General features: G+C 59.5%; 47 protein-coding genes and 1 pseudogene. 25 read left to right on the plus strand and 23 right to left on the minus strand.

The annotated features are described in order from the left end of the window. Positions 1–181 precede the first annotated feature (181 nt). Complete coding sequence (locus Q8R10_RS05670) at positions 182–1,714, plus strand: NAD(P)/FAD-dependent oxidoreductase (protein ID WP_305651833.1); 1,533 nt, start codon at positions 182–184, stop codon at positions 1,712–1,714. A 938-nt stretch (positions 1,715–2,652) separates the two neighbouring features. Here Q8R10_RS05670 and Q8R10_RS05675 read toward each other — a convergent pair. From Q8R10_RS05675 to Q8R10_RS05685, 3 genes are read right to left on the minus strand one after another with little or no spacing between them, the layout of a single operon-like run. Beyond that, positions 2,653–4,212, minus strand: a complete 1,560-nt coding sequence (locus tag Q8R10_RS05675) for a hypothetical protein (RefSeq protein ID WP_305651835.1) — start codon at positions 4,210–4,212, stop codon at positions 2,653–2,655. Next, positions 4,213–5,274, minus strand: a complete 1,062-nt coding sequence (locus Q8R10_RS05680) for a hypothetical protein (protein ID WP_305651837.1) — start codon at positions 5,272–5,274, stop codon at positions 4,213–4,215. A gap of 34 nt (positions 5,275–5,308) precedes the next feature. After that, the gene (locus Q8R10_RS05685) at positions 5,309–6,037 is read right to left on the minus strand and encodes a hypothetical protein (RefSeq protein ID WP_305651839.1); all 729 of its coding nucleotides are present in this window, start codon (positions 6,035–6,037) and stop codon (positions 5,309–5,311) included. A 224-nt stretch (positions 6,038–6,261) separates the two neighbouring features. Here Q8R10_RS05685 and Q8R10_RS05690 point away from each other — a divergent pair, with 224 nt between their 5' ends. Further along, positions 6,262–6,771 (plus strand): hypothetical protein, encoded by a 510-nt coding sequence (locus tag Q8R10_RS05690; RefSeq protein WP_305651841.1) that lies wholly within the window; start codon positions 6,262–6,264, stop codon positions 6,769–6,771. 87 nt (positions 6,772–6,858) lie between these two features. Here Q8R10_RS05690 and Q8R10_RS05695 read toward each other — a convergent pair whose 3' ends face one another. Both Q8R10_RS05695 and Q8R10_RS05700 read right to left on the minus strand, forming a co-directional pair. After that, positions 6,859–9,216, minus strand: coding sequence for a bifunctional diguanylate cyclase/phosphodiesterase (locus Q8R10_RS05695; RefSeq protein ID WP_305651843.1), 2,358 nt, complete (start codon positions 9,214–9,216; stop codon positions 6,859–6,861). After that, positions 9,213–9,878 (minus strand): methylamine utilization protein, encoded by a 666-nt coding sequence (locus tag Q8R10_RS05700; protein ID WP_305651845.1) that lies wholly within the window; start codon positions 9,876–9,878, stop codon positions 9,213–9,215. Before Q8R10_RS05700 ends, Q8R10_RS05695 begins: the two co-directional genes overlap by 4 nt. 202 nt (positions 9,879–10,080) lie before the next feature. Between Q8R10_RS05700 and Q8R10_RS05705 the strand changes: the two genes are divergently transcribed. Both Q8R10_RS05705 and Q8R10_RS05710 read left to right on the plus strand, forming a co-directional pair. Then, entirely contained in the window at positions 10,081–11,265 is a 1,185-nt protein-coding gene (locus tag Q8R10_RS05705; RefSeq protein WP_305651847.1) for an NAD(P)/FAD-dependent oxidoreductase, read from the plus strand. Further along, entirely contained in the window at positions 11,262–12,122 is an 861-nt protein-coding gene (locus Q8R10_RS05710) for a sigma-70 family RNA polymerase sigma factor (RefSeq protein ID WP_305651849.1), read from the plus strand. Before Q8R10_RS05705 ends, Q8R10_RS05710 begins: the two co-directional genes overlap by 4 nt. 18 nt (positions 12,123–12,140) lie before the next feature. Here the strand turns inward: Q8R10_RS05710 and Q8R10_RS05715 are convergent, their stop codons facing one another. Then, complete coding sequence (locus Q8R10_RS05715) at positions 12,141–13,079, minus strand: DUF808 domain-containing protein (protein WP_305651851.1); 939 nt, start codon at positions 13,077–13,079, stop codon at positions 12,141–12,143. 147 nt (positions 13,080–13,226) lie between these two features. On the opposite strand from Q8R10_RS05715, the pseudogene Q8R10_RS20810 reads away from it, so the two are divergent. Continuing rightward, positions 13,227–13,718, plus strand: a pseudogene (locus Q8R10_RS20810) (MCP four helix bundle domain-containing protein); the annotation flags it as partial. A gap of 423 nt (positions 13,719–14,141) precedes the next feature. Continuing rightward, positions 14,142–14,846 carry a methyl-accepting chemotaxis protein gene (locus Q8R10_RS20815; protein ID WP_371133293.1) on the plus strand — a complete coding sequence of 235 codons (705 nt, stop codon included), beginning with the start codon at positions 14,142–14,144 and terminating at the stop codon, positions 14,844–14,846. Between the two features lie 57 nt (positions 14,847–14,903). On the opposite strand, the gene Q8R10_RS05725 is transcribed toward Q8R10_RS20815, so the two are convergent. Continuing rightward, a complete protein-coding gene (locus Q8R10_RS05725) occupies positions 14,904–15,584 on the minus strand; it encodes a YceH family protein (RefSeq protein ID WP_305651855.1) in 681 nt (226 codons plus the stop codon). 211 nt (positions 15,585–15,795) lie between these two features. On the opposite strand from Q8R10_RS05725, the gene Q8R10_RS05730 reads away from it, so the two are divergent. Then, positions 15,796–17,733: an ATP-dependent DNA helicase RecQ gene (locus Q8R10_RS05730; protein WP_305651857.1), complete on the plus strand. Its 1,938-nt coding sequence runs from the start codon at positions 15,796–15,798 to the stop codon at positions 17,731–17,733. Between the two features lie 1,054 nt (positions 17,734–18,787). Here the strand turns inward: Q8R10_RS05730 and Q8R10_RS05735 are convergent. The 6 genes from Q8R10_RS05735 to yrfG form a co-directional block, all read right to left on the minus strand. Then, a complete protein-coding gene (locus tag Q8R10_RS05735; RefSeq protein ID WP_305651859.1) occupies positions 18,788–19,261 on the minus strand; it encodes a glycine zipper domain-containing protein in 474 nt (157 codons plus the stop codon). A gap of 159 nt (positions 19,262–19,420) precedes the next feature. Beyond that, a complete protein-coding gene (locus Q8R10_RS05740; protein WP_305651861.1) occupies positions 19,421–20,275 on the minus strand; it encodes an ABC transporter substrate-binding protein in 855 nt (284 codons plus the stop codon). Between the two features lie 81 nt (positions 20,276–20,356). Further along, positions 20,357–22,666 carry an FdhF/YdeP family oxidoreductase gene (locus Q8R10_RS05745; RefSeq protein WP_305651862.1) on the minus strand — a complete coding sequence of 770 codons (2,310 nt, stop codon included), beginning with the start codon at positions 22,664–22,666 and terminating at the stop codon, positions 20,357–20,359. Continuing rightward, a complete protein-coding gene (gene fdhD, locus Q8R10_RS05750) occupies positions 22,663–23,499 on the minus strand; it encodes a formate dehydrogenase accessory sulfurtransferase FdhD (RefSeq protein WP_305651864.1) in 837 nt (278 codons plus the stop codon). The genes Q8R10_RS05745 and fdhD overlap by 4 nt, the downstream gene beginning before the upstream one ends. Before the next feature lie 91 nt (positions 23,500–23,590). Further along, positions 23,591–24,499 carry a LysR family transcriptional regulator gene (locus Q8R10_RS05755; RefSeq protein ID WP_305651866.1) on the minus strand — a complete coding sequence of 303 codons (909 nt, stop codon included), beginning with the start codon at positions 24,497–24,499 and terminating at the stop codon, positions 23,591–23,593. Positions 24,500–24,572: 73 nt separating this feature from the next. Continuing rightward, entirely contained in the window at positions 24,573–25,229 is a 657-nt protein-coding gene (gene yrfG / locus Q8R10_RS05760) for a GMP/IMP nucleotidase (protein WP_305651868.1), read from the minus strand. A gap of 242 nt (positions 25,230–25,471) precedes the next feature. Between yrfG and nudE the strand changes: the two genes are divergently transcribed. Then, a complete protein-coding gene (nudE, locus tag Q8R10_RS05765) occupies positions 25,472–26,038 on the plus strand; it encodes an ADP compounds hydrolase NudE (protein WP_305651869.1) in 567 nt (188 codons plus the stop codon). Then, on the plus strand, positions 26,035–26,856 hold the full coding sequence (gene cysQ / locus Q8R10_RS05770) for a 3'(2'),5'-bisphosphate nucleotidase CysQ (RefSeq protein WP_305651870.1): 822 nt from the start codon (positions 26,035–26,037) through the stop codon (positions 26,854–26,856). Before nudE ends, cysQ begins: the two co-directional genes overlap by 4 nt. A gap of 114 nt (positions 26,857–26,970) precedes the next feature. On the opposite strand, the gene Q8R10_RS05775 is transcribed toward cysQ, so the two are convergent. The 6 genes from Q8R10_RS05775 to Q8R10_RS05800 form a co-directional block, all read right to left on the minus strand. Continuing rightward, a complete protein-coding gene (locus Q8R10_RS05775; protein WP_305651872.1) occupies positions 26,971–27,756 on the minus strand; it encodes a sulfite exporter TauE/SafE family protein in 786 nt (261 codons plus the stop codon). Between the two features lie 191 nt (positions 27,757–27,947). Beyond that, positions 27,948–28,733: a DUF4410 domain-containing protein gene (locus tag Q8R10_RS05780; RefSeq protein ID WP_305651873.1), complete on the minus strand. Its 786-nt coding sequence runs from the start codon at positions 28,731–28,733 to the stop codon at positions 27,948–27,950. A 247-nt stretch (positions 28,734–28,980) separates the two neighbouring features. Continuing rightward, positions 28,981–30,903 (minus strand): beta-ketoacyl synthase, encoded by a 1,923-nt coding sequence (locus tag Q8R10_RS05785; RefSeq protein ID WP_305651916.1) that lies wholly within the window; start codon positions 30,901–30,903, stop codon positions 28,981–28,983. A gap of 376 nt (positions 30,904–31,279) precedes the next feature. Continuing rightward, positions 31,280–32,629 (minus strand): ATP-binding protein, encoded by a 1,350-nt coding sequence (locus Q8R10_RS05790; RefSeq protein ID WP_305651874.1) that lies wholly within the window; start codon positions 32,627–32,629, stop codon positions 31,280–31,282. Next, positions 32,626–33,303: a response regulator transcription factor gene (locus Q8R10_RS05795; RefSeq protein ID WP_305651876.1), complete on the minus strand. Its 678-nt coding sequence runs from the start codon at positions 33,301–33,303 to the stop codon at positions 32,626–32,628. Before Q8R10_RS05795 ends, Q8R10_RS05790 begins: the two co-directional genes overlap by 4 nt. 77 nt (positions 33,304–33,380) lie before the next feature. Beyond that, positions 33,381–33,983 (minus strand): outer membrane protein, encoded by a 603-nt coding sequence (locus tag Q8R10_RS05800; protein WP_305651878.1) that lies wholly within the window; start codon positions 33,981–33,983, stop codon positions 33,381–33,383. Positions 33,984–34,183: 200 nt separating this feature from the next. Here Q8R10_RS05800 and Q8R10_RS05805 point away from each other — a divergent pair, with 200 nt between their 5' ends. Together Q8R10_RS05805 and Q8R10_RS05810 are read left to right on the plus strand one after the other, a co-directional pair. After that, positions 34,184–34,402, plus strand: coding sequence for a hypothetical protein (locus Q8R10_RS05805; RefSeq protein WP_305651880.1), 219 nt, complete (start codon positions 34,184–34,186; stop codon positions 34,400–34,402). A gap of 297 nt (positions 34,403–34,699) precedes the next feature. Then, a complete protein-coding gene (locus Q8R10_RS05810; RefSeq protein ID WP_305651882.1) occupies positions 34,700–36,523 on the plus strand; it encodes an FAD/NAD(P)-binding protein in 1,824 nt (607 codons plus the stop codon). Between the two features lie 41 nt (positions 36,524–36,564). Here Q8R10_RS05810 and arcC read toward each other — a convergent pair whose 3' ends face one another. The 4 genes from arcC to arcD form a co-directional block, all read right to left on the minus strand. After that, positions 36,565–37,491, minus strand: a complete 927-nt coding sequence (gene arcC / locus Q8R10_RS05815) for a carbamate kinase (RefSeq protein WP_305651884.1) — start codon at positions 37,489–37,491, stop codon at positions 36,565–36,567. Positions 37,492–37,653: 162 nt separating this feature from the next. Further along, entirely contained in the window at positions 37,654–38,664 is a 1,011-nt protein-coding gene (locus Q8R10_RS05820) for an ornithine carbamoyltransferase (RefSeq protein ID WP_305651886.1), read from the minus strand. Positions 38,665–38,758: 94 nt separating this feature from the next. Next, a complete protein-coding gene (gene arcA, locus Q8R10_RS05825; protein ID WP_305651888.1) occupies positions 38,759–40,015 on the minus strand; it encodes an arginine deiminase in 1,257 nt (418 codons plus the stop codon). A gap of 37 nt (positions 40,016–40,052) precedes the next feature. Further along, positions 40,053–41,480, minus strand: a complete 1,428-nt coding sequence (arcD, locus tag Q8R10_RS05830; protein WP_305651891.1) for an arginine-ornithine antiporter — start codon at positions 41,478–41,480, stop codon at positions 40,053–40,055. 370 nt (positions 41,481–41,850) lie between these two features. On the opposite strand from arcD, the gene rfbB reads away from it, so the two are divergent. From rfbB to Q8R10_RS05900, 14 genes are all read left to right on the plus strand, one after another. Beyond that, complete coding sequence (gene rfbB, locus Q8R10_RS05835) at positions 41,851–42,921, plus strand: dTDP-glucose 4,6-dehydratase (RefSeq protein WP_305651893.1); 1,071 nt, start codon at positions 41,851–41,853, stop codon at positions 42,919–42,921. Continuing rightward, positions 42,918–43,820 (plus strand): dTDP-4-dehydrorhamnose reductase, encoded by a 903-nt coding sequence (gene rfbD, locus Q8R10_RS05840; protein ID WP_305651895.1) that lies wholly within the window; start codon positions 42,918–42,920, stop codon positions 43,818–43,820. Before rfbB ends, rfbD begins: the two co-directional genes overlap by 4 nt. Further along, entirely contained in the window at positions 43,820–44,701 is an 882-nt protein-coding gene (gene rfbA, locus Q8R10_RS05845; protein ID WP_305651917.1) for a glucose-1-phosphate thymidylyltransferase RfbA, read from the plus strand. Before rfbD ends, rfbA begins: the two co-directional genes overlap by 1 nt. Continuing rightward, positions 44,701–45,258 carry a dTDP-4-dehydrorhamnose 3,5-epimerase gene (rfbC, locus tag Q8R10_RS05850; protein WP_305651897.1) on the plus strand — a complete coding sequence of 186 codons (558 nt, stop codon included), beginning with the start codon at positions 44,701–44,703 and terminating at the stop codon, positions 45,256–45,258. Before rfbA ends, rfbC begins: the two co-directional genes overlap by 1 nt. Positions 45,259–45,582: 324 nt before the next feature. After that, positions 45,583–46,977, plus strand: a complete 1,395-nt coding sequence (locus Q8R10_RS05855; protein WP_305651899.1) for a tyrosine-type recombinase/integrase — start codon at positions 45,583–45,585, stop codon at positions 46,975–46,977. Positions 46,978–47,540: 563 nt separating this feature from the next. Beyond that, the gene (locus tag Q8R10_RS05860) at positions 47,541–47,765 is read left to right on the plus strand and encodes an AlpA family transcriptional regulator (RefSeq protein ID WP_305651901.1); all 225 of its coding nucleotides are present in this window, start codon (positions 47,541–47,543) and stop codon (positions 47,763–47,765) included. 5 nt (positions 47,766–47,770) lie between these two features. After that, a complete protein-coding gene (locus Q8R10_RS05865; RefSeq protein ID WP_305651903.1) occupies positions 47,771–47,911 on the plus strand; it encodes a hypothetical protein in 141 nt (46 codons plus the stop codon). Beyond that, on the plus strand, positions 47,899–48,771 hold the full coding sequence (locus Q8R10_RS05870) for a toprim domain-containing protein (protein WP_305651905.1): 873 nt from the start codon (positions 47,899–47,901) through the stop codon (positions 48,769–48,771). Before Q8R10_RS05865 ends, Q8R10_RS05870 begins: the two co-directional genes overlap by 13 nt. Further along, the gene (locus Q8R10_RS05875; RefSeq protein WP_305651906.1) at positions 48,768–49,559 is read left to right on the plus strand and encodes a DUF3987 domain-containing protein; all 792 of its coding nucleotides are present in this window, start codon (positions 48,768–48,770) and stop codon (positions 49,557–49,559) included. The genes Q8R10_RS05870 and Q8R10_RS05875 overlap by 4 nt, the downstream gene beginning before the upstream one ends. 30 nt (positions 49,560–49,589) lie before the next feature. Next, positions 49,590–50,378 carry a hypothetical protein gene (locus Q8R10_RS05880; protein WP_305651908.1) on the plus strand — a complete coding sequence of 263 codons (789 nt, stop codon included), beginning with the start codon at positions 49,590–49,592 and terminating at the stop codon, positions 50,376–50,378. Continuing rightward, positions 50,375–51,046, plus strand: a complete 672-nt coding sequence (locus Q8R10_RS05885; protein WP_305651909.1) for a hypothetical protein — start codon at positions 50,375–50,377, stop codon at positions 51,044–51,046. The genes Q8R10_RS05880 and Q8R10_RS05885 overlap by 4 nt, the downstream gene beginning before the upstream one ends. 43 nt (positions 51,047–51,089) lie before the next feature. After that, positions 51,090–51,380 (plus strand): HGGxSTG domain-containing protein, encoded by a 291-nt coding sequence (locus tag Q8R10_RS05890; RefSeq protein WP_305651911.1) that lies wholly within the window; start codon positions 51,090–51,092, stop codon positions 51,378–51,380. 54 nt (positions 51,381–51,434) lie between these two features. Next, the gene (locus Q8R10_RS05895) at positions 51,435–51,950 is read left to right on the plus strand and encodes a hypothetical protein (protein ID WP_305651913.1); all 516 of its coding nucleotides are present in this window, start codon (positions 51,435–51,437) and stop codon (positions 51,948–51,950) included. 791 nt (positions 51,951–52,741) lie between these two features. Then, the coding region (locus Q8R10_RS05900) for a cysteine peptidase family C39 domain-containing protein (protein WP_305651914.1) at positions 52,742–53,362 on the plus strand (621 nt) is incomplete at its 3' end.

The raw sequence follows: 53,362 nt of genomic DNA on the forward strand, positions 1-53,362 counted from the left end.
GCGAGGGAAAGACCGGTTTGAGGCAGTTTTTGCGCTCTTTTGAGGCGAATAGTCGCTCTCTTTAACGAAAAAGAGCGCGAAAAATGACCAAGTCCGGCTTTTCCGCAGTAGGACAGTCCTAAGTCCGACAGGCTGCTAGGCTGGCGCATCCGGGCCGCGGCCCATTGAGTGAGGAGCCTGCATGGTTACTGAACATCTGGACGTGTTGATTATCGGTGCCGGCCTTTCCGGCGTCGGCGCGGCCTATCACCTGATGAAGCATTGCCCCGGCAAGCGCTATGGGATTCTCGAAGGCCGCGCCGCCCTCGGTGGCACCTGGGATTTATTCCGCTACCCAGGCATCCGTTCCGACTCGGACATGTACACCCTCGGCTACAACTTCAAGCCCTGGAGCGACCCGCAAGCCATCGCCGACGGCCCCTCGATCCGCCGCTATATAGACGAGACCGCCCGCGAGAACGGCATCGACCAGCACATCCGCTACCAGCACAAAGTGCTCAAGGCCGACTGGTGTTCAGCCAGCGCCCGCTGGACCCTGCAAGTGCAATGCGCCGAGGAGCCAACCCCGCGCACCTTTAGCTGCCAACAGCTGCTGATGTGCACCGGCTACTACCGCTACGAAGCCGGTTACACCCCGCAGTTCAAAGGCCGCGAGCTGTTCAAGGGCACCGTCATTCACCCGCAGTTGTGGCCGCAAGAGTGCGACTACAGCGGCAAAGAGGTGCTGGTGATCGGCAGCGGCGCCACCGCCGTTACCCTGGTGCCGGCGCTCACCGAGCAGGCCAAGCACGTGACCATGTTGCAGCGCTCACCCAGCTACGTGGCCAGCTTGCCCAGGGAGGACCGGATCTCTAATTTTCTGCGCCGCTGGCTGCCGGAGAAACTGGTCTATCGCTTGGCCCGTGGGCGCAACGTGGCCATTCAAATGGTCTTCTACAAGCTCTCCAAGCGCTTCCCGAATTTCGTCCGCAAGTTGCTGCTCGGCCAGGCCAAGCGTCAGCTCGGGGCAGACTTTGACATGCGCCATTTCAGCCCGAATTATAAACCTTGGGACCAGCGCGTCTGCGCGGTGCCCGATGGCGACCTGTTCAAGGTGCTGCGCGAGGGCAAGGCCTCGGTGGTCACCGAGCACATCGACAGCTTCACCGAGCAGGGCATCCGCCTGGCCTCCGGGCAGGAGCTCAAGGCCGACATCATAGTCACCGCCACCGGCCTGGATTTGGTGATGTTTGGTGGCATTGCGGTGGCCGTCGATGGTCAGCCTTTCGATGTCGCGCAGAGCATGGGCTATCGCGGCATCATGCTGCGCGACCTGCCCAATATGGCCGTGGTGTTCGGCTACACCAACGCCAGCTGGACGCTGAAGGCCGACCTCTCCAGCGAATACTTCTGCCGTTTGATCAACCATATGGACGCCATCGGCATGCGCCAATGCACCCCGCGCAACAGCGGTGGCGAGGTGGCCGACGCGCCCTTCCTCGACCTCGCCTCCGGCTACATCCAGCGCGCCGCCGGCAAACTGCCCAAGCAGGGCGACCGGGCGCCCTGGAAGCTCTACCAAAACTACCTGCTCGACCTGGCTCTACTGCGCTTTGGTAAGGTCGAGGATGGCTACCTGATCTTCTCCTCACCGAAGGTCAGTGAAGAGGCCGAGGCGCAGGTGCTGGCGCCTAGGGCGCTCCAGCCGCATCGTCACCCGAACGGGCTTTTGTAGGAGCGGACTTGTGACCCACAGGGATGTGGGAAATGCAGCAAGCCGTAGGGAACGGCTGCTGTCCGCGATGCGGCCCTGCCGGCAGTGCATATGCCTGCACCCGAACGCCGCATCGGCGTCGTTTGATCGGTTGACTCGCTGTGGGTCAGCCTGCGGCTGGTTTTCGTGGGAGGGGCTTTAGCCGCGATGCTTTTGTTTTTAATACAGCACTCTGACGCCGCACCTGGGTCGCCTGAATGATTGGTTGACTCGCTGCGCTCGCCCTGCGGGCCAGCCTGCGGCTGTTACTCCGCTTCGCTGCGTTGCGCCCTTACGGCGCGTCACTTTTGGCAGTCGCCCCAAAAGTAACCAAAAAGGCTTGCCCCATGCATCCGGCCCGCCTGCGGCGGGTACCCTTACTCCATCATTGCTCCGTGGGCACGCTGCGACGGGCCATCCATGGCCCAACGCAGCTCTCGCGGCATCCTGCCGCTCAACCCGCTGCGCAACGACTCCGTTCGGCCTCCTGAAAGGGGCGTTGTCCCGGCGCGGATTTGTTTGCTCGACCCCGAAGGGTGTTGGTTTTTGATTTGGCGAAGTCAAAGGCAATTAAAGAACTGCCAGACAACTCGGTCTAAAGGCCCCGTCAGGAGGCCGAGCGCAGGTGTTGCGTAGAGGGGCGTTTGGCAGGATGCCAAACGAGGCATGTTGGGCCAAGGATGGCCCGTCTTGCCGACCCTCGGAGCAGCGCCGGAGCGAGGGAAGTCTGGCGTAGCCAGATCCGGATGTCGGGTGCGCTTTCTCTTTGGTTACTTTCTCTTTCGCGCAAGCAAAGAGAAAGTAACTCGCCGTAAGGGCGAAATAAATGGCCGCGTCAGTGTGGATGTTACGGCTAGTAGTTGTAGCAGGAGAGCAACTCGTATGGATTGAAAGTCGGAGTCTGCCCCCGATTGTTCGTTTCAATTATTGCTGGGTGGCGTTTGTTTGAGGACTAAGATTTTTGGTAAGTTATCGTTGTCGGCAGGTATTGTTTTTGATGTTTTTTGTTCTTCGGCTATTGGTTTGTCCGTGTTGGTAAATTTAAAGCCAAAGGCAAACAGTGCTATAAATAATATTGTAGAGGTGATCCATAGTGCGGTGAATTTAAAAATCCTGTCGCCGGTATATGATTTTATGCTGCTAATTGTAGGATCTATTGTTTCATTTATTTCATGTTCGCTAAGTATATTTTTATAAGTGCTTGCCACTGCTTCTTTTGTCTGGGTGCTTAAATAATGTATCCTGCTTTTCGTATCTGATCTGGAAATTAGCATCCAGATGGTTGATATGGCGCAGATGAGTAATGATATTAATAAATATTCGATTGAGAATATTTTCTCAGTGCCTGCATCCTTTAGGCCGTTGACTGCAACTACTGTTACGATAAATGTGATGAAGCCTATTGTGCTGCTTTGAAATGAATTTGTGAATGCATCTGTTATTTCCAATGTTCTTTTGTTGAAGTCCGTTACGAATTCTAACAGCTTGCTTTTTAATTCAAGATATTGGCTTATGTTGTCTTTTAGATATATTTCGTAGTTTGATTGAATTGTATGCCAGGTGGATTGCGTTAGATCAATATATTTTTTTTGTGCGTTAAGTGTGAATATATTTCTGACGAGTCCGAGTTTATCTCCGCACCGGCCTTCAGCGTACGCCCAGTCATAAATTTTGTAAGCTATATCAGCGTTTTCATTTATTTCGTCTGGCAAGCTATCCGGAGTTGTAAATGTTTTATATCCGTTAAATTTGAAGCGTATCTTTTTATCATCGGTAACTTCAGTTGTGTTTGATATGCAGGCTAGGGAGTAAAGCGATTTTGCTTTTGTAAAGAAGTCCTTTAAATCTTGAGGGATGCTATTTTTTATAGTGACGTTGAAGTCGTCGGGAGTAAACGTATATTGGAGTTTTATGAATGTTGTATTTTCTTTGAAGAGAGAGATTTTGCTCTCTCTGTCTATTCTTTGCAGAGGGGTCAGTGGTGGTGATTTATTTGTATGTTGCGAAAATATTATTGTATTGCTTCCGAACTCCTCAATCATTTCAAATACTTTGAAGTGAAGCCTGTCCGTAAATACACTAGAGAGGGCGTTGATTTTTTGTAAAAGATCGAGCTCGCAAAAGGTTCTAGTAAAATCCTGTAAGCTATATATTGAAAGTTCTTGCTCTATAATGTTTTTTCGTATGAGCAGGTATACTGCTATTTGTGATGAGTCTTCTTGGTTTTCATTATAGTGGTCCTCTATTATTGCGAAATCCGCCCTGCAGCACTCGCTTATTTTTTTGCAATGACCATCTATTTCTAGAGTTAATTCAAATGTGTCTCTTGGTGATATGTTTTTTAATTCATATAAGAAAGTCTCGATAAAGCGCCATGAATGTGCCTGTGGTTCGATTTTAAGTGAAAATCTAGATAGGCTTTCACTTATTTCGATATTTTTAGCGGTTGACCTTTCATGGTTCAAGTATACCGAGATCATTCAAAGCACTCTTTCTTTGAGTTTGAAGTTTCGTGACTCATTTGATTCGATCACTACAAGGTGTCGGCCGTCTGCAGTTCTTTCCGCCCAGACTTTCTCGTCTAACTTCCCGATGCCATCTTTGATGATCAGCGCAATGTCTTGAGACAGCTTGTAGGTTGTCTTTCTAAAAGGTACTGCTGATGGTACAAGATTAAATAAAGTGTCAAAGCCTTTTGTCTCGGGTAGTTCATGTAGTTTTTTTAATAGCTGCGGCTTCTTTTTTTCGAACTCGGGGTTATCTGATGTGTAATTTAAAAAATTATCGTCAATGAACTTTGTGTAATCCATACTGCCGTTTTGTTTGAAGGCCGCAATGGTGGCATTTCTAAGGATTGTATGATCCTGTGGGAAATCTTTTTTTAATATTGCAATTTTTGAAATGACGGCCTGTGATGCAGTTGAAGTGTTGTGCGTGTCTGTGTTTTTTTCTTTTAGTTCGAGGAATTCGTGCCACCAATATTGCGTCAGTTTTGATTTGGAGTCATATATATAGATATTTTCTGGTTTTTTTTCAGCATTAAATTCAACTTTAAAGGCTTTATAAATTTTCTCTGATAGGCCAAGGCCTGTTTTTTTCTTAAAATCGGCTTGGTCAAGTATTACTTGGTGATCAACTTTCACGCCTATATAGCGTAAATTTCCATTTTCGGTATAGGTGAATTGTAAAAAACTTCCTACTTTTACATGTATGCCGTCATTTTTACTTAAGTGGCCATACTTTATGGATACGTCTTTTTCTTTTTGTAGTAGCCTTTCTGCAAGTGCTTCTCCTATGCTTTCAGTATCTAATTTCGATGTTGCGGATATGGTCGTTATTGTTGTTTTAAATGCTGAGTCTTGTATTGATACCTCAAATAATCTCTTTTGTTCTTTGCTATTTATTTCTACTAGGAGAGTTTCTAAGTATGTTTCTAGGTCTAAAATGTTTAAGTCTGTTTTGATTTCTTCTTTTGAGTTTTTATCTACGTTGATATGAAATAAGCATGTGCTGATAACGCTGTTTTTATCAAGAGTGGCCATTTTGCTATCCCTTTTATGTTTAGTTGACTTTGTGTTACCCCATCGGGCTAAACCCATTAGCCGCGCTGCAATATCTTTGTTCCATCTGCTTGCTGTGTTCTTCTCGGCCACGTTCCCAGCTCAATTTCCACGCCCGGCACTGTTCGCGAAAATAGACCTTGGCCGCTTTGCGGCAACCTCGGTAGTCGATTGAGCCGCGCTTGTGATTGCTGCAAACACTACTGCTGTCGATGCGGTTATTGATCGATTGCCATTGCGCGAGGTATTGGCCGTTGCCATCCCATTTGGGTATCCGTTGTAGTGTGCTATCGCGCTCGACGTTTTGCCGAGCGGGGGCGCTGTTGCTGTTGGCTTGGTCGGCGCGGTATTGGGCTAAGTATTCGGCGGAGACCATGCCGCGCCGAGGTGTTGGCTCGGTGTTTTGTGGCAGCTGATCGGGCCGTGCGTTGGCCGGCTGGCGCGGCTGTTGAGGCGCTATGGGTTGCTGCAAGTCGATGGGTTTTAGGGCTATGGCCGGCGGAGCGGGATTGAGCAGGCCCTGGGTTTGACGGTGAAGTAGTTGATTGAGGCCGTTGTGTTCGGCCAGTAGATAAGCCGCCAAGGCCAAGATGCCGAGTACGCCCAGCACGTTGGCGAAGCGCCAAAAGGCGCTGCGTTTCGGTCGTTGCCGCTGGCGCAGCCAGTCGTTGACGCTGAGGGCGTCGTCGCGGTTTGCGCGTAGGGGGTTTTGCTGGCCGTCGCGTTCCCAGTCCTGGTGTTTCATGGCATTCCTTTGACCTTCTATCGCAGCCCTTGGCCGAGCGACAGTGCGGGTGAAACTGAGCAGGCAGTCACATTTGCGACGAGGGTAAACCGCGCCGCAGGGCGAAGTCACTCTTTAGCGTGCGGGTATTGTGGCGCGGCTTAAAGAGGCGCTGACCACGCCCCTTGTAACAATCGGCAGCAACTAGACTCAACTGTCATCAGTCGCAAGCCAGGAAGCACTTTATGCGTCGTCTTTTCGTTTTGCCGTTGTTGGGTGCTTTGTTGCTGGGTGGTTGCGCCGGTGCGGATCTGTCGCGGGTCGAGTTGCCGTTGCTGCCGGGTTGGTACGACGGGCAGTTGGTGTACTACATCACCACGGATATTTCCGATGCGCCGATGGCGGCGAAGATGCAGGCCAACTATGTGCCGCGCCTGGCCAATGCCTTGCCGGATGCACCGGGGCCGTTTCCGTTGGCGACTTTTGATCGAGTCTATAAGTTTGTCGATGGCAGCCAGCCCAGTGTGTTGCCGTCGATTCCGTTGCCGTTGGGGGCGGGCAATCAAGACCCAGCCTACAGCCCGTTGTGGCATGTGTATGAGGTGCGCTGGTTGCGCGGCCCGCACACCGAGTTGCGCTCGGCCGATGCCTTGTTGCAAGCGCAGGAGGAGGGTCGGGTGAGCGTGCGGCCGACCGGGATTATCGCCAACTGCCCGGTGGTGCGGGTGGGTGATCAGCTGTTGCAGCGGCCGTAGAACATAGTGCCCGAGGCGTCGGCGGATTGCCGGCGGCGACCACAGTCTAGGAAGAGTCGCAGCATTTAACCGCTACAACGCCTTATTTCAGCCGCGCGGCAACGCCCACGGGCACTTGGCCAGCCATTCGGCGAAGGCCGCCGGGGCCAGGGGTTTGCTCAGCAGGTAGCCTTGGGCGATGTCGCAGCCGAGGCGGTCGAGTTGTTCCAGTACGGCTTGGGTTTCGACGCCTTCGGCGACCACTTTGAGGCCCATGTTGTGGGCCAGTTCGATGGTGGAGCGGACGATGATTTCGTCGTCGGGGTTGCTCAGCAGGTCGCTGATGAAGGACTGGTCGATTTTCAGTTCATGCACCGGCAGGCGTTTTAGTTGCGCCATCGATGAGTAGCCGGTGCCGTAGTCGTCAATCGACAGTTTCACCCCCAGTCGGCGCAGCTCTTCCAGCTGTTGCATGGCCAAGGCCGGGTCGGCCATCACCGCGCTTTCGGTGATTTCCACCACCAGGCTGGCCGGGTCGACCTGATGCTCTTGCAGTTGGCTGGTGATAAAGGCGGCGAAATCGGGATTGAGCAGGTCGAGGGCGGAGATGTTCACCGCGGTTTTCAATTGCAGCCCTTCGCTCTGCCAGACGCGGATCTGCGCCAGCGCGGTGCGGATCACCCAGCGGGTGAGGGCGCAGATGTTGCCGGTTTGCTCGGCCAGCGGGATAAATTCATCCGGGGCGATAAAGCCGTGTTGCGGGTGAATCCAGCGCACCAGGCACTCGACGCCGAGTAGGGTGCGTGAGGCGATGGTCAGTTTCGGTTGGAAGTACAGGCTCAGCTGGCCCTCCTCAATTGCCCCCTTGAGTTCGCTCATCAGCGCCAGGCGCAGCAGGCTATGGCTGTCGAGTTCGGCGCGGTACAGGGCCAGGTCGCTGTGCTGGGTTTTGCCCCAATACATCGCCACTTCCGCGTGTTGCAACAGGCTGCCGGCGGTTTCGCCGTGGTCGGGGGAAAGCGCGATGCCGACGGTGGCATTCAGCGTCATGCTGATGCCGCGCACGGCAAAGGGCTCGGTCAGTAGCTCGTGGTAGTGATGGGCGGCGGCCAATGCCGCGTGCGGATCGGCGGGGGCTATCAGTACCGCGAACTCATCGCCACCCAAACGGGCCAGACCGTCGCCGGCGCGCAGGTGCTGGAGCAAGCGCTCACCAAGCAGGCACAACAGCTGGTCGCCGGCGTCGTGACCGAGGGTGTCGTTGAGGTCTTTGAAGTTGTCCAGATCCATCAGCAGCACCGCCACGCCGGCGCCGGGCAGGGCATTGGCCAGGGCGGCTTGCAGGCGGGCGACAAAGCGGTTGCGGTTATCCAGGCTGGTCAGCGGGTCGCGGTAGGCGAGAAAACTAATGGTCGCCTCGCGCTCGGCGATGTCTCGTTGCATATGGTTGAACTCGCGGGCCAGCAGGCCAACTTCGCTGCCACCATTTTCGGCGACGCGCGCTTGATAGTCGCCGCTGGCGATCCGCCGTACGCTCTCGACCATCTGGCTGAGTGGCCGGCTGACGGTGCTGGCGATCAGCCAGGCGCCGATGCTGGCCAGCAACAGGGCGGCGAGGATGATCGCCGCCAGTTGCCATTGCAGCGGTTGGTAACTGGCCAGCGCATCAGACAGCGAGCGCAACAGCAGCAGTTGCAGCTCGCCATCGGTGCCGGCCAGCGGCGCGCGGTAGGCCACCTGTTGTTGGCCTTGCAACTCCAGCAGCAGCCCGCCGTCGTCGGCGGGTAACAGGCTGCTGGCCAGTTGCGCACGGGCGGCGGCCGACAGATTAGTCGCCGGCACCTGATAGTTACCCGGTTGGCCGGCCAGTACCGCCACATCGGCGCCGGACAGTTCGGCCCAGTGCTGGGTGGCGCGATCATCAATCACAAATGCCATTACCAACCAGCCGAGCAAGTTCGGCCGCGGCGCAAAGATTGGCGTGACATTGATATGCAGGACCTGACCACCCTGCAACACCAGTTGTTCATGGCTGCTGGGTTCATTGCCTTGCAGCATGCTCGCCCAGGGCAGACGTTGGCCGGGATGCAGGTGCTCACTGGTGCCCGCCAGAATCCGCCCGTCGGGCGCGCTGACCAGGGCGAAACTAGCCTGACTGCGGGCGGCAAAGGACTCCAGCGAGGCCGACAGTGACTGTGCCTGTTGCTCGGGGCTGTCGATCAGGTCGGCGATTTCTCCGAGCAGGGTGAAGTCTTTGGCGATCAATTCGGCGAGAGCACTCTGCGCTTGGCGGCGACCTTGCAGCTCATTGGCCAGCACCGTATGGGCAAATTGCAGCTGCTGGCTGATTTGCTCGCGGGTATGTTGGTAGGTCGAGCGCTGCACCAGCGCCAGTACCAGCAATAAAATCACCAGCAACAGGCCGATAAAGAACGCCAGTATGCGGTTGCGCAGACTCAGGTTCATGGCAAGTACCCGCCGCCGCCGAGTCTCGGCCGGGCTGGTTTGCGCGGCACAGACGGGCGCGGGTCGCGCTTGAGTGGCTGGGTTAAGTTGATCCGCGCCATGCCGTTGGTAGGCACTGGCCGGGCCAGGCTGGCTTCGGTGTTGGCCAGCTGCGGGTGCCAAAGATTGAGTTGCTGGTCCTTGGCGGGGCTGTAGTGCAAGCGGGCGCGGCCGTTGACGTCGGTCTGCACGAACCAGGGGCTATCGACCACCAAGATGAAACCGAGCATCCAGTCATGCACGTTGCAGCCCAGGGTCACCAGCCCGACGTGATCGAACAGCACCTCCTGGGCCCCTTCGCCCTGATGATGCAGGCGCAGTTCGAAGCGCTTGGCCGGCGAGAAGGAGTAAACGTGGTGGTTGATCGGGTCGGAGTTGGGGAAGCGCACGGTAGTGCCGCGTTGTACGGCTAAAACGTAAGGCACAAAGCTGCGTTTTTGCTGGTCCATTAGCCCATTGAGCTGGTCGTTGGCGGCGCTGCTCGGGGCGCTGCTCGGGGTGATCCACAGCACCGCATCGCTCAGCGGCTGGCCCTTGGCGTCCTGCAGCACCACCTGCAACTCGGCGGCCAGCACGCCGGCACTGCATAACGTTGCCAGCAACAGGCTGATGATTTTTGCCATTGCGCACCTCGAATTTTGTCTTTGGCTGAGTATGGGTCAGCTTTAAGCAATGGGCGGGCGGGTGGTGGATATTTGCTGATGGCGCTTATATCTGCGGGCCTTTAGTGCGGCATCGGCGGGGAGTATTGCTGTGTTTGTTGGTTCGCACGTCACAAACGCATGGGGCTGTTCGTCTGGTTGGACCTACTCAAGGAAACTGAGCATGTCCGACCTTCCGATTCTGATTCTGGGCGGCAGTTATGCCGGCTTAATGGCCGCCTCGCGCTTGCGCAAACAGGCGCCGCAGGCACGCATCGTGCTGATTAGCGATCAGCCGTATCTGCAGCAGCGCATCCGCTGGCACGAAGCCTTGGCGGGGCATCGGGTCAAGCGCGCGGCGCTGGCGCCGTTGCTGGCGAAGGCGCGGATAGAATTTATCCAGGCCCGTGTGTTGGCATGGGATGCGGTGGCTAATGAAGTGCTGGTGGAGACGGCCGAGGGCCAGCGTAGCTTGAGCTATCACGGGGTTATTTGCGCTCTCGGCAGTGTCAGCCAACTGCCGCAATGGTCGGGCGCCGAGCATTGCTGGCCGTTGAGCTTTGCCCAGCCGCTGGCGCAACGTGCCGCCGAGCTGCGTGAGTTGGCCGCGCAGGGCGGCCATTTGGCGGTGATCGGCAGCGGGCTGGCCGGGGTTGAGTGCGCCAGCGAACTGGCCGAGCGTTATCCAAAATTGCAGGTCAGCCTGATCGGCCCACCGCCGCTGGCGGACTTTTGCCCGGCCAGTCGTGCCCATGTCAATCGTGTGTTGCAACGCCTGGGCGTGCAGGTGTTCAACGCGCGGGTGGTCGCTGCGGATGAGCAGGGGCTGTGGTTGGATGATGGTCATTACCTCGCCTGCGAGCGACGTCTCTGGTGTGGCGGGCTGCGGGCCAATCCGTTGCTGACCGAGAGTGGCCTGCCGTTGACGACGGATGGCCGAGTGCGGGTGGCGGCTGATCTGCGGGTTACAGGCTTTGCCAATGCGTGGGCCGCCGGTGATTGCGCGGCGGTGACTCTCGGCGATGGGCGCACGCAGCGGCTCTCTTGCGCCAGCGCGATGCCGACCGGTGGGCATGCCGGCGAGGCGCTGGGCGACTGGCTGCACGGCCGGCCGACGCAGCCATTGGCCTTTGCCTATGTGATGCGTTGCGTTAGTTTGGGCCGCCGCGATGGCATCTGGCAGCTGACCGATGCCTATGACGTTGAGCGGCCGCGCTGGCTCGGCGGGCGCCGTGCGGCGTTGATCAAGTGGCTGCTGTGCGCCATGGTCTGGGTGGTGCCGCGCTGGGAGCTGGCCTCTGGTCGGCGGCTGTATCTGTGGCCGCGTCCGCCGGTGGTGGCGCCAACAATTGAGCAGGAGTGTGTATGAGTGATTTGTCGGTGTTCCTCGCCGAGCGCCCACGCTTGCTGGCATTGGCTTATCGTCTGCTGGGCAGCCGCAGCGATGGCGAGGACGCGCTGCAAGAGCTGTGGTTGCGCTGGCAGGCGTTGCGTTTGCTGCCAGACAATTCGCAGGCGTACCTGACGCGCATGCTCAGTAACCTTTGCCTCGACCAACTGCGCAGCCGCCGGCGCGTCAGTTATACCGGCCCTTGGCTGCCCGAGCCGCAGCTCGATGCGCTGCCTGCCGCACCCGAGGAGGTGCATGGTCGTTGGCAAACTTTATCGCTGGCATTTTTGTTAGTGCTCGAACATCTGACGCCCTTGCAGCGGGTGGTGTGGGTGCTGCGCGAGGTGTTCGGTTATCCCTATGACGAGTTGGGCAATCTGGTCGAACGCAGCCCGGCGGCGTGCCGCAAATTGTTCGAGCGGGCGCAGCAAAGGCTCGGCCCGCAGCGCTCGACACAGGCGAATCCGGGCGATGCGCAGCTGGCGCAGCAATGCCTATTTGCCTGCATGAGCGGCGATACCCAGGGGTTGCTGCAGCTGTTGGCCGGCGATGCCGAGCTGCTTTCCGATGGTGGCGGCATAGTGCTGGCGGCGTTACGGCCGATTTATGGTGCCGATAAAATCATGCGTTTCTTCGACGGTTTGCGGCGCAAGGCCGACAGCTCGATGGGCGCACAATTTGTGCAGTGCAACGGCGCGCCGGCGCTGGTGTTTTTCAGTCAGGGCAAACTGATTAGCCTGCTGTGCTGTGAGGTGAATCACGGGCGGGTGGTGCGTTTGTTTATGCAGCGCAACCCGCACAAGTTGCACGGATTGCTGCCGACTGCTGCACTCTAAGCGCGGCGCATGGACGGCTTACTTAGCCTTGATTGCGCCGCCAATCCACGTCACGCCGCTGACCAGCGCCAGCACCACGGCGCCAGCAAGGATACCGGCGATGCCGTTAAGCACCGGCGCGGTCAACACAGCCAGCACAGTGCCGATGGCGGGCAGGTTGCCGGCGCTGCTGGCCAGCTGTTCGAGCAGGTGGTGGGCCGCCGGCACGCCGTGGGTGAGGATGCCGCCGCCGACCATAAACATCGCTGCAGTGCCGATCACCGAGAGGCTTTTCATCAGCCAGGGTGCGGCGCGGAGCAACAGATTGCCGAGGGCGCGCAGGGCGCTGGAGGTCTTGCGGCTCAGATACAGCCCGGCGTCGTCGAGTTTGACGATGCCGGCCACCAGGCCGTAAACGCCGATGGTCATCACCACGGCGATCAAGGCCAGCACGGTGAACTGTTTGATAAAGGGCTCGCCGGCCACGGTGCCGAGGGTAATGACGATGATTTCTGCCGACAAAATAAAGTCGGTACGCACCGCGCCGCGAATCTTGTCTTGCTCAAACGCCAGCAGATCAACCGCCGGATCGCTGAGGGCATCGACCAACTCCGCATGATGGGCGGCGTCGGCGGCGGCGCTGTGCAGGTACTTATGGGCGAGTTTCTCGAAACCCTCAAAGCACAGGTAGGCGCCGCCGAGCATCAGCAGCGGGATCACCGCCCAAGAGGCGAAGGTGCCGATCAGCAGCGCCGCCGGCACTAGGATCAGCTTGTTCTTGAACGAGCCTTTGGCCACCGCCCAGACCACTGGCAACTCGCGGTCGGCGTTAACGCCGCTGACTTGCTGGGCGTTGAGGGCCAGGTCGTCACCCAGTACGCCGGCGGTTTTCTTGGCCGCCACTTTAGTCATCAACGCCACGTCGTCGAGCACGCTGGCGATGTCATCAATCAGGGTAAACAGGCTACTTGCGGCCATTGGGGGCTGTCCGTTATCAGGGTAATAGCTGCTGGGCGCAGCCATCTGGGGCAAAAGGTCGGCTGATTAAAAGCCATCGGCAGCGAGCGGTAAAGTTTACTAGGCTTCGGCCGATGCTATGGACCTCGGTTAGGGAGCGATCTGCTAATGACAAAATTAACTACTGCGACGCGAATGATGCTCGGCTTTGGCATTGCGCCCGTGGCGTTATTGCTGCTGGTGCTATACGCCTTGAGCGGCTTGGCAACGCTGAAAGACCAAGCCACGAGCATTGTTAAGCAGGACTGGCCGAAAATTGGGCCGATCATGCTGGTTGCCACCGGCGTGCGCGATAACGCCAGGAACACCCGCGATCTGCTGATCAATAAAGACAACCAGCAAGCCCTGCAAGCCATTGAAAGCACCAAGGCGCGCATCACCGAGGCGCTGGACAAGCTCGAGCCCTTGCTCTATCTGCCCAAGGGCCAGGCGTTGTTTAAGCAGTTAAAAGGCCATCGTCAGGCCTATGTGGCAGCGTTCACTGAAGTGTTGGGCTTGATCAGGTCGGACCAGCCGGAGGAGGCCGCACGGCAATTGCAGAACCAGGTGATCCCAGCGGAGTTGGCGGTCTACCGAAGCCTGGATGAGCTGATGGCCTTGCAAGAACAGGTCTTTGCCGGGCGTGAGCAGGCGGCCCAGGAGCTTTACAGCAGTGCGCGCACCAGCATGATTGCGTTGCTGCTGGGCTGTTTGGCCTTAGTGGCTGGCGCCGCTGTACTGGTCACCCGCAGTGTTCTCGGGCCGCTGGGTGGCGAGCCGTTGGACGCGGCACGGGTGGTACGGCAGATCAGCAAGGGCGATTTGACCACCCAGGTGCCGGTGCGCGCCGGCGATCACGACAGCTTGCTGGCCGATATGCGCGAGATGCAGCAGGGGTTGAATAGCATCGTTCGGCAAATTTCGACCTCGGTTGACCAGGTCGCCTCGTCCTCTGAAGAGCTCAGCGCGGTGAGCAGTGAAACCAGCGCCAACTTGCAGCAGCAAAGTATGGAGATCGAGCAGGCGGCTGCGGCAGTCAACCAGATGACTGCGGCGGTCGATGAGGTGGCGCGCAACGCCGTGAATACCTCACAGGTAACCAAGCAGTTGGAGCAAACGGCGCAGCGTGGCCGCGAGCAAGTGCAAAAAACTGTGCAGTCGATTGGCGAGCTGGCCACTGGCGTGACCGGCACCAGCGAGCGTATCGAGCAACTCGCCGGGCGGGTGCAGGACATCAGCAAGGTCTTGGATGTGATTCGCTCGGTTGCCGAGCAAACCAACTTGCTCGCCCTTAACGCCGCCATCGAGGCTGCGCGCGCCGGCGATGCGGGCCGCGGTTTTGCCGTGGTGGCCGATGAGGTGCGGGCGTTGGCCCATCGCACTCAGCAATCGACCCAAGAGATCGAGCAGCTGATCGGCAATATTCGGCTCGATACCGAACACGCGGTCAACTCCATGCAAAGCAGCAGCGGCCTGGTCCGCGCCACGCTGGAGGTGGCCGAGGCGGCGGGCGCGGCGCTGGACGAAATCACCCAGTCGATCTCGCAGATCAATGACCGTAATCTGATGATTGCCAGCGCTACCGAGCAGCAGGCGTTGGTGGCGCGCGAGGTGGATCGCAACCTGATGGGTATTCGCGATCTGTCCGCGCAAGTACTGCTGGGCGCCAAGCACACCAACAGCGCCGGCCAAGAGCTGGCGCAGATGGCGGTGGCGCTGAATGGCGCGGTGGCGCGTTTTAGCATCTAGGCGCTGGCGGGCGCGCTTAAACCGCCCGCTGGGGCATATGCCTCGGCGGTTAAGCCTTTACCGCTCGGTATCGGTGTCTGTCGATTCGAGTTGTGCCAGGCGTTCTTCCAGGGCGGCGATGCGGGCTTCCAGGGCTTCGAAGCGTTCCGCGCTGCTGCTGCCGTGGCTGTCGCTGCGCTCGACCGGGCGGGCGCTGAGGGCGGCTTGCAGGTCGGCCGGGTTGCCGAGCAGATGCATATAGCGCTCTTCGCGCTGACCGGTTTGGCGCGGCAACTGGCAGGCGATGCCACGGGCGATCAGGCGTTCAAGTTGATGCTGCAGATCGGCCAGGTCGTCGAAGTCGTGCATGCGCTGGCTGCGGGTCAGCAGCTCGTTCAGCGTCTGCGGGCCACGCAACAGCAGCAAGCCGCTGAGAATGACCTGCGCGGGCACCAGCTCCAGGGTTTTCTCGCAGCGTTGCTCCCAGCGATCGGCGCGGCTGCCCATCACCAAACGCGCCAGGCCACGGCCTTCGAGGCTGCGCAGGCTCTGGCCGACTTGGCCGGGGGTGAGACTCAGCAGCGGTTCGCGGCTGGTTTTTTGGTTGCAGGCCAGCACCACGGCGTTCAGGGTCAGCGGGTAGCTTTCCGGGGTGGTGGCTTGTTTTTCGATCAGGCAACCGAGCACCCGCGCTTCGCTGCTGGTGAGCGGTTCATCGCCGAGTGGGCCAGTGGCTTGGTTATCGGGCTGGTCGGTCATGGCGGCATTCCCCTGCGCTGAAAAGGTCACTAGCCTAGCTTGACTAGGACGGCGCGCCCAGCCTGAAGTCGCTATGGCTCGGCTAAAACTGCCGGTGCTGGTCGGTATCTGCCGGACTCCTTCTGCGCTACGGGCTATGATCGCGCCCGCGCAGACTTCCCCCGCCGCGCTACCCTTATGGCCCCAGTCGCGGTCAATGGAGTGACAGCTTATGTACGCAACCCTCGACAGAGTTTTTGGCTACCAACAGTTTCGCCCCGGCCAAGAGGCGGCGATCAGCGCGGTGCTGGCCGGTCGTTCGGCGGCGGCGATCTTTCCCACGGGTTCGGGCAAGTCACTGTGCTATCAATTAGCCGCGCTGCATTTGCCGCACCTGACCCTGGTGGTCTCACCGCTGCTGGCCTTGATGCAGGACCAGTTGGCGTTTCTCGCCAAGCGTGGCATCAGCGCGGCCAGCATCGACTCGGCCCAGAGCCGCGAGCAAACCAGTGCGGTGATGGCGCGGGCCAAGGCCGGCGAGCTGAAGGTGCTGATGATTTCGGTGGAGCGGTTGAAGAACGAGCGTTTCCGCCACTTTATCCAGCAGGTGCCGATCTCCCTGCTGGTGGTCGACGAGGCCCACTGCATCTCCGAATGGGGGCATAACTTTCGCCCGGACTACCTCAAGTTGCCCGACTACCAACGTCAGTTCGGCATCCCCCAGGCGCTGCTGCTGACCGCCACCGCAACGCCAGCGGTGATCGCCGACATGCAGGCCAAGTTCGCCATCGCTGCCGCTGATGTGATCACCACAGGTTTCTATCGGCCCAATCTGAATCTGCTGGTGGAGCCGGTCAGTGGCCGCGACAAGCAGCGCCGGTTGGTGGAGTGGTTAGCGCTACGCGCCGGCCAGCCGAGCATCGTCTACGTGACCCTGCAGAAAACCGCCGAGCAGGTGGCCGAGCATTTAAGCCAACGGGGTATTCCCGCCAACGCCTATCACGCCGGCATGCCCCACGAGCGCCGCGAGGCGATTCAGCAGCAGTTTATGGCCGGTCAGCTCAATTGCATCGTCGCCACCATCGCCTTTGGCATGGGCATCGACAAGAGTGACATCCGCAATGTGGTGCATTTTGATCTGCCCAAATCCATCGAGAACTACAGCCAGGAAATTGGCCGCGCCGGTCGCGATGGTCAGCCGTCCGACTGCCTGGTGTTGGCCAATCGCGACAGCCTCAATGTGCTGGAGAATTTCGTCTACGGCGACACGCCAGAGCTGGACGGCATCCGTTGCGTGCTCGATGAGTTGCAGGCGGCCGGCGCTGGACAGCAATGGGAGCTGCTGCTCAATGCCCTGTCGGAGCAGAGCAATATCCGCCAGCTACCGCTGAAGACCCTGCTGGTACAGCTGGAGCTGAAGGGCATTATCGCCCCGCGTTACGCCTATTTTGCCGAGTACAAATTTAAATACCTGCTCGAACCCGAGGCGCTGCTGGCGCATTTCAGCGGTGAACGCCGGCAGTTCGTCGAGGCGCTGGTGCACAGCTCCAGTCGCGCCCGCACCTGGTGCACGGTGGATTTCGACGCCCTCTATCAAGCCCATCAGGCCGAGCGCAGTCGAGTGGTCAAGGCGCTGGATTACTTCCAGGAAAAAGGCTGGATCGAGCTGGAAAGCAAGCAGATGACCGAGGTCTACGCCCTGCTGCAAGCGGACTTCGACCCGGCGGCGCTGAGCCGTGAGTTGCATGGCTATTTTCAGGGCAAAGAAACCAGTGAAATCGCCCGGATTCACGCCATGCTGGCGCTGTTCGCCAGCGAGCAATGCCTGAGCCAGCGCCTGGCGGCTTACTTTGGCGATACCCAGGCGCCGCTGCGTTGCGGGCATTGTTCGGTGTGCAGTGGTCGAGTCGCACAGCTGCCAGAGCCACCAGTGTTGCCGGCCTTGGCCGGGCTAAATCTTGCGCAACTGTGTGGTGAGTTCGATCAGCGCCATCAAACGCTTAAGGGCCAGCCGGCCAGCGCCGAATGCCTGACACGCTTTCTCTGCGGTATCAGCGTGCCGCTGTTTACCAAGCTCAAAGCGCGCGGTATTCACGGCTTTGCCGTGTTGGAGAACTACCCCTACGCCGCCGTGCGGCAGTGGGCGCAGCAGTCACTGGCGGGGCAATGACTTTATCGGCTGCCTCCCTGTAGGAGCGGATTTATCCGCGATTGGTCGGTGCAGGCAGCGCAGGTATCAAGGCTGATTCCCTCTCGGGAAGGGTTCCTCGCAACGCATAACGGGTGCAGAGCCATAAAAAAATCTATGTCCCAGTTACGTGTTGCAACGCGCAAGTCCTGCAGTCTCTGGTTTTTGACCCAGATGAATATGGGAAAAAGAATGGTTGTGGCCCTGCAGGATTGTCAGCGTGCTCACGCTTGCTTCGCGGATAAATCCGCTCCTACACAAGCCCGGCACCGGCAACAATTTCATCGGCTGGCCAACCCTGTAGCAGTGGATTTATCCGCGATTGGTCGGTGCAGGCAGCGCAGGTATCAAGGCTGATTCCCTCTCGGGAAGGGTTCCTCGCAACGCATAACGGGTGCAGAGCCATAAAAAAACCGCCCGTAGGCGGTTGTTTGTGCGTGTCTGCGTGGTGCAGTTCAGCACTGGTATCAAGGTGTAACTCCGGTTTGCCCGGTTGTACGTCTGCGGGTGGCCATTGCAGGCCGTTGTTATCTGTAATGTTGGTCAGCGGGTTGCCGGTTACGTTGTCACGCAGTTGCAGTATGAGTTGCTTAAATCCAGCGCTTTCTCACCTTACTCATGCCTAGTGCAGCCAAGTAAGCATTGATCGGCTCTGCTGGCCTTTAACACTGCATAACTGAATGGCAGACGTACGGCTATTGGTCTGACCTTGTACGCAGCCGACTTGTAGCTGGTTGACTCGATCACTGGCGCGACCGACGACGTGGCTTGCCTGTTCCGGCTTCACCGGGGGTTCAGGTGCCTGCGCCGCTTGTCCTGCTTTGGATGATCTGCGTCGAGAGCGGCAAGCTGCTGTTGAATCTGGCTATCTGCATATGCGTCCTCTTCTGTCGTGTTCATGGTTCGATACTAAAACGAATCTCAGGAGACGGGTTATACGGATTGGCGATAGCCGCAGCGGGTTTAGACGCAACCTCTGGGGACAAAGAAAAAGCCCGGCGCAGTGGCCGGGCTTGGTCGTTGAGCCACTTGGTGATCAGTCGTTATGGTGCTTCTTGTGGTGCTTCTTGTTCCAGCCCCGGTGATAGCCATTGTCGTGGCCATCATCGTAGTCGCGATAATGCGAGCCGCCGGAGTGCCGATCATCATCGTCGCCACCGCCATAGATGTTGCCGAGGACGCCGCCCGCCGCGCCGCCAACACCGGCGCCGAGCAGGCCGCCGTTGCTGCCGCCAACCTTGTTGCCGATGACTTGGCCACCGGCCGCGCCGAGGCCGCCGCCAATGGCCGCCTCGGTGCGGTTGTTTTTGTTCGCGCCGACTGCGCTACCGGCCGCGCCACCGACTCCGGCGCCGATGGTGGCACCGGTGCTGCCACCAATCTGTTCACCGACTACCGTACCGAGCACGCCACCGAGGGCGCCGCCGACTGCGGTTTCGGTATTGCTACCGGCCAATGCCAGGCCTGCGGAAAGGGTAAGAGGGAGAAGAAACACTGCTGCGAACTTCATGATATTGCGCTCGTGGGTGGATATGTCAGGCATGCTGAGCGGCTGTTTGTCAATTAGCAAATCCATTCGTCGGGACTGGGTGCAAGGTCACGGCCTGCGCGGCTACTGGCTAACGGCGGGGGCTGAGCGGGAACTCGGAGCGGCGATTGTTGTCCAGTTTTAGTGGCTCAACCACAGGCTTGTGTCGGTCGGGGCCAGGCCCGCCGGGTTGGGATAATTGAGCGGTATCAGGGTGCGTTTTTGCAGTTGCGCCTGCTCGGCGATTGCGCCGTAGTGGCGCAAGAATAACGCGCGCAAACTGCCATCGGCTTGGATCTGCGCCAGGCCGTCTTCGAAGCGTTGTTTGAGCTGCGGATTGCCCCGACTAAAGGTGAAGTACACCGGCAACTCATAGACCAGCGCCAGATGCGGCTCCACGATTAAATCGGGAAACTCCTCGGCATGGGCATCCAGCTCGCGCCACGCCTCATTCAAGCCACGGTGGTAATAGTCGAAACGGTGCTTGTTAAGCATCGCCAACAGATTAGCCGGGTTGGCCATTCCCACCACCGGCAACTGGTTGCGGGCAAACAGGACGAAATCGCTCCATTGGCTACCAAAGCCGCCGGTCAGTTGGCGCAGGTCGGCAAGATTCTTGACCTGCGCAAAACGCATCGCGTCGGCCTTATGAATCAGCAGTACCCGGTAGCCGAGCATGCCGGCGTGCAGGTCGTAGGGCAGCATGGCAAAGTCGCGCAAGCGCTGATCGGTGGGCGGCACGAAGGCCAGGTCAACCAAGCCGTCGCGCAGCATCATCAGGCAGCGCTCCTGGGCGGGGTCGGCTTGGCTGCTGGGGGCGATGCTCAACTCACCATAACGCTCGGCGGTGCGGGCCAGAATCAGCTTGGTCAGCTCGAGGCGGTAGGCATATTTGTCCGGCGCATGCTGGCAAAGCTGCAGCTCGGCGGCGTGAATCGGCAGCCCGGCAACTAGTCCGGTAAACAGCGCCACCTGCAATAATCGAAGACCGCGCATGCCATTGAACTCTACCCGTAGAGCCGCGAAGTATAGCGGTGTGCTTGCTGCGCCGTCATTGCGTGGCGTCAGTGCGCCGGGCTAAACAATCCGCGCGCTGGTCTGGCTGGCACGCAGGCGGATGGCGACAAATTTTGCGGTCGGCGTATGGCTGCCGACGCCAACGCTGTCGAGCGGCACCAGTGGATTGGTCTCCGGGTAATAGGCGGCCGCTTGGCCTTGGGGTGTATCGAAGGCCAGCAGGGTGAAATTATTCACTCGGCGCTCATGGCCATCGTCCCACAGCGAGAAAATATCGACCTTTTGCCCCGCTACAAAGCCCAGGCGACGAATGTCCTCGGCACTCACCAAAATCACGTCGCGCTGGCCCTTAACCCCACGGTAGCGGTCATCGAGGCCGTAGATGGTGGTGTTGTACTGGTCGTGGGAGCGCAGGGTTTGCAGGATCAGATCGGGTTGCGCGCCGCTCTGCTGTACCTTGGCGTGCAGCAGGCTGACGGGCAGTGGGTTGCCGATCAGGTTGGCGCGGCCATTGGCGGTTTGCCAGCGGCGCTCAGCGGCGGCGTTGCCCAGATAGAAACCACCGGGGTGCTTTAAGCGCTGATTGAAGTCGCTGAAACCTGGGATGGTGTCGGCGATCAGCTCACGAATACGCTCGTAGTCGGCAATCAACGCGCTCCAGTCGACCGGATGCTTGCCGAGGCAGGCTTGGGCAATGCCGGCGACTATCGCTGGTTCCGAACGCATCTGTGGCGACAGTGGTTCGAGCTGACCATGGGAGGCGTGCACCATGCTGAAGGAGTCTTCCACCGTCACCGCTTGCGGCCCGCCGGCTTGCCGGTCGATATCGGTACGGCCCAGGCAGGGCAAAATCAATGTGTCCCGGCCGCAGGTCAGGTGGCTGCGATTGAGCTTGGTGCTGATCTGTACGGTCAGCGCGCACTGCTGCAACGCCTGATGGGTGCGCGGGCTGTCTGGGGTGGCCTGGGCGAAGTTGCCGCCCAAGCCGATAAACACCTTGGAGCGGCCTGCGAGCATGGCGTTGATCGCGTCTACCGTGTTGTGGCCAGGCGCACGAGGCACCTGAAACTTAAAACGCTGCTCGAGCGCATCGAGAAACGCCGCCGCTGGCCGCTCGTTAATGCCCATGGTGCGATCACCCTGCACATTGCTGTGGCCACGCACCGGGCACAGACCGGCGCCGGGACGGCCGAGGTTGCCGCGCAGCAACAACAGGTTGGCGATTTCCTGAATGGTCACCACCGAGTGATGATGCTGGGTGATGCCCATGGCCCAGCACATGATCACCCGCTCGGCGTTGCGATAGAGCCGCGCCGCCTGCTCGATCTCGGCTTGGCGCAGGCCCGATTGCGCCTCGATATGCGCCCAGTCACTGGCATCCACCGCGGCCAGATAAGCGTCGATGCCGCTGCAATGCGCGGCGATAAATGCGTGATCAAACACGCTGCCCGGCGCCTCGCGCTCCCACTGCAACAAGCACTTGGCCATGCCGCGCAGCACCGCCATGTCGCCGCCCAGCGCCGGGCGAAAGAACGCGGTATTCAACGGTTCTGAGCCGTTGCTGAGCATCTCCAGGGCATGTTGCGGGTGCTGAAAGCGCTCCAATCCGCGTTCTTTTAATGGGTTAAAACACACCACCTGAGCGCCGCGTTGCACCGCCTCACGCAACGGTTCGAGCATCCGTGGATGGTTGGTTCCGGGGTTTTGGCCGAGTACGAAAATAGCGTCGCTGTGCTCGAAATCGGCGAAGGTCACCGTGCCTTTGCCGACCCCGACGCTCTGGCTCAGGGCCACGCCGCTGGCCTCGTGGCACATGTTCGAGCAATCGGGAAAGTTGTTGGTGCCGAATGCGCGGACGAACAATTGATAGAGGTAGGCCGCCTCGTTGCTGGCCCGGCCGGAGGTGTAAAACTCGGCCTGATTGGGGCTGTCGAGCGCCTGCAAATGTTCGGCGATCAGGGCAAAAGCGGCGTCCCAACTGATCGGCAAATAGTGGTCGCTGGTCGCGTCATAGCGCATGGGTTCGGTCAGCCGGCCCTGGTATTCCAGCCAGTAATCACTTTGCCCACGCAGTTGGCTGACGCTGTAACGGGCGAAGAAGGCGGCGTCCACCGCCCGCTTGGTGGCTTCCCAATTGACTGCCTTGGCGCCGTTCTCGCAGAACTTGATGCGTCCGTCTTCCGGTGAGTCGCCCCAGGCGCAACCGGGGCAGTCGAAGCCGCCGTGCTGGTTGGTCTTCAGTAGGGCGCGCAGGTTCTTGAACGGCTGCTTACTGTCCAGCCAGGCGTGGGCCACGCTGCGCAGCGCGCCCCAGCCAGCCGCCGCGCCGCGATAGGGTTTATAGCGTGGGTTTAGCGGTTGCAGGCTCATGGCTGGGACTCTTCTGCGCAGATGGCGGATGGCGCCGGGCTGTAGACCCGTGGCGCGCTGTGCTGGGGTAGGTGGATCAAGTTCAACTGGTGCTGGCGCGCCCAGTCGACCGTTAGCGCGGTGGGCGCCGACAGGCTGACCAGAGTACTGATGCCGCCGCGCACCGCCTTGTGGATCAGCTCCAGGCTGCAGCGGCTGGTGACCACCACAAAGCCATTGCGGCGTTCGAGCCGCTGGCGCTGCAGGGCGCCGAGCAATTTATCCAGGGCGTTGTGCCGGCCAATGTCTTCGCGGCACAGGACGATGTCGCCATGGTTGTCGACGAATACCGCCGCATGCAGGGCGCCACTGTCACGGGCCAGGGACTGCGCGGCGCTGATGCGGGCGCGCAGGTTCTGCAGTTGGGCGGCTGGCGGTAACGCTGTCTTTGGCAAGACCGGCAGCTGCGGCAAGGCTTGGGCCAGCGACTCGACGCCACACAGGCCGCAGCCACTGTTACCGGCCAGTTGCCGGCGTTGCTGTTTAAGCGCCCAGAAGGCGCGGGCGCTGATATTCAGCTCAACTTGGCGGGCGCTGCCGGCGCCGCTCAGGCGAATGTCATAGATGTCGTCGATGGAGTTGAGCAGGCCGCTGCCGAGGCTGAAACCGACGGCGAAGTCTTGCAGATCGCTGGGCGAGACCATCATCACCGCCTGGCTGATGCCGTTGTAGCTGATTGCCAGTGCGCATTCCTGGGCCAACACCGCCGCAGCCTGTGGGCCGTTGGGTTGAGCGTAGGCATAGACGCTGGGGGTTGGGGCAAGGGGCGCGGAGACAGCAAGCTGGCACGACATGACAGACACCTGCGGCGAATTGACTCAGTCAGCCTAAGCCTTTCCCCGGCGAGCGTCTAATCGCTAGCGCCGATGCCGTGATCGAGCAGCTCTATCGGTCGGCGCTGAGGCGCAACTCATCCGCCAGCGCCCGTCGCGCCTCCTCGAAACACGCCTCAGCCAGCGCCGAGCGCGGGGCGCTGCGGCGCAGGATCAAGCCCAATGGGGCGAGGGTGTGGGCCTCGGCAATCGGCAGCAGACGCAAATGCGGATTGCCGACCTCCAGGCCGCCGTTGAGTGGCATCACCGCGCAACAGAGGCCGGCGCTCACCGCTTGCAGCAAGTTGTGTACCGAGTCGCTTTCCAGCAGCGGCTGGGCGATCAGGCCACGGCTGCGAAAAGCGTGATCGATTGATTGGCGAAAATGCATGCCGCTGGACAGCAGCCCCAGTGGCAGCGACCCCAGTTGCTCCCAGTTGAGACTGGTCTGGGTGAAGCTGAAATGCCGCTGGTCATACAGCAGACCCATGCGCGTGTCGGCCAGCTCCAAGCTGTCGAACTGCTCACGGGCCAGGCGGTCGAGATAAGACAGGCCAAGGTCGAGTTGATTGCGCGTCAGGCCTTCGAGAATCTGTTCGCTGCTCAGGGCAAACAGCTGAAAACGCAGGTTCGGGTGCTGGCGGCGAAACAGACTGAGCAAGCGCATCGGCTCGAAGCCGCCGAGCGGCACTAGCCCTAAGCGCAAGGTGCCGACCAGCTGCCCGCGACAGGCCGAGGCCTCGGCGTACAGGCCATCATGGGCCGCCATCAGGCTGCGCGCCCAGGCCAGAATCCGCTCACCCTCGGCGGTAAACCCCTCGAAACGCTGACCGCGGCGCACCAGCGGCAAACCCAGCTCCTCTTCCAAATTGCGCAGGCGCATCGACAGGGTTGGTTGGGTGATATGACAGCGCGTGGCGGCCTGGCCGAAGTGGCGGGTCTCGTCCAGGGCGATGAGAAATTTAAGCTGTTTGATATCCATGGCCGCAGCTTCCCGTTTCAGCGCTCAGGCTGCAAGCCTTGGGTCGTTGGGTGTCGTTATCGAACTGGGTGTCTCATGGCAACAACTCGCGGTAATCCTCCACTGCGGCAAATTCTTCGCTGTCCTTGGGCGGCTTCTGGCTGTCTGGTTGGCGCACCGCCAATAACTGGGCGATGCCGAACTGGCGGGCGCTGCGCAGGATCGGCAGGCTGTCGTCGATAAACAAACTGCGCGCCGGGTCGAAGCCAAAGTCGGCCTGCAGGGCGTGCCAGAACTGCTGGTCTTCCTTGGGGAAGCCATAGTCATGGGAGCTGATCAACCGGTCGAAGTAGGGCGCTAGTTCGATCCGCTCAAGTTTCAGCGACAGCGAGTCGCGATGGGCGTTGGTGATCAGCACCACCCGCTTGCCGGCGGCGCGCAGGGCGGCCAGAAAGGTATCGGCGTCCGGGCGCAGGGCGATCAGATGCGCCACTTCGCGCTTGAGTTCGCGCACCGAGAGCTTCAGCTCGCGGCTCCAGAAGTCGGTGCAGTACCACTGCAGCTGACCGGCATGGGCATGAAACAGCGGCAGCAATTCGTCCTCGGCTTGCTGGCGGCTGATGCCATGCAGCTCGGCGTAGCGTTGCGGCAGGTGTTCGAGCCAGAAGTGGTTGTCGAAATGCAGGTCGAGCAGGGTGCCGTCCATGTCGAGCAGCACGGTGTCGATGTCGGGCCAGGGCAGTTGGATCATGGTCAACTCTTGGACTGAGGTCGTTAAAGGGGGAGTGGCCATCGCGCTGCTGCAATCTGCGCCGGGGATAATCGGCGTAGCCGCGTTATGATAACTGCAGGTTCCATCCAGGAGTTTACCGATGCGCCAGAAACCCAGAGTTCTCGCCCGCGAACCCGCTCGGTAATAGTTGCCAGCCGCGGTTTATTCAAGGTTGAGGAGCAGCAACTGCGTTTTGCCCGCTTTGTCACAGGAGTTTACCGATGCGCCAGAAACCTACTGTTCTTGCCCGTGAAATAGTCGCCAGCAGCCGCTTGTTCAAGGTTGAGGAGCTGCAACTGCGCTTTGCCAATGGAGTGGAGCGCACCTACGAGCGGCTGGCCAGCAAGGGCACGGGTTACGGTGCGGTGATGATTGTGGCAATGGCCGATGCGCAGCATGCCCTGCTGGTGGAGGAGTACTGCGCCGGTACCGACGACTATCAGATTTCCCTGCCCAAAGGCCTGATCGAACCGGGCGAGGATGTGCTGGTGGCGGCCAACCGTGAGCTGATGGAGGAGGCCGGTTTCGGCGCCCGTCAGCTCGAACTGCTGACCGAGTTGAGCCTGTCGCCGGGCTATATGAGCCAAAAAATCCAAGTGGTGCTGGCCCGCGATCTGTACCCGGAAAGTTTGCCCGGCGATGAGCCGGAGCCGATGCGGGTCGAGCGGGTCAATCTGGGCGAATTGTCGAGCCTGGTGCAGCACCCACAATTTAGCGAGGGCCGCGCCTTGGCCGCCCTGTATCTGGTGCGCGATTTGCTCACCCAGCGTGGAGAATTCAGTCTATGAGTCATCAATACCTAGCCGCCGTAATCGAACTAGTCCGCCAAACCGGTATTGCCACCCTGCCGTTTTGGCGTAACGACACGCTGGTTACGGAAAAGGCCGATGCCTCGCCGGTGACCGCCGCCGATCTGGCCGCCCACCATCTGTTGTTGGCCGGCCTCAAGGCCTTGGCGCCGGAGATCCCGGTGCTGTCGGAGGAAGCGGCGGATATTGCGCTGAGTGAGCGCAGCCAGTGGACTCGTTGGTGGCTGGTGGACCCGCTGGATGGCACCAAGGAATTTATCGCAGGCAGCGAGGAGTTCACCGTCAATGTCGCCCTGATCGAGCAAGGTCAGGTGGTGTTCGGCGTGGTAGGCATCCCCACCAGCGGTCGCTGCTATTACGGCGGCGCGGGCCTGGGGGCGTTTCGTGCCGATCCGCAGGCCGAGGCCGAGCAGATATTTGTGCGTATAGCACCGCCCGAGGCCTTTACCCTGGTGGCCAGCAAGCGCCACTCCAGCCCCGCCCAGGAGCGTTTGCTGGAAGGTTTGAGCGAGCGCTTTGGCGACCTGCAATTGGCCAATGTCGGCAGCTCGCTGAAGTTTTGCCTACTGGCCGAAGGCAATGCCGATTGCTACCCGCGCTTAGCGCCAACCTCGCAGTGGGACACCGCCGCGGCTCAGGGCGTACTGGAAGGCGCCGGTGGCGAAGTGTTGGATTTAAAGGGCGCGCCGCTGACCTACGAGGCGCGGGAGTCGTTTTTAAATCCGTCTTTTCTAGCCTTGCCGCAAGCCGCCGAATGGCGCGCCGAATTGATTCAGTTGGCCCGCGCGCTGGATTAAGTGCGGACATGCAGCGCGCGATAGTTGGATGCGCGCCGCGATATTTCCCCAGGTGTCGGGATAAATATGCGGGCGCTGCTTGAATTATCGGATGGGTTGTTATTGTCGCTTGGATTAAAAGGCTAACTTGTAGCCAATAAACACCAGCATGGTCGCTAGGCACGGACGCAGTATCTGGTCTGGAATTCGCCCGGATAAATGACTGCCCATATAAATACCCGGCAAGGAACCCATTAATAAGTAACCCAGCAAATGCCAGTCCATATTGCCCATGCTGGCATGGCCCAAACCTGCAACCAGAGTCAGGGGCACGGCGTGCGCAATTTCAGTGCCGACCAGGCGTTTAGTCGCCAGAAAAGGATAGAGAATAAACAGCACCACGGTGCCCAAGGCGCCGGCGCCAATGGAGGTGAGCGTGACCATGGTGCCGAGCAATATGCCGGTGAGCACCGTCAATAGGTTTAAGTTGGTGCCGCTTAAGTGGTAATGATCGCCGGCATGTTTATGGGCAAATGCTAGCAACTGTTGTTTAAATAAAATCGCCAGCGCAGTCAGTAATAAGACAAAGCCCAATGCCTGCTTGATGATGGCATTCATAGCCTGGGTGTCGGTGTTTAAATTGTGCAATATCCACAAGGTTAGGGCCGCGGCCGGCACACTGCCGAGGGTTAACCAGCCGGTAATTGTCCAATCAATATTCTTGTTTTTTTGATGAACAAAAATACCGCCGGATTTGGTAATGGCCGCATAGAGTAAATCGGTGCCGACTGCCGTGGCGGGGTTAATGCCGAACCATAATAGAATCGGCGTCATTAATGAGCCGCCACCAACGCCGGTCATGCCGACAATAAAGCCAACCACTAAACCTGCAATAACAAAACCAAGTACACCGACTTCCATTATTTCTTTCCGGCCCGCCAAGGCATGGCTTGAATGAGTTAGCGGCCGGCATCATAGCAATTTTATTTATAAGCTTTTATACGAAAACGTTTGCTGCTTATAACTACTTTTTCTTTTTCGGGAGTTGGCAGTGGCGGTTGGATAGGCGCAATGGCGCCTGTTGGCGTCATTGCGCAGGCTAACCCATCCGGTCAAGGCGCAGCCGTTCCCTCTGACGTCCCTTGCCTCAAACGTTGACGGTACTTGAGCACCTCCTCGGCAATCTTCTCAGCCGTCTTGCGGATGTCTTTCTCGCTCGCATTCCTCCCCATGACTAATTTGGCGGCGGCCACATAGGGGTTCTTGGTCACGATAGCGCCGGGCATTTTGTTGGGGGTTTTTTGCGTACCCACTAAGAGGAAGGGGTACAGGGGTTGTGGCCCGGTTAGGTCGCTAACACTGGCCTGTACCTCCATGCTGCTTGTGCCACTGCCAAAGCCGATGGCCGCACGTTTAACCCCGCTACCCTCGTCCACCTCGACGAATACACCCTGGATCAGCCAGCCAGAACCGGGCAGTTTGCCAATATCAGGGATTCGCTGCGCCGCCAAGCCTTGCTGCGCAAGGCTTTCGATAAGCGCAATAGACATCTGCTCGACTGTCTCCTGGGCCGGCTTTTGCTTATCAGCGGCAGAGGATGATCGAGGTAAGCGTTGCGCCAGCCTAGCGAGCGGCCCAGCCGGTGCCGCCTCTGCCGTCTCTGCCACAACATTTAGGGAAAAATCAGCAATGTAAACGACCTGCGCGGCCACAATCGGTGTCGCCGAGCCGCGAGTTTCACTTTGCAGCTCGATGCCGCCGAGAATTTTCGGTGCGCCAGCCACGGAACCTGCGCTGACAACCAGGCACGCACCCAAGAAAAGTGTCGGCAGCCGATAGCGGACAGCCCGCAGGAAACCAACCTGAAAGTAGCCACAGCAGGGTGAGATGTTGTTCATGGAACCCCTTGGGTCTTGTGTGAGGAGGTTGCTCCGCCAAGGATCACGCGGCGATAAACTGGCGCGAGCCTGTTTTACTTTACTCGAATACCCAGAGGGGGCGCATCAGCGAACCATCTCTGGCGAGAACGCTAGCCGACGAGAAGAGCAGACCCCAGGTGGTTTCCAGGGCCGTAGAGCACGCGTATTTGACGGGCGTTGACCGCCAGCGCCGAGACTGTTGCAGGCAAGCGGCAGGTTGCCGAGATTAATCCAACATATCGGCAAAGCGCGCATCGCGTTTAAACACCAGCGGCTGGGCAAAGCCGGGCACGCTGATCTGCTCGCGGCCCATCTCGATGCCTTGGTCGTCGATCTGGTCCTGGCCGAAGTTGTAGATGATCTCCAGCTGGCCTTTGAGCGCTTGCTGGTCGTAGGCTTGGGCGGCGGCGCGGGTTTGCTCGCGCAGGGCGAGATAGGCGGCGAAGCGCTCGGGGCCGTAGCGTTTGCGCAGCATGCGCTCGACCACTTGCGGGGCCAGCAGCACGCCGCTGGCGTTGTTGCCGCCAAAGCCCTTGGAGTTGATAAAGCAGACTTCCAGTGGCTGTTCGGCGCGCGAGACATCCACCTTGGCGATGCGCAGATGCTGCTGGTGCACGTCGTCGGCGATGGCGTCGATGGTTTTGATGCCGGGGATCAGCTGGTACTTGAAGCTGCCTAGGGCGGAGATCATTTGGTCCGCACTGGCGCTGGCCAGGGAGTGGCCGACGTAGGCTTTAACGGCGGTTACCGGCCAGTCGGCAATACCAAAGTTGGCGGCGACGCGGTCGAGCAATTCTGATTCGGTCACCCGGTTGGCCGGGGTGCTGGAGCCGTGGGCGTGGACGAAACTGCGCAGGCGCACGCCGTCTTCGCCGATCAGTTGTATGGCGCTGGCCACGGCCTTGGCCATGCACAGGTAATTGCCGGGGCCGGGGGCGGAGATGGATTTTTTAAAGCCGTCGGCATTGATAAATACATCAGGCACCGCGCCGTGAATATCGGCGCCCAACTGCATGGCTAGCTCGTCGTCCATCAGCACCACAAACTGGCTGGACTCGGCCAGGGTGAAGCCGCAGTTCTGCCCGAACGGACGGCTGGCGCGGCGCCAGTCTACCTCGCCCTGGGCCAGCGCATCTTTGCCCTCGATCTGGCGCAGGCCGGCTTCAGTGGCCAGGGCGCCCATGGCGCCGTAACCGTCGATGCATTCCTGGTTGATCGGCGCTTCGCTGCTGCCGACTATGGCCACCCGGGCGCGGCCGCTAGTGATCATGTCGCAGCCTTTTTGCAGGTTGTACAGAAAGCTCGCACAGGCGCCGGTGATGCTGCCGGTGCTGCCGACGCTGCCCAGCACATAGGCGTTGATAAAGTCCGCCGGCATGCTGTTCAGGCCCAGGGCCAGCTGCTTGGCAGTCACCCGGCCACCTTTGAGGCGGGCCTGCATCAGGCCGCCGAAGCCGTTTTCATCCAGCTGACTCATGATGCTGCTGGCGTACACGGCGATCTCGTCTGGCGCCACCTGATCGACGATTTTCTGCCACGGCAGGCCGATCGAGCGCAGCGCATCGGTGGCGGCGACCACGGTCATTTGCAGGCCGCGCGGGTGGAAGTGCGAGCGATACAGTTCACTGGGCTCGAAGCCGGTCGGCAGCTGCCCGGCGGATTTCACCGGCAGCTCGCGGTAGCTGTCGACCTTAAAGTCGCAGCCGTCATACAGGGTGACTTGCACCTCGGTGTCGTTCAGCTCCTCCACTGTCCAGTCGGCCGGCAGGGGCTCGGGCAGTTGCTTGCGCAGGGTGATAAAACCCATCGGTTTGCCGGCATCGGCGAGCATGCTGAGGTTCTTCTGCCAGGGCGCGGCATCCACATCCAGATGGTTTTTCTCGATGCGGCGCACCAGGGTGCCGGTCAGAATCTGTGGGCCAAAACGCTGTTCTATGTCTGCCAAGCTCAGGCTCGTGCCGTCGAGGCTGTGGTACTGGCCGTCGACCACCTTGACCAGCTTCATCAGCACGGCCAGCCCGGCGAGGGTTTCCTGGCGGCTGTGACTGTCCATCGACTCGATGACGGTGCGCCGAAAACCGTGGTGCGCAGAACTACGACCGGCGGCGTTATAGCCACCAAAACCAACAATCACCGGTAAACGAGACATCACGCAAAAGCTCCTGAAATGACTGGGCAGGGGCTGGCGGCATGAGGCTTGAACGTGCCTGGACGTGCATCGGTACCCTTGGCGGGCGGCTGCGCGAAACGGCGTAGCAAGCGTCACGAGCCATTAAACACCCAGTGCCGGCGGTTCAATTTGATTCGGATTGACTAGCTGACGCGGGGGCTGACTGTCGAGTCACGCCAGCGGTCAGCCCCGTGCCTTTGACCGATGCTCTGGGGTTGCGGCGCGCCTTAGTTTTGGCTCTGTCTTGTCGGATGGGTTGAGCTTGGCGATAGCCATCAATCATCCGCGGTGATGGGTATCGCTGCGCTCAACCGCATCCTACGTTTTGCACTTAACAGGTAACTGGGTAAGAGCGTCAGCTTTTGCCGCTGGCCCGCGGCAGGCGCAGGCTGAAGCGGGCGCCGCCGAGGGCCGAATCGCCGATCTGCAGCTCGCCCTGATAGCCCTCGAGAATGTCCTGCGCCACGGCCAGGCCTATGCCTTGGCCGGGATGGCGGCTGTCGCTGCGGATGCCCCGTTGCAGTACCAGGGCGCGGCGCGGCTTGGGGATGCCGGGGCCATCGTCATCGATGTTGATCTGCAGCCAGTCGCCTTCGACCTCGGCACTCACCTGCACGCGGTGCAGGCACAGGCGGTAGGCGTTTTCCAGTAGGTTGCCGAACAGCTCCAGCAGCGCCGCGTCCTCGGCCTGCACGCAGAAGTCGGGGTTAAACAGCAGCTGGGCCTGCACGCGCTTGTCGGCGTAGACCTTGTCCAGGGTGGCGAGCAGCGCTTGCAGCAGCGGCTGCAGTGGCACGGAATGGCCGAGCAAGGCGCCGTGACGTTGGCTGGCGCGCTGCAATTGGTAGTCGATTTGCTGACTCATGCGGCCGATCTGGGCCTGCATCGTGGCCACCTGTTCGCTTTGCTCGGGGTGGCGGCGCAGCCCGTCGGTGACGCCTTGCAGCACCGTCAGCGGGGTTTTCAGGCTATGGGCCAGATCGCCGAGGGTGTCGCGGTAGCGCTCGCGCTGCAGGCGTTCGTGGCTGAGCAGGCGATTGAGTGAGTGGGTCAGGCGCTGGATCTCGTTAGGCACGTCTTCGTCGAGCAGATCGCGCTGGCCGGCCTCGATCTCATCCAGTTGCTGGCGCAGCCGGCCGAGGGGCCGCAGCAACCAGTTCAGGCCCAGCCAGAGCAGGCTCAGCAGGGTCAGCAAGATACCGCCGAGCCACAGCCCGAGCTGGCGCATAAAGGCGCTTTGCAGGCGCTCGAAATCATCCACGGGCTGCATGGTGACCACGCTGAGGCCCAGGCCGTTGAGGGTGATCTCGCTGTCGTAGACGAAGTATTGCTGGCCGGCGCTGTCCTGGGCGCGGGCCAGCGAGTGCGGTTGGCCATCGAATTGCGGTTGATACAGCGGCCGCTCGTCACTGGCCGAGGCCGAGCGCCAGAGCTGGCGGTCCGCGGCGTCGTAGAGGTAGCCGAGCAGCCGCGATTGCGGCTGGTTGAAGGCGTCATCGGCCAGCCGTTGCGGCATCTGCAGCTGGCCGTTGTGCACTTGGGCGGCGGCGATCAGGGTATTGGCGTCGGCGGCCAGGCGTGCGGCGACGAAGTTCTCCACCGCGCGGTCGAACGCCTCACGCATCGCCGGCAGCATCAGCAGCAGACTGCACAGCACCAGCAGGCTGGCGCCGAGCAGCAGGCGCAGGCGCAGCGAACGAATCATCGGCACGCCTCGGTAAACAGATAACCCTGGCCGCGCACCGTCTCTATTGGGCGCAGGGCACAGGCGGCGTCGAGCTTGCGGCGCAGTCGGCCGATCAGCACTTCGATGACATTGCTGTCGTGCTCGGCGTCGTCGTTGTACAGCTGTTCCATCAGCCGCTCCTTGGCGATCACCTGCTGCTGATGGTGCATCAGGTATTCCAGCAGCCGGTATTCGTAGGCGGTCAGCGCCAGCGGTTGCTCGTTGGTGAAGGCCTGCTTGCGGTTCAGGTCCAGGCGCAGTGGGCCGCTGCTGATGGCGGCCTGGACGAAACCGGCGGCGCGCCGCAGCAGCACGTTGAGGCGCGCCTCCAGTTCCTCGAACTGAAACGGTTTGACCACGTAATCGTCGGCGCCGGCCCCTAGGCCTTCGACCTTGTCTTGCCAACTGCCACGAGCGGTGAGAATCAGGATCGGCAGTGTTTGGCCCCGGCTGCGCAAGGTGCGAATCAGGTCCAGGCCGCTCATGCCGGGCAGGCCGAGATCAATGATGGCCAGCTCGTGGTGGAACTCCTGGGCGCTGTACAAGGCCTCTTCGGCGTCGGCGACCGCATCGACGACATAGCCGCTTTCCGCCAGCCGCACGCAGAGGTGATGGCGCAGCAGCTGCTCGTCTTCCACCAGCAGGATTTTCATGTGCGTATCCCCAATAAACGGCGCCGGCCTGTTAAGCCCGGTCACCGTTGTGGTTGTGCCGCCAGAGCGGCAGCGGTTTAGAAGTTGTAGTTAACACCCAGATAGGCTTGCGAGCTGCTGTGCAGGTCGAGGGAGCCGAGCTTGGCGTCGCCATGGGGGCTGACTTCGACGCTGGCGTTGCTGCGCAGGTAGCGGTAGCCGGCTTCCAGGCCGACGTTCTTACCGACGTCCTGGAGGATACCGGCTTGCAGGCCGGCGGCGTAACCGATATTGCTGTCACGGCTGGTGCCCTTGAACTCCTGGCTGAGCTTGGTCAGGCCGAGGCTGGCGCCACCGAACAGGCGGGTGCTGTCGCCCAGCGGCAGGAAGCGGTCATAGCTGCCCAGCAGGTTTTCCTGGCGCATCTTGGCACTGTTACCGTAGCTGCTGTCGGAGACGTTTTCGTAGGTCATGTAGTAGCGGCTGCTGGCGTCGCTCTGGCCGGCGCGCAGGCCCCAGGTGCCGCTGTTGTGGATCACATTGTCGAGGTCGGAGCCGGGTAGGTTCTGCTGGAAGGCCGAGGAGTGGCGAATATTGTTGCTGGTTTCGCCCCAGGTCAGACCGGCGAAATTGTCGGCCTGGACAGCGGCGCTGGCGCCGAGAATGACGGTGGCAAAAGCGATTTTATGCACTGCGTTCATGGTGTTTCTCCTGTCTCTTGGAGCCCGGAATGGGACTGCAGCCAGGTTAACCAGGTGTTCCTGAACGACAGCTGAACCCTGGCTGAACCAAGGCTGAACCAAGGCTGAACCAGTGGCCGCTGCACGCTTCGAGCAAGGTCTGGCTGTGCCCAAGACGCCGTCCTGCTAAGGTCGTAATCTGTGTTTGGCTCGCGACGGAGATGCTTGATGAACGCACCGCCTGCGCCTGCGCCTTCGTCACCCCGCGCGCCGGCGCCGAGCTGACGGCCGAGCAGGTGATCGCCTGGTGTCAGCAGCATATGGCGCGCTTCAAGGTGCCCAGCCAGGTGGTGTTCGGCTCGCTGCTTAAAGCCTCCACCGGCAAGGTGCAAAAATACCTGTTGCGCGAACAGGCGCGGGCCTTGGCCGCAGTTTCGTAGGGGCTTTAGCCGCGACAGTAAGCGCTTACAAGCCGAGGCCGCAGGTAACGGCGACATAGCTTTTATTTAGGCTGTGTCCCAGTTATGTGTTGTAGGTGCGCGCAGCCCTTTGTAGGAGCCAGCTTGCTGGCGATCTGGATTGAGTCAGTGACTCAGCAGGCGGCCACTCTCGACGCCCGATGGCATGGCTAACGGCATAAGCATCGCGAGCAAGCTCGCTCCTACAGGTTTGCATTCTTACCGTTACCTACGGCCGCAACATGTAACTGGGACGTAGCCTTTATTTAAGGAACCAATATGAGCATCAGTCGGCGCGATTTTCTCAACGGTGCGGCCATCACCATCGCCGCCGGCATGACGCCTGGGCAGTTGTTGCAGGCGGCCCTGCAAGAGCCTTATTACCCGCCGGCCCTGAGCGGTTTGCGCGGCAGCCATGCCGGTGCTTTTGACGTGGCGCACCAGCTGGGTTGGGAGAAGAAGGTCTTTAATGTCGACGGTCTCAAGGTCGAGGAGGACTACGACCTGGTGGTGGTCGGGGCTGGCATCAGCGGCCTGGCGGTGGCCTGGTTCTATCGGGAAAAGCATCCGGCGGCGCGCATTCTGCTGCTGGATAATCACGATGATTTCGGTGGTCACGCCAAGCGCAATGAATTCAGTGCCGGCGGGCGGATGGTCCTGGGCTACGGCGGCAGCGAGTCGCTGGACGCGCCCAAGCGGCATTTCAGTGCCCAGGTGTACCGCTTGCTCGGCCAGCTAGGCGTCAAGTTGGAGCGCTTCGATAAAGCCTTTTTAGCCGACCTGTATGACGACTTAGGGCTGACCAGCGGGGTGTTCTTCGACCAGCAGACCTTCGGCAGTGATCGTCTGGTGGCCGAGCAACCGGACCCAGACGATGAGCAACCGGACTGGGCCGGTTTTATCGCCCGTTTCCCGCTGAGCGAGGCCGAGCGGGCGGCATTGCTGGCGCTCTATGAGGATGAGCAGGACTATCTGCCGGACATGACTGCGGACGCCAAACTGCAGTACCTCGACACCCTCAGCTACCGCGACTTTCTGCTTAAGCATGTGCGCTTATCGGCCCGCGCCACCGCCTACTTTCAGCAGCGCAGCAGTGATGAGTACGGCTATACCATCGAATTTATGGCGGCCAGCGATGCCTATCACGCCGGTTATCCGGGCTTTGCCGGGATGGACTTGCCGGAGGAAGACGAGGCCGCCGAGGAGCCTTATATCTACCACTTCCCGGATGGCAATGCCTCGGTGGCGCGGCTGCTGGTGCGTGGGTTGATACCTTTGGTGGCGGCGGGCAGCGGCATGGAGGATATAGTCCTGGCGCAGTTCGATTACGGCAAACTGGATGTGGCCGGCGCGCCGGTGCGGCTGCGTCTGAACAGCACGGCAGTTAGCGTGCAAAACCGCGATGGTGGCGTGGATGTCGGCTACAGCACGGCTGGTCAATTGCATCGAGTGCGCGGCAAACACTGCGTGCTGGCCTGCTACAACATGATGATCCCGTACCTGCTGCGCGACCTGCCGGCTGCCCAGGCCCAAGCCCTGAGTCAGAACGTCAAGTTGCCACTGGTGTACGCCAATGTGGTCATTCGCAACTGGCAGAGTTTGGTCAAACTGGGCGTGCAAGATATCTACTCACCGGCCATGCCCTTTGCCCAGGTCAAGCTGGATTACCCGGTGGACCTCGGTGGCTACCTGGCCCCGCGCGACCCAGCTAAGCCGATCTGCCTGCACATGGTCCAGGTGCCCCATGCCGATGGGGTCGGGCCGGATCTGCGCAGCCAGGCGCGGGCGGCGCGCGGCTTGATCTATGGGACCAGCTTTGGCCAATACGAAGCGGCGATCCGTGATCAGTTGCAGCGCATGCTCGGCGCCGGTGGTTTCGAGCAACAGCGCGACATTCTGGCCATCACCGTTAATCGCTGGCCCCATGGTTATTCCTACTACAGCAACCCGCTGTTTGACGGTGCGGATGGCGGTGAGGCGCTCATGCAGTTGGCGCGTCAACCGCTGGGCCAAGTAACCATCGCCAACTCCGACTCGGGCTGGGACCCTTACCTGCACGGCGCCGTCGACCAAGCCTGGCGGGCGGTGACTGAGTTGGGCTGAGGGGCTGGCTTGCAGCCTAGCGCTACAGGGCGCGCAGCCCTTTAACGATACTCGATGCCGGGTTGCGCCGTGCTGATGCGGGTGCCGGCGCTGCCCTGGACTATGGCTTCGATGTCGGCCAGTGAGCCGATCACCGCGACCTTGCCGGTGTGGCGGGCGAACTCGCAAGCGGCCTGGACTTTCGGGCCCATGGAGCCGGCGGCAAAATCGAGTTTGTCCAGCTCATCGGGGTGGGCGCAGTGCACGGATTGTTGCGTTGGCTGGCCCCAGTCGATAAACACCGCGTTGACGTCGGTGGCAATAATCAGCAGGTCGGCCTCCAGTTGTTCGGCCAGCAGCGCGGTGCACAGGTCTTTGTCGATCACCGCTTCGACGCCCTGCAATTTGCCGTCTTTATACATGGTCGGAATGCCGCCGCCGCCGGCGCAAATCACTACAGTGCCTTGGTCCAGCAACCACTTGATCGGGCGAAGTTCGAAAATCTGCTTCGGTCTTGGGCTGGCGACCACCCGGCGGAACTGGTCGCCATCGGCGGCGATGCTCCAGCCTTTTTCGCTGGCCAAACGCTCGGCCTCTTCTTTGCTGTACACCGGGCCAATCGGCTTGCTGGGGTGCTGGAACGCCGGGTCAGCCGGGTCGACTTCGACCTGGGTCAGCAGGGTGGCGAACGGCACTGCAAACGGCAGCAGGTTGCCCAGCTCCTGTTCGATCATGTAGCCGATCATGCCTTCGGTTTCGGCGCCGAGCACATCCAGCGGATAGGGATTAACCGAGGTGTAGGCGGCGGCTTGCAGGGCCAACAGGCCGACTTGCGGGCCATTGCCGTGGGCGATCACCATCTGGTTGCCTGGGGTGATTTTGGCGATCTGCTCGGTGGCGATGCGCACATTCAGGCGTTGGTTTTCAGCGGTCATGGGCTCGCCACGACGCAGTAGAGCGTTGCCACCAAGGGCGACGACGATACGCATATTCAGTGCTCCATAAAGGTTTATAGGTTGGGTTGCGCGAACTGGGCTTTAACCGCCGGCTAAGCCGGTACCGCGCGGGTGCTGGTGGGTTACGACGCGGCCAAGATTGTTGCTTGGCACCTAGCTTGGTACGCGTCTAACCCACCCTACGGTGCGGGGTGATTAAAGGTCGGCGAGGGTCGAAACCAGAATCGCCTTGATGGTGTGCATGCGGTTTTCCGCTTGCTCGAAGGCGATATTGGCCGGCGACTCAAACACCTCCTCGGTCACTTCGACACCGTTGGCCAGGTGCGGGTAGCGTTCGGCGATGTCCTTGCCGACCTTGGTGTCGCTGTTGTGAAAAGCCGGCAGGCAGTGCATGAATTTCACCCGTGGATTGCCGGCAGCCTTCATCATTTTTGCGTTGACTTGATAGGGCAGCAGCTGGGCAATGCGTTCGTCCCACGCGGCGGCCGGCTCGCCCATGGAGACCCAGATGTCGGTGTGGATAAAGTCGACGCCTTTAACCGCGTCCTCGGGGCTCTCGGTAAGGGTGATGCGCGCGCCACTTTCTTCGGCAAAAACTCGGCACTGGGCAATAAATTCATCGGTTGGCCACAGCGCTTTTGGCGCGCCGATGCGCACGTCCATGCCGAGCTTGGCGCCGATCATCAGCAGCGAGTTACCCATGTTGTAACGGGCATCGCCCAGGTAGGCGTAGCTGATGTCATGCAAGGGTTTATCGCTGTGCTCGCGCATGGTCAGCACGTCGGCAATCATCTGGGTCGGGTGAAACTCGGCGGTCAGGCCGTTGAATACCGGCACGCCAGCGTATTTGGCCAGCTCCTCGACTATCTCCTGGCCAAAGCCCCGGTACTCGATGGCATCGAACATGCGCCCGAGCACGCGGGCGGTGTCTTTCATGCTTTCTTTGTGGCCGATTTGCGAGGAGTTCGGGTCGATATAGGTAACGTTGGCGCCCTGGTCATGGGCCGCCACTTCGAAGGCGCAACGGGTGCGAGTCGAGGTCTTTTCGAAGTTCAGCGCGATGTTTTTGCCTTTCAGGTGTTGCTGCTCGGTGCCGGTGTACTTGGCCCGCTTGAGGTCACGGGACAGGTCCAGCAGAAACTTCAGCTCACGGGTGCTGTGGTGCATCAGGCTGAGCAGGTTACGGTTGTGCATATTGAAAGCCATGATGGATTTCCTCTTGAGAAATTAAAGTTTTAGCGCCGGCACTGCATAAGCTTCGGCGTGATCGGCGGTCCGGATAAGGACCGCCGTGAATTACTTAATAATCGATTGGGTCCCGGATGATGGGGCAGGTCATGCAATGGCCGCCGCCACGACCGCGGCCGAGTTCGCTGGCGCTGATGGTGATGACTTCCACTCCGGCTTTGCGCAGCAGGGTGTTGGTGTAGGTGTTGCGGTCATAGCCAACCACCACGCCGGGCTCCAGGCAGACCACGTTGTTACCGTCGTCCCACTGTTCGCGCTCGGCCTCAAAGCTGTCGCCGCCGGTTTGCACCACCCGCAGCTTCTTCAGGTTCAGCGATTCGGCCACCACGTCGAGGAAGGGCTTTGGCTCGCGGCGGATGTCCATGCCGCCCGGCCGGCTCTCATCCGGGCGAATGCTGAAGGCGACAATCTGGCTGACCACGGATGGGAAGATGGTCACCAGGTCGCGGTCGCAGAAGCTGAACACGGTGTCCAGGTGCATGGCGGCGCGGGACTTGGGCAGGCCGGCGACTATTACCCGTTGTACCGCGCCGGCTTTGAACAGCGATTGCGCCAGTTGGCCGATGGCCTGGTGCGAGGTGCGCTCGCCCATGCCGATCAGCACCACGCCGTTGCCGATGGGCATCACGTCGCCCCCTTCCAAAGTGGCGGCGCCGTGGTCGAGATCCGGGTCGCCGTACCAGACCTGGAAGTCGGCGTTAACGAAGTCCGGGTGGAACTTGTAAATCGCCGTCATCAGCAGGGTTTCTTGGCGGCGCGCCGGCCAGTACATCGGGCTGAGCACCACGCCGCCGTAGATCCAGCAACTATTGTCGCGGGTGAACTGGGTGTTCGGCAGCGGCGGCAGGATAAAGCTGGATTCGCCGAGAAACTCGCTGAACATCTTGGCCATGTCACTGCCACCACCGGCGCTGAGGTCGGCGCCAGACACACCGCCGATCAGGTACTCGGCCAACTTGCGCGGCTCCTGGCCTTGCAGCCAGCTGCGCAGCTCGTGATGCAGACCGACGCCGACCTGATTGACCGAAGTCTTGCGATCCAGAATCCACTTCAGGGCTTCGGGGATCTGCACCACGTCGGTGAGCAGGTTGTGCATCTCGACCACTTCAATATTGCGCTCGCGCATCTTGGTGACGAAGTCGAAGTGGTCGCGCTTGGCCTGACTGACCCAGATGACGTCGTCAAACAGCAGCTCGTCGCAATTGTTCGGGGTCAGGCGTAAGTGCGCCAAGCCTGGCGAGCAAACCATCACCTTGTGCAGTTTGCCGGCTTCGGAGTGGACGCCGAGTTTGATTTTTTCAGTGCTCATGCAAATTGCTCCTTATTTGCGAATTTAGAGGTGCCAATCAGAGGCTCAAAAACCCGTCGTACAAGCCATAGGCGGCAATCAGTGCGCCTATGACCACGCCGGCGAAAATCAGCTTTTCAATCGAGGTAAAAATCGCTTGGCCTTGTTCGCGCTTGGCTTTGGCGAACAGAATCGCCCCCGGCGCATAGAGCAAGGCGGACAGCAGCAGGTATTGGATGCCGCCGGCGTAGATCAGCCAGACGCTGTAGATCACGGCGATGGTGGCGATCAGCAAGTCTTTGCCACGGCCGCTGGCGTCCTGCTCGTAAGACTCGCCGCGTACACCGATCAGCAAGGCATAAGCCGCTGACCAGAAGTAGGGCACCAGAATCATCGAGGTGGCCAGGTACAGCAGGCTCAGGTAAGTCGAGCTGCTGAACAGGGTGACGATCAAGAACACTTGAATCAGGCCGTTGGACAGCCAGAGCGCGTTGACCGGTACCTTGTTGACGTTCTCCTTCTTGAGGAAGTTCGGCATGGTGTGATCGCGGGCGCCGGCAAACAGAATCTCGGCGCACAGCAGGGTCCAGGACAGCAAGGCACCCGCCAGCGAAACCACCAGGCCAATGCTGATCAGCACCGCGCCCCAATGCCCGACCACATGCTCAAGCACGCCAGCCATGGAGGGGTTTTTCAGGCCGACCAGTTCCGCTTGGCTCATGATTCCCAAGGACAGCACGTTGACCATTACCAGCAGGGCCAGCACCCCGACAAAGCCGATGACCGTGGCCTTGCCGACGTCTGAACGTTTGGCGGCGCGGGCCGAATAGACGCTGGCGCCTTCGATACCGATAAACACCCAGACGGTGACCAGCATCATGTTGCGCACCTGGTCCATCACACTGCCCAGCTCGATATTGCCCTTGCCCCAGAAGTCCGAGGTGAACACGTCGAGCTTGAAGGCAATGGCGGCGATGACGATAAACATCAGCAGCGGCACCATCTTGGCGACGGTGGTCACCAAGTTGATAAAGGCCGCTTCATGAATGCCGCGCAGCACCAGAAAGTGCACGCCCCACAGCACCACGGAGGCACCGATCACCGCCGCAACGGTGTTGCCCTCACCAAAAATCGGGAAGAAGTAACCGAGGGTACTGAACAGCAGCACGAAGTAACTGACGTTACCTAGCCAGGCACTGATCCAGTAACCCCAGGCCGAAGAGAAACCCATGTAGTCGCCGAAACCGGCCTTGGCGTAGGCATACACGCCGGCGTCCAGTTCAGGTTTACGGTTGGCCAGGGTTTGAAATACGAAGGCCAAAGTCAGCATGCCGACGGCGGTGATTGCCCAGCCGATCAGAATCGCCCCGGCTCCCGCACTGGCCGCCATGTTTTGCGGCAAGGAGAAAATCCCGCCACCGACCATGGAACCAACCACCAGGGCAATCAGCGCCCCCAGTTTGAGTTTTTGTGTCGAGTCCGTCATGGCAATCTCCCTTGATCAATTGGTCAGGTAGCAGTAGGCGCTTGAACCTCGCTGGCCTCGTTGATGCAGGTCAACTCATGGGCCTAGGCGGCTGTCAACGGGTTACTCGCGAGGTTAAAGAAGCATTGTTGCGCTGCTGTGTCGGTGCGCTTTTGCACATAGGCAGTAATGGGCTGTACTAGTGCCACATGGCCGCCGCTAGGCCATGTGGCTTAAATGCGCCTGTATTTAGCCTGTGTAATAGCTGATGCCGGAGTTACCCCGGTATCATGTTGAAATAGCGGGTTGGCCGGGCTGCGAGGGGTATCAGTCGTGTCAGTTTTCGAACCCAGTGAGCGTTTTTGACGGATTTTCGAAGGGATTTAAGCGTATGAGTATTTTGGTGACCGGCGGCGCCGGCTTTATCGGGGCGAACTTTGTGTTGGATTGGCTGGCTCAGTCGGATGAGTTGGTAGTCAATCTGGACAAGCTGACCTACGCCGGCAACCTGGAAAACCTCAGCAGCCTGGATGGCGATCGGCGGCATGTGTTTGTTCATGGTGATATCGGTGATTCAGCGTTGATTGAGCGTTTGCTGGCTGAATATCAGCCGCGGGCGATTCTCAATTTTGCCGCCGAGTCCCATGTCGATCGCTCGATCCATGGGCCGGAAGATTTTATCGAAACCAATATCGTCGGCACTTTCCGCATGCTGGAAGCGCTGCGCGCTTATTGGAAGGCGCTTGAGCCTGCGGCACAGCAAGCTTTCCGCTTTTTGCATGTATCCACCGATGAGGTCTATGGCTCGCTGGGCAAAGACGAGCCGGCGTTTAGCGAAACCCATCAATACGAACCCAATAGCCCCTACTCAGCCAGCAAGGCCGCCAGCGATCACTTGGTGCGCGCCTACCACCACACCTACGGCCTGCCGGTGCTGACCACTAACTGCTCGAACAACTACGGCCCCCATCATTTCCCGGAGAAACTCATCCCGTTGATGATCGTTAACGCGCTGGCGGGCAAAGCCTTGCCGGTGTACGGCGACGGCCAGCAGATTCGCGATTGGCTGTATGTGCAAGATCACTGCAGCGCGATCCGCCGAGTGCTGGCAGCGGGTCGTGTCGGCGAGGTTTACAACGTCGGCGGCTGGAACGAAAAGCCCAACCTGGAAATCGTCCATACCGTTTGCGCCTTACTGGATGAACTGCGCCCACGCGCTGATGGTCAGCCCTATCAACAGCAAATCGCCTATGTCACCGACCGCCCCGGCCATGACCGTCGCTACGCGATTGATGCGCGCAAGCTGGAGCGTGAGCTGGGCTGGAAGCCGGCGGAAACCTTCGAAACCGGCATTCGCAAAACCGTGCAGTGGTATCTGGATAACCAGGGCTGGGTCAGCAATATCCAATCCGGCAGTTACCGTGATTGGGTGGAGAAAAACTACGCCGGCCGCACTGCATGAAAATTCTGCTGCTGGGTAAAAATGGTCAGGTTGGCTGGGAGTTGCAACGTAGCTTGGCGCCGCTGGGTGAGTTACTGGCGCTGGACTCCAAAAGCACGGCTTACTGTGGCGATCTAAAAGACCTACCGGGCATAGCCGCGACCATTCGCAGCTATGCCCCAGACGTTATCGTCAACGCGGCGGCCTATACCGCCGTCGACAAAGCCGAAAGCGAACCTGCGCAGGCGCAGCGGATCAATGCTGAAGCCGTCGCCGTGCTGGCGCAGGAGGCGCATAAACTAGGCGCCTGGTTGCTGCACTACTCCACCGATTATGTGTTTGACGGCAGTGGCGCAGCGCCTTGGCAGGAAACTGCGGCGATCGGCCCTTTAAGCGTCTATGGCGCCAGTAAGTTGGCCGGCGAACAGGCGATTCAAGCCTCAGGCTGTAAACACCTTATTTTTCGCACCAGTTGGGTGTACGCCGCGCGCGGTAATAACTTCGCCAAGACCATGCTGCGTCTGGCCCAAGAGCGTGACAGCCTGAATGTGATCGCCGATCAGTTCGGCGCCCCAACGGGTGCTGAGCTGCTCGCCGATGTCACCGCCCATGCGCTGCGCGGTGCTATGCAGCAGCCGGAACTCGCCGGGCTCTATCATTTGGCCGCTGCCGGCGAAACCAACTGGTACAGTTACGCCCGCTTTGTTCTCGAACAGGCTGAGGCGGCGGGCATCACCCTCAAGGTTGCGCCGAGTCAGCTCGGTTCCATCGCCACCAGCGCTTACCCGACTGCCGCCAAGCGCCCGTTAAACTCGCGGCTCAATACTGAAAAACTACGAAATGCCTTTGCCCTGCACTTGCCCGATTGGCAAGCAGGGGTGGCACGGATGCTCACAGAAATTTTAGAGAAATCAGCATGATCAAACGTAAAGGCATCATTCTCGCCGGCGGCTCAGGCACGCGCCTGCACCCGGCCACCCTGGCGATTTCCAAGCAGCTGTTGCCGGTTTACGACAAGCCGATGATCTATTACCCGCTTACCACTTTGATGCTGGCAGGTATTCGCGACATTTTGATCATCTCTACACCGCAAGACACACCACGCTTCGAGCAACTGCTCGGTGATGGCAGCAAGTGGGGTTTGAGCCTCAACTACGCCGTGCAAGCATCCCCGGATGGCTTGGCCCAGGCTTTTTTGATTGGCGAAGATTTCATCGGCAACGACCTGTCCGCCTTGGTGCTGGGCGACAACATCTACCACGGTCATGACTTTCAGGACTTGCTCGGCAGCGCCATGGCGCGTGAGCAGGGCGGCAGCGTGTTTGCCTATCACGTACAGGACCCCGAGCGTTATGGCGTGGTCGAGTTTAATGGTCAGGGCAAGGCCGTCAGCTTGGAAGAGAAACCGCTCAAGCCAAAGTCTAACTATGCCGTCACTGGGCTGTATTTTTATGACCGCGATGTCGTCGATATTGCCAAGAGCATCAAGCCCTCATCACGGGGCGAGCTGGAAATCACCGATCTGAATCGGATTTACCTCGAGCAAGGCAACCTCTCGGTGGAGATCATGGGCCGTGGCTACGCCTGGCTCGACACCGGCACCCATGACTCGCTGCTGGAGGCTAGCCAGTTCATCGCTACCTTGGAAAAACGCCAAGGCCTGAAAGTGGCTTGCCCGGAAGAAGTCGCTTTCCGCCAGCGCTGGATCAGTGCCGAACAGCTCGAAACCCTGGCCGCACCGCTGGCGAAAAACGGTTACGGCCAATACCTTCAGCGCATTCTGACAGAGACGGTTTACTGATGATTGCCGCACGCCTGGCTATTCCCGATGTAGTGCTGCTTGAACCGAAAGTGTTCGGCGATGAGCGTGGGTTCTTCTACGAGAGCTTCAATCAGCAGAGCTTTGAGGTGGCGATTGGTCGCCGCGTTAACTTCGTCCAGGACAATCACTCCTGCTCGGCCAAAGGTGTACTGCGCGGCCTGCATTACCAATTGCAGCAGCCACAAGGCAAGTTGGTGCGAGTGGTGGTGGGTGAGGTGTTTGACGTGGCCGTGGATTTACGCCAATCCTCGGCAACCTTCGGGCATTGGGTTGGTGAGCTGCTGAGCGCCGAAAACAAGCGGCAGATGTGGGTGCCGGAAGGTTTTGCCCATGGTTTTTTAGTGTTGTCTGAGACAGCGGAATTTCTTTACAAAACCACCGACTATTACGCCCCGCAACACGAGCGTTGCCTGCTCTGGAGTGATGCAAACGTCGCCATCGACTGGCCGTTGGCGCGTCTGGGCGGTGCTCCATTGCAGCTATCAGGCAAAGATCAGGTTGGTAGCGCGCTGGGTGCGGCCCAGGCTTACGCCTGAGCGGCGCCCCGCTCACCGCTGTCGTGGCTTGATATGTCTAGCCGATAAACAGTGATGATTTTGCAAACAAAAAAGGCCCACCGTGAGGTGAGCCTTTTTTTTTGTTTGGTGCCGGCACCAAGAGTCGAACTCGTGAGCTACTGATTACAAGCGGTTAGCTTTGGTGTTTTTCGGCGTATCGTTAGTTTTTATTTTTTCATGGTGAGCCATTATTTACGGGGCTTGTAGCCTATTCATTGTTTTTCTATGTTTCACTGGATACCCTGGTATCCCAAGAGAAGTGGCACCTGAAGTGGCCTTGGGATAATCGGCTAGGGGTAAAGCATGGGTAGCGCATCCAACACCAGCAAGATGACGACTGACGCAACGCTGAGGGCGCTCAAGCCCGGTGCGACTGCTACCGACTCCCTGCCGGGGCGTGGTGCTGGTTCGATCTATTTTGAGTGTCGCCCGTCTGGCGTGGTGGCTGCGAGCTACCGCTACATGCGCGACGGCAAGCGCTGCAAGGTAAGTATTGGCAATTACAAAGTGTCGGCGCGTGATGCTGGTCTGGCGCTTACCGCTTTGCGAGCTGAAGCCCAGCGGCTCGCCCGCATAGCCAAAGAACACGGCGACGTGAAAGCCTACGTCGAGCAGCAAGAGGCTATTGCAGTAGTTGAGCGGGCCGAACGTCAGAGACAAGCCGAGACTGAGGCATCGAAGGGAAGCTTTGCCGATCTGTTCTTGGACTACATCGAGGCGCGGCGCGGTAAGGCCACCCCCGGCGTCGTCAAAGAGCTAGAGCGGCTATTCAAGACCAACATGCAGCCGCACGCCGGCATCATGGCAATGAAAGCGCGGGACGTGCGCACCGATAACATCTTGGCGGTTCTTAATCCGATCTGGGAGCGCGGCTCCAAGGTGCAAGCCGAGCGGATGCGCTCTTTTTTGGTTGCCGCCTTCAATCATGGGCTGACAGCCGAGAGCGTGGTGGGCCGCGCCAATGCCAAGGTTTACAGCTTGGAGTTGAACCCCGCCGCTATGGTCAAGGTTGAAAAGGTATCGGCACCCGTTGTGCGTGCTTTGTCAGATACCGAGCTGCGCACGTTCTGGGAGACCATCGACAGCACCGAAGGCGTCGGGCCGGTTATGGCGCTGCTGTTCCAATTCGTCATCGCGACCGGCGGCCAGCGCATCAAGAACATCATGGAAACCACTTGGGCTGATTACAACCTTGAGGCCGGCACTGTGCGGCTAATGCACCGCAAGGGCCGTGGTGGGCAAACACAAAGCCGTGTGCATCTTGTGCCACTGACCCCGCGTGCCATTCAGATAATAGAGCAGGTGCGCATTATCAATGGCGACTTCGCATGGCCTTGGACTACCAATGGTAAGCAGCACATTGTTATCAGCAGCCCGACCCATGCCGTGGCCGACTGGCTTGACTCAAAGCACGCCGTTATCGAGCAGCAACAAACACCGAGCTTTTCACCGCGTGACCTGCGCCGCACCTGTACCCAGCTAATGCAGAAACACGGCGTGGATGATCGTCTATCTGACCTACTGCAAGCGCACGGCCAAACCGGCGTAGTGGCCTCGCACTACCGGAACAACCCCGAGGCCGCGCTACCCGAGAAACGGCGAGCTGTTGAGCTGTTTGACGGCGCGCTGGCGCTGGTGTTGGGAGAGGTCAAGGAGCGGGCCGATAACGTAGTGCTGCTATCGAGCCGGATGGTTTGAGGTGCAATCCGACGAACGGCACGATTTATTTTCAAAATGTTCCACGGGGTTTTTATTAAAAAGCGTTGTTTTTAACTGAATGTTCCACGGGTATTTTCGTTTTAATGCTCTATATTTCAACGGGTTAGTAGCGTTAGGCCGCGTTCTATTAGCTGTGCAGCTAACCACGCCACAGCCACCTGAAACCCGGTTACTATGCGTGCTACTGGATTAAACCACAGGTGGTAGATAGGTGCCCCGTGGGCTCACTGGAGTGCAGGCGAAAAAAACCCCCAATGTTTCAGCATTGGGGCTTTCGTCGGGAGAGTGTTCAAGCACTCTTTTTGCAAACCGGCAAAGCCAGTAAACAACCCCGAGGGTATGAAGCATTTGAGACGGCTTCAAGCGTGAACCGTTGGTTCACTAACAGCGATGCTATTAGGGATACTTAAATTGCGCAAACGCAATTTTTGCGTTTAACGCAAAAACCAGACGAGCGTGATTAAGTGGTCCCTTCATCGGTAGTAGTGGATTGCAGTTCGTTTTCCTTCGGGTTTTCCATTCATTTCAAGGAAAACCAAACCATGGCTCAAATTGCCGACCGCAACACCGCAAGCGCCGCACCCAACCTGCCGATCCATGGCGCACGCGCTACTGCTGCGCAACTCTGCACTAAATATCAGGTAAGCCGAACCACTTGGTGGCGCTGGTCTCAGTCGCCCGGCTTTCCTGCGCCTATGCGCTTTGGCCGCTCGGTGCGCTGGTCTCCCGAGGCCGTCGATTCTTTCCTGACCCAACAGGGAAGCTAATCACCATGAATAACCAAACCTGCAAGCAGCGGGTAGCGTACTCGGCTGCCAAAAATTCAGCCCAACGCTACCTGTTCACCCTTGCGCCGGCTGGTGCTGACTTGGTGTTGTTGATCGCTATCGAGGTGCTGCTTTGGATTGCGTAAACCAGTTCCGCGACGCGCTACAGAGCCACCTCGGGCCGCTGGATCTGATGCCTATTCCCGACGGCGACATTCACCGTTTTTATGTGCCGAGTGACAAGCAAGGCAGCTTAAACGGCTGGTATGTATTGCACGCTGACGGCATCGCGTTTGGCTGTTTCGGTAGCTGGAAGGCTGGCACCTCGCACACCTGGAGCAGCCGCAAGCCGGTAGACCGAGTGGAAGCGCAGTTGATTAGCCAGCGCATCGAGCAGGCTCGTAACCAGCGGGAAGCCGAGCAGCACCAGCGCCAGCAGTCCGCCGCTGAATATGCCCACCGTCTATGGCGTGACGCCCGACGCGCTGATCCTGCGCACCCGTACTTAGTCGCCAAGGGGATAAGGCCGCACGCCTTGCGCCAAGCCGGTGACGTGCTGCTGGTGCCGCTGACCCGTGACGGGCTGCTGGTGAACATTCAGCGAATCAAGCCAGACGGGGACAAGCGCTTTCTGTTCGGCGGCATGGTCAAGGGGGTTTGCTCGGTGCTGGGCATCATCACCAGTGGCAAGCCGTTGTATCTGTGCGAAGGCATGGCGACCGGCGCAACCATCTTTGAGGAAACCGGGGCCGCAGTCGCTTGTGCAATGAATGCAGGAAATCTGCTACCCGCTGCTCAGCGACTCCAGCGCCAGCACCCCGACGCCGTGTTGATCGTTGCCGGTGACGACGACCGCATGACCGTGGGCAATTCGGGCCGCACTGCTGCAATCAAAGCCACTGCCGCGCTCGGTTGCGGGCTGGTGTTTCCCGACTGGCCGGCCAATGCGCCGCTGACTCTTAGCGACTTCAACGACCTGCGCCAATGGCGGGAGGCTAATCAATGAATGCGTCACTGATGACCGTTGTAAAAGTGCCCGCTATCGAATGGCGCACGCCGGACGCGCTGCCGACTGAGCCGCCGCCCAAGCCGTACCCGACCGCCAGCCTACCGGCGACCATGCGTGACGCTGTGCGGGCGATTGCGCACCATGTGGCCGCGCCAGAGGTGCTGGCCGCGCAATGTATCGTGGCCAACGCCGCTTATCTGGCACAGACGCGGGTGAACGCGCCCCACCTAAACAACCCGGATGGTATGCCGTGTTCGCTGTTTCAGTTGGCGCTGGCTGACTCTGGCGACAGGAAGAGTGAGTGCTACCGGCTGGCCTTCAAGACCGTCGAGGAGGTCGAACGCACCGCACGCGATGGCTACGCCGCCGAAGCTGCCGAGTTTCGCAGCATGCAAGACGGCTTGAGCGGTAAAGCGCTGAAAGAATTCAACGCCAAGGAAACCCCACCAGCCAACCCGCGCACGCTGTACGCAGACACCACCTTCGAGAAAATCGTTATGGATTTTGTCAACGGCATGGCCGCCGCCGCGTGGGTGACCGATGAGGGTGGGCGCATTCTTGGCGGGCACAGCATGAAAGCCGACACCGTAGCGGCAACCCTTGGTGGCTTGGTTAAGTTGTTCGATAGCGGCAGAGCCGAGCGCGACCGCGTGGGCGAATTCAGCAGCGGCATAGCCTACGACCGCCGCTTTAGCCTGCACATGCTGGCGCAGGAAGTCACGGTGCGAGAGGCGTTGAATAACCCGCTGTTGCAAGGCCAAGGCTTTTTGCCGAGGTTCCTATAGCGTGTTTGCCGACTTCGAGGAGTTTTAAACATGGCCGCAATGGAATATCTGCACAGCGCTGGCCTTGCCGTTGAAGTTATCGGCGGCAATCTGCGCCTAAGCCCTGCTGATCGAATCACCGACGCTGTGCGCGTGTTTGTGCGTGACCATAAACCCGAGTTACTGGCCGAGGCTGCCGCTGAACCTTTACCGGCCAGCGCGTGGTTATGGCTGCTGCTGATGACTGGCGGGGAGATTATTCAACTCGCCGCTACCGGCACGGATCAACGCAGCGTGGAAAGGCTCGCCAGGCGCGACCACGGCGACGATCTGGCACAAGTCATACCCATGCCCGGATTGACCAATCGTTTAACTGGCAGCGAACTGGAGCGGTTTAGGGCCGGTCTGCCGATAGTGCGCACCCCGGCACCAGCACCGGCCAACCTATGGCTAGCCCGTGTGGCTCGCCATCTTGGTGTTCGGCTTGCTGAGCTGATGCAAGCGGGCTTGTTGACTGACGACGACGTGACCGAGTGCGCGGGTGCCGACCCTGCCGAGGTGGCGGCGCTGATTCGCAGCAACCCGGCGTGGATCAATCGAGCGCGACAGCGCGACCATGTTGAGCAACCGCTCCAATTGGTCGACCAGCACGACGGCGAGCCACAACACCCCATCCACACCGCCGCCACGGCCCCGCCTGAATGGATTGCAGCCCGCGACCAGTTCAACGGCCATCTATCCGCCTGCAAAGCCTGCTACGCACCCAAGCATCGTTACTGTGTAACAGGTGCCGACTTGCGCCAGCGGTACAACTCGACAGCAATGGAACCGACCCAATGACCCAGACCCTAGTTATCAGCCTCGCCCGCATTGTCGAAAAGCCAAACACCAGCAAGCGCGACTCGCTGACCATCACCCGCCGCGTACTGCGCCACGTCTGCAAAGACCGGCGCGCTATTCACGACGAATGCCACGCACTGCGCCGCAAGGCTCGCAAACTTAAACAGTTTCTCCCGTTCACAGCTCAAGCCGTGGCCGATCTGGAGCTGCAAGCCAGCGAGCACGGCGGCGAAGTCTTGGAGAGCCTGCGCAACGTGTTGGCGGCCTATGGGCAAACGATCATTCACGACGGCGACGGCATATCGGATGCCTTGGGCTTCGATGCCTTGTGTGACCACCTGAGCATTAATACGGTACATCGGGAGCAGGCACGTCGCGACGGTGGAGCAACGTTGCAAGGGCTGGCATTCATTGCCCGGATGGAAGACAGCACGACCGCCTACGGTGACGAATGGGGCGCGGGAGGCCCGTTGTTTGAGGCATGTATGGTCGCCATGTGTGGGTTCATCCAAACCTGCCCTGAGCACCTGCTACCAGATCCGTTCGCACCTGATGGCCCGTTCTATGGTGCTACCCCGACCTTGCACCACCCCGACGGCACCACCAGCATCAAACGCCCTGACGTAACGGTACACGACAGCAGCGGCAGCCGAGTGATTAAGCGGTAAGCCCGACACCATCGGCATAACCTGACATTAACGGAGCTAAAGCATGGCCGACGATCAAGCAGAGCTGCGCAAGTGCTGGCGGCAATACAACAAAGAACACGCAGCCCGGCACGCCGCATGGGCTGTGCGTGGCTACCAGCATCCACCGCCAGCGCATGTGCCATACCCTGATGTGTTGCGCGGCTTAACCTGTGGTGCCAAGACCCGTGCCGGCACACCCTGCAAGCGCCGCGACCTGTACAAATCTGGCCGCTGCAAGTTGCATGGCGGGCTTTCCACCGGGCCGAAACGCACCAAGCCAGAGCTAACCCCATGCGCACCTGACAAAAATTAACATTCAGCCGCGCCAACTAAGCGGCAAAACAAACCAGAACCGCAGGTGCAAAACATGACTAATACGCCCGAAGCAACCAAGCACAAAGTCAGCAAGTTGCCGGACAAGAACCAGGCGGTGACCGCCTTAGCTGTGCGTAAAACAGGCAGGCCGACCACATACACCCCCGCAGTAGCGTCAGCCATATGCGAGAAACTGGCGGACGGCATGAGCCTGCGCAAACTATGTGCGCAGCCTGCAATGCCCAGCATGACTACCGTACTGCGATGGCTGGTGGATGAGACCAAGCCTGAGTTTCGGTTGCACTACGCGCATGCGCGCGAGGCTCAGGCCGATTTGCTGGCCGGAGAGATACTTGAGATAGCGGATGACAGCAGCGGCGACACCTTCACCGACAAGGATGGCAACACGCGGCTAGACCGTGAATTTGTGGCCAGAGCACGCCTGCGCGTTGATTCGCGTAAGTGGCTGGCGAGCAAACTGGCACCGAAGAAGTACGGCGACCGGATTGAGCACGCTGGAACCGACGGTGGAGCAATTCAACATGCTGTCAGCGTGCGCTTTGTCTGACCGAAACGAGGTACGCCCCGCACGTATTGGCCGCCAATGCTTTCTTGTTCGTGTCGCGCGAATGGTCGGCTACCGACCAACCGCTGAGCCGAATCAGAAGGCGTCAATGGCGTAGTGTTAATGCGCCGTGGTTATCTGGGCTATGGAGGAGTGATACCGCAAGCCCTGTAATCTTCGTCATCCATGATCTGGCTAAATACACAGCCTAGAGGCAAGCTGCTGCCTGATCGAGCTGGCGAGCTACCAAGCATGGCGTCTGCCATTTCGCTGGTTATCGGAGCTGAGTTTTGAAAGCTTACGTTCTTGGCCTCGCGCTTTACATCCTCTTTTCTATATGACTTGTATTCATTTAGAAGTGTTATTACTTCGGCTGAACTTCCGTCCTTGTATACCCTCATTCTTTCTTTGCTCCTGTTCACCCACTGCGTACTTGCATGGACTTGACCACTCATTTGCATTCGATCTGACCAGCTGTTTGCAGTGGACTTGACCAGCCAATTGCATGCTACTGACCATGAGTGCGATCACCCAGTCTTGAGGGTTTGTCGTCTACCTATGGTCTGCCTGGGCTAAGCCATTAGCCACGCCACCTTTCAGAGTGATTGCCTTGATCGCGAGATGTCATTTGGCTACTATCGCGCGTCGTATTTTTAACGTTATTTGTGCAGGCATGAATGTTGTCGGTTTCTCGACGCTTCCCCCTTGCTTAATTCAGCCGTTAGGTTCGCAGGCTAGTGTCACCCGGCGAACATCGGTCAGCGGCTATGGATGCTGTAGAAGAAGGGACTCTAATGCACGACGAACACCCAGAATCGGCTATTCAAGCTGAGGCCGACACCGGCCTCGCCTGCCTGGTCATGCTCGCGCGCTTCCATAACGTAGCCGCCTCGCCCGAGCAGCTGGCCCACGAACACCTCGACAACGGCCGGCAGTTTGCCAAGCCTGAGTTACTGCTGGCGGCTAAGCAGCTGGGCCTGAAAGCCAAGTTCGTGCGCAGCAAGGTCGAGCGCCTGGAGCACACCCCACTTCCCGCGATTGCCGCCAGCCAAGACGGCCGCTTCTTTATCATCGCCCGCCTGGACGACGGTAAAGCCCTGATCCATGACCCGCTGGTGCAGCGCCCAGAAGTGCTGCGTTTCGAGGAATTACAAGCGCGCTGGACCGGCGAGCTGATGCTAATCAGCTCCCAAGCCAGCCTCGCCGGTGAGCTGAGCAAGTTCGACTTCACCTGGTTTATCCCGGCCATCGTCAAATACCGCAAGCTGCTGGGTGAAGTGCTGCTGGTGTCCTTCGTGCTGCAGATCTTCGCGCTGTTGACTCCGCTGTTCTTTCAGGTGGTGATGGACAAGGTGCTGGTGCATCGCGGCCTCACTACCCTGGACGTAATCGCCGTCGGCCTGCTGGGCATCATG

This window comes from Pseudomonas sp. (genome assembly GCF_030698175.1).
Lineage (GTDB): Bacteria > Pseudomonadota > Gammaproteobacteria > Pseudomonadales > Pseudomonadaceae > Aquipseudomonas.

Bases quoted from the DNA above. Each gene is read 5' to 3' on its own strand.
- Q8R10_RS05745 (WP_305651862.1), bottom strand. From the start codon at position 22,666: ATGAGCCTGCAACCGCTAAACCCACGCTATAAACCCTATCGCGGCGCG.
- Q8R10_RS05795 (WP_305651876.1), bottom strand. From the start codon at position 33,303: ATGAAAATCCTGCTGGTGGAAGACGAGCAGCTGCTGCGCCATCACCTC.
- Q8R10_RS05885 (WP_305651909.1), top strand. From the start codon at position 50,375: ATGACCCAGACCCTAGTTATCAGCCTCGCCCGCATTGTCGAAAAGCCA.
- Q8R10_RS05810 (WP_305651882.1), top strand. From the start codon at position 34,700: ATGAGCATCAGTCGGCGCGATTTTCTCAACGGTGCGGCCATCACCATC.
- Q8R10_RS05800 (WP_305651878.1), bottom strand. From the start codon at position 33,983: ATGAACGCAGTGCATAAAATCGCTTTTGCCACCGTCATTCTCGGCGCC.
- Q8R10_RS05875 (WP_305651906.1), top strand. From the start codon at position 48,768: ATGAATGCGTCACTGATGACCGTTGTAAAAGTGCCCGCTATCGAATGG.
- Q8R10_RS05675 (WP_305651835.1), bottom strand. From the start codon at position 4,212: ATGATCTCGGTATACTTGAACCATGAAAGGTCAACCGCTAAAAATATC.
- Q8R10_RS05880 (WP_305651908.1), top strand. From the start codon at position 49,590: ATGGCCGCAATGGAATATCTGCACAGCGCTGGCCTTGCCGTTGAAGTT.
- Q8R10_RS05820 (WP_305651886.1), bottom strand. From the start codon at position 38,664: ATGGCTTTCAATATGCACAACCGTAACCTGCTCAGCCTGATGCACCAC.
- yrfG (WP_305651868.1), bottom strand. From the start codon at position 25,229: ATGATCCAACTGCCCTGGCCCGACATCGACACCGTGCTGCTCGACATG.
- Q8R10_RS20815 (WP_371133293.1), top strand. From the start codon at position 14,142: ATGACTGCGGCGGTCGATGAGGTGGCGCGCAACGCCGTGAATACCTCA.
- Q8R10_RS05890 (WP_305651911.1), top strand. From the start codon at position 51,090: ATGGCCGACGATCAAGCAGAGCTGCGCAAGTGCTGGCGGCAATACAAC.
- Q8R10_RS05705 (WP_305651847.1), top strand. From the start codon at position 10,081: ATGTCCGACCTTCCGATTCTGATTCTGGGCGGCAGTTATGCCGGCTTA.
- Q8R10_RS05790 (WP_305651874.1), bottom strand. From the start codon at position 32,629: ATGATTCGTTCGCTGCGCCTGCGCCTGCTGCTCGGCGCCAGCCTGCTG.
- arcA (WP_305651888.1), bottom strand. From the start codon at position 40,015: ATGAGCACTGAAAAAATCAAACTCGGCGTCCACTCCGAAGCCGGCAAA.
- cysQ (WP_305651870.1), top strand. From the start codon at position 26,035: ATGAGTCATCAATACCTAGCCGCCGTAATCGAACTAGTCCGCCAAACC.
- Q8R10_RS05700 (WP_305651845.1), bottom strand. From the start codon at position 9,878: ATGGCAAAAATCATCAGCCTGTTGCTGGCAACGTTATGCAGTGCCGGC.
- Q8R10_RS05695 (WP_305651843.1), bottom strand. From the start codon at position 9,216: ATGAACCTGAGTCTGCGCAACCGCATACTGGCGTTCTTTATCGGCCTG.
- Q8R10_RS05785 (WP_305651916.1), bottom strand. From the start codon at position 30,903: ATGTCTCGTTTACCGGTGATTGTTGGTTTTGGTGGCTATAACGCCGCC.
- Q8R10_RS05740 (WP_305651861.1), bottom strand. From the start codon at position 20,275: ATGCGCGGTCTTCGATTATTGCAGGTGGCGCTGTTTACCGGACTAGTT.
- Q8R10_RS05690 (WP_305651841.1), top strand. From the start codon at position 6,262: ATGCGTCGTCTTTTCGTTTTGCCGTTGTTGGGTGCTTTGTTGCTGGGT.
- rfbD (WP_305651895.1), top strand. From the start codon at position 42,918: ATGAAAATTCTGCTGCTGGGTAAAAATGGTCAGGTTGGCTGGGAGTTG.
- Q8R10_RS05680 (WP_305651837.1), bottom strand. From the start codon at position 5,274: ATGGCCACTCTTGATAAAAACAGCGTTATCAGCACATGCTTATTTCAT.
- Q8R10_RS05755 (WP_305651866.1), bottom strand. From the start codon at position 24,499: ATGGATATCAAACAGCTTAAATTTCTCATCGCCCTGGACGAGACCCGC.
- rfbC (WP_305651897.1), top strand. From the start codon at position 44,701: ATGATTGCCGCACGCCTGGCTATTCCCGATGTAGTGCTGCTTGAACCG.
- Q8R10_RS05855 (WP_305651899.1), top strand. From the start codon at position 45,583: ATGGGTAGCGCATCCAACACCAGCAAGATGACGACTGACGCAACGCTG.
- Q8R10_RS05670 (WP_305651833.1), top strand. From the start codon at position 182: ATGGTTACTGAACATCTGGACGTGTTGATTATCGGTGCCGGCCTTTCC.
- Q8R10_RS05805 (WP_305651880.1), top strand. From the start codon at position 34,184: ATGCTTGATGAACGCACCGCCTGCGCCTGCGCCTTCGTCACCCCGCGC.
- Q8R10_RS05725 (WP_305651855.1), bottom strand. From the start codon at position 15,584: ATGACCGACCAGCCCGATAACCAAGCCACTGGCCCACTCGGCGATGAA.
- Q8R10_RS05685 (WP_305651839.1), bottom strand. From the start codon at position 6,037: ATGAAACACCAGGACTGGGAACGCGACGGCCAGCAAAACCCCCTACGC.
- nudE (WP_305651869.1), top strand. From the start codon at position 25,472: ATGCGCCAGAAACCTACTGTTCTTGCCCGTGAAATAGTCGCCAGCAGC.
- Q8R10_RS05730 (WP_305651857.1), top strand. From the start codon at position 15,796: ATGTACGCAACCCTCGACAGAGTTTTTGGCTACCAACAGTTTCGCCCC.
- Q8R10_RS05780 (WP_305651873.1), bottom strand. From the start codon at position 28,733: ATGAACAACATCTCACCCTGCTGTGGCTACTTTCAGGTTGGTTTCCTG.
- rfbB (WP_305651893.1), top strand. From the start codon at position 41,851: ATGAGTATTTTGGTGACCGGCGGCGCCGGCTTTATCGGGGCGAACTTT.
- Q8R10_RS05715 (WP_305651851.1), bottom strand. From the start codon at position 13,079: ATGGCCGCAAGTAGCCTGTTTACCCTGATTGATGACATCGCCAGCGTG.
- Q8R10_RS05895 (WP_305651913.1), top strand. From the start codon at position 51,435: ATGACTAATACGCCCGAAGCAACCAAGCACAAAGTCAGCAAGTTGCCG.
- Q8R10_RS05710 (WP_305651849.1), top strand. From the start codon at position 11,262: ATGAGTGATTTGTCGGTGTTCCTCGCCGAGCGCCCACGCTTGCTGGCA.
- Q8R10_RS05865 (WP_305651903.1), top strand. From the start codon at position 47,771: ATGAATAACCAAACCTGCAAGCAGCGGGTAGCGTACTCGGCTGCCAAA.
- Q8R10_RS05860 (WP_305651901.1), top strand. From the start codon at position 47,541: ATGGCTCAAATTGCCGACCGCAACACCGCAAGCGCCGCACCCAACCTG.
- arcC (WP_305651884.1), bottom strand. From the start codon at position 37,491: ATGCGTATCGTCGTCGCCCTTGGTGGCAACGCTCTACTGCGTCGTGGC.
- Q8R10_RS05735 (WP_305651859.1), bottom strand. From the start codon at position 19,261: ATGAAGTTCGCAGCAGTGTTTCTTCTCCCTCTTACCCTTTCCGCAGGC.
- arcD (WP_305651891.1), bottom strand. From the start codon at position 41,480: ATGACGGACTCGACACAAAAACTCAAACTGGGGGCGCTGATTGCCCTG.
- fdhD (WP_305651864.1), bottom strand. From the start codon at position 23,499: ATGTCGTGCCAGCTTGCTGTCTCCGCGCCCCTTGCCCCAACCCCCAGC.
- Q8R10_RS05775 (WP_305651872.1), bottom strand. From the start codon at position 27,756: ATGGAAGTCGGTGTACTTGGTTTTGTTATTGCAGGTTTAGTGGTTGGC.